At 58.9% G+C, this 57,671-nt stretch carries 44 protein-coding genes and 3 pseudogenes (2 of these 47 only partly in view); 30 read left to right on the forward strand and 17 right to left on the reverse strand.

Going from position 1 to position 57,671, the window contains the following annotated elements; genetic code table 11:
• A pseudogene (locus KGB29_RS28840) lies at nucleotides 1-40 on the forward strand (HAMP domain-containing protein) (its annotated part extends 926 nt beyond the left edge of the window); the annotation flags it as partial.
• Nucleotides 41-142: 102 nt separating this feature from the next.
• Nucleotides 143-898 carry a methyl-accepting chemotaxis protein gene (locus tag KGB29_RS28845; protein ID WP_411740512.1) on the forward strand — a complete coding sequence of 252 codons (756 nt, stop codon included), beginning with the start codon at nucleotides 143-145 and terminating at the stop codon, nucleotides 896-898.
• 405 nt (nucleotides 899-1,303) lie between these two features.
• Here the strand turns inward: KGB29_RS28845 and KGB29_RS07530 are convergent, their stop codons facing one another.
• Nucleotides 1,304-2,200 (reverse strand): alpha/beta hydrolase, encoded by an 897-nt coding sequence (locus KGB29_RS07530; protein WP_317851342.1) that lies wholly within the window; start codon nucleotides 2,198-2,200, stop codon nucleotides 1,304-1,306.
• Nucleotides 2,201-2,237: 37 nt separating this feature from the next.
• Nucleotides 2,238-3,116 (reverse strand): phytanoyl-CoA dioxygenase family protein, encoded by an 879-nt coding sequence (locus tag KGB29_RS07535; RefSeq protein WP_223616366.1) that lies wholly within the window; start codon nucleotides 3,114-3,116, stop codon nucleotides 2,238-2,240.
• 198 nt (nucleotides 3,117-3,314) lie between these two features.
• Between KGB29_RS07535 and KGB29_RS07540 the strand changes: the two genes are divergently transcribed.
• Nucleotides 3,315-4,061 carry an SDR family oxidoreductase gene (locus tag KGB29_RS07540; RefSeq protein ID WP_223616367.1) on the forward strand — a complete coding sequence of 249 codons (747 nt, stop codon included), beginning with the start codon at nucleotides 3,315-3,317 and terminating at the stop codon, nucleotides 4,059-4,061.
• 120 nt (nucleotides 4,062-4,181) lie between these two features.
• On the opposite strand, the gene KGB29_RS07545 is transcribed toward KGB29_RS07540, so the two are convergent.
• The 8 genes and pseudogenes from KGB29_RS07545 to KGB29_RS07585 form a co-directional block, all read right to left on the reverse strand.
• The gene (locus KGB29_RS07545) at nucleotides 4,182-4,754 is read right to left on the reverse strand and encodes a carboxymuconolactone decarboxylase family protein (protein ID WP_223616368.1); all 573 of its coding nucleotides are present in this window, start codon (nucleotides 4,752-4,754) and stop codon (nucleotides 4,182-4,184) included.
• A gap of 273 nt (nucleotides 4,755-5,027) precedes the next feature.
• A pseudogene (gene putA / locus KGB29_RS07550) lies at nucleotides 5,028-8,999 on the reverse strand (trifunctional transcriptional regulator/proline dehydrogenase/L-glutamate gamma-semialdehyde dehydrogenase).
• Nucleotides 9,000-9,462: 463 nt separating this feature from the next.
• On the reverse strand, nucleotides 9,463-9,828 hold the full coding sequence (locus KGB29_RS07555; protein WP_223616369.1) for a histone-like nucleoid-structuring protein, MvaT/MvaU family: 366 nt from the start codon (nucleotides 9,826-9,828) through the stop codon (nucleotides 9,463-9,465).
• A 199-nt stretch (nucleotides 9,829-10,027) separates the two neighbouring features.
• The gene (locus KGB29_RS07560; protein WP_223616370.1) at nucleotides 10,028-10,624 is read right to left on the reverse strand and encodes a hypothetical protein; all 597 of its coding nucleotides are present in this window, start codon (nucleotides 10,622-10,624) and stop codon (nucleotides 10,028-10,030) included.
• Nucleotides 10,625-11,193: 569 nt separating this feature from the next.
• A complete protein-coding gene (locus KGB29_RS07570) occupies nucleotides 11,194-11,493 on the reverse strand; it encodes a hypothetical protein (protein ID WP_223616371.1) in 300 nt (99 codons plus the stop codon).
• A 1,169-nt stretch (nucleotides 11,494-12,662) separates the two neighbouring features.
• A complete protein-coding gene (locus tag KGB29_RS07575) occupies nucleotides 12,663-13,067 on the reverse strand; it encodes a DUF6957 family protein (RefSeq protein ID WP_223616372.1) in 405 nt (134 codons plus the stop codon).
• A 113-nt stretch (nucleotides 13,068-13,180) separates the two neighbouring features.
• Nucleotides 13,181-13,909, reverse strand: coding sequence for a metallophosphoesterase family protein (locus KGB29_RS07580; protein WP_223616373.1), 729 nt, complete (start codon nucleotides 13,907-13,909; stop codon nucleotides 13,181-13,183).
• Nucleotides 13,910-13,926: 17 nt separating this feature from the next.
• Complete coding sequence (locus KGB29_RS07585) at nucleotides 13,927-14,418, reverse strand: hypothetical protein (protein WP_223616374.1); 492 nt, start codon at nucleotides 14,416-14,418, stop codon at nucleotides 13,927-13,929.
• A 320-nt stretch (nucleotides 14,419-14,738) separates the two neighbouring features.
• Between KGB29_RS07585 and KGB29_RS07590 the strand changes: the two genes are divergently transcribed.
• From KGB29_RS07590 to KGB29_RS07635, 10 genes and pseudogenes are all read left to right on the forward strand, one after another.
• Nucleotides 14,739-15,206 (forward strand): helix-turn-helix domain-containing protein, encoded by a 468-nt coding sequence (locus KGB29_RS07590; RefSeq protein WP_223616375.1) that lies wholly within the window; start codon nucleotides 14,739-14,741, stop codon nucleotides 15,204-15,206.
• A gap of 192 nt (nucleotides 15,207-15,398) precedes the next feature.
• Nucleotides 15,399-16,403: pseudogene (locus KGB29_RS07595) on the forward strand (polyamine ABC transporter substrate-binding protein); the annotation flags it as partial.
• Entirely contained in the window at nucleotides 16,400-17,701 is a 1,302-nt protein-coding gene (locus tag KGB29_RS07600) for an NAD(P)/FAD-dependent oxidoreductase (protein WP_150813219.1), read from the forward strand. The pseudogene KGB29_RS07595 and the gene KGB29_RS07600, both read left to right, overlap by 4 nt.
• 239 nt (nucleotides 17,702-17,940) lie before the next feature.
• Entirely contained in the window at nucleotides 17,941-18,537 is a 597-nt protein-coding gene (locus KGB29_RS07605; protein WP_057714935.1) for a paraquat-inducible protein A, read from the forward strand.
• On the forward strand, nucleotides 18,534-19,190 hold the full coding sequence (locus KGB29_RS07610; RefSeq protein ID WP_150813220.1) for a paraquat-inducible protein A: 657 nt from the start codon (nucleotides 18,534-18,536) through the stop codon (nucleotides 19,188-19,190). Before KGB29_RS07605 ends, KGB29_RS07610 begins: the two co-directional genes overlap by 4 nt.
• Nucleotides 19,171-20,847, forward strand: coding sequence for an intermembrane transport protein PqiB (locus KGB29_RS07615; RefSeq protein ID WP_150813221.1), 1,677 nt, complete (start codon nucleotides 19,171-19,173; stop codon nucleotides 20,845-20,847). The genes KGB29_RS07610 and KGB29_RS07615 overlap by 20 nt, the downstream gene beginning before the upstream one ends.
• A gap of 17 nt (nucleotides 20,848-20,864) precedes the next feature.
• Complete coding sequence (locus KGB29_RS07620; RefSeq protein ID WP_150813222.1) at nucleotides 20,865-21,422, forward strand: membrane integrity-associated transporter subunit PqiC; 558 nt, start codon at nucleotides 20,865-20,867, stop codon at nucleotides 21,420-21,422.
• A 375-nt stretch (nucleotides 21,423-21,797) separates the two neighbouring features.
• Entirely contained in the window at nucleotides 21,798-22,811 is a 1,014-nt protein-coding gene (locus KGB29_RS07625; protein WP_150813223.1) for an iron ABC transporter substrate-binding protein, read from the forward strand.
• A 3-nt stretch (nucleotides 22,812-22,814) separates the two neighbouring features.
• Entirely contained in the window at nucleotides 22,815-24,413 is a 1,599-nt protein-coding gene (locus KGB29_RS07630) for an ABC transporter permease (protein WP_150813224.1), read from the forward strand.
• The gene (locus tag KGB29_RS07635; RefSeq protein ID WP_057714941.1) at nucleotides 24,410-25,480 is read left to right on the forward strand and encodes an ABC transporter ATP-binding protein; all 1,071 of its coding nucleotides are present in this window, start codon (nucleotides 24,410-24,412) and stop codon (nucleotides 25,478-25,480) included. The genes KGB29_RS07630 and KGB29_RS07635 overlap by 4 nt, the downstream gene beginning before the upstream one ends.
• A gap of 4 nt (nucleotides 25,481-25,484) precedes the next feature.
• On the opposite strand, the gene xerC is transcribed toward KGB29_RS07635, so the two are convergent.
• Nucleotides 25,485-26,423: a tyrosine recombinase XerC gene (gene xerC / locus KGB29_RS07640; protein WP_057714942.1), complete on the reverse strand. Its 939-nt coding sequence runs from the start codon at nucleotides 26,421-26,423 to the stop codon at nucleotides 25,485-25,487.
• A gap of 253 nt (nucleotides 26,424-26,676) precedes the next feature.
• Between xerC and KGB29_RS07645 the strand changes: the two genes are divergently transcribed.
• From KGB29_RS07645 to KGB29_RS07670, 6 genes are all read left to right on the forward strand, one after another.
• Complete coding sequence (locus tag KGB29_RS07645) at nucleotides 26,677-26,832, forward strand: hypothetical protein (protein WP_191625415.1); 156 nt, start codon at nucleotides 26,677-26,679, stop codon at nucleotides 26,830-26,832.
• Nucleotides 26,810-28,189, forward strand: a complete 1,380-nt coding sequence (locus tag KGB29_RS07650) for a UDP-glucose dehydrogenase family protein (RefSeq protein ID WP_150813225.1) — start codon at nucleotides 26,810-26,812, stop codon at nucleotides 28,187-28,189. The genes KGB29_RS07645 and KGB29_RS07650 overlap by 23 nt, the downstream gene beginning before the upstream one ends.
• Nucleotides 28,190-28,371: 182 nt before the next feature.
• A complete protein-coding gene (locus tag KGB29_RS07655) occupies nucleotides 28,372-29,583 on the forward strand; it encodes an MFS transporter (RefSeq protein ID WP_256355694.1) in 1,212 nt (403 codons plus the stop codon).
• 158 nt (nucleotides 29,584-29,741) lie between these two features.
• Nucleotides 29,742-30,449, forward strand: coding sequence for an HPP family protein (locus KGB29_RS07660; RefSeq protein ID WP_057714944.1), 708 nt, complete (start codon nucleotides 29,742-29,744; stop codon nucleotides 30,447-30,449).
• A gap of 97 nt (nucleotides 30,450-30,546) precedes the next feature.
• Nucleotides 30,547-32,019 carry a nucleobase:cation symporter-2 family protein gene (locus tag KGB29_RS07665; RefSeq protein ID WP_150813227.1) on the forward strand — a complete coding sequence of 491 codons (1,473 nt, stop codon included), beginning with the start codon at nucleotides 30,547-30,549 and terminating at the stop codon, nucleotides 32,017-32,019.
• A 57-nt stretch (nucleotides 32,020-32,076) separates the two neighbouring features.
• Nucleotides 32,077-32,547: an LEA type 2 family protein gene (locus tag KGB29_RS07670; RefSeq protein ID WP_150813228.1), complete on the forward strand. Its 471-nt coding sequence runs from the start codon at nucleotides 32,077-32,079 to the stop codon at nucleotides 32,545-32,547.
• Nucleotides 32,548-32,582: 35 nt separating this feature from the next.
• Here the strand turns inward: KGB29_RS07670 and KGB29_RS07675 are convergent, their stop codons facing one another.
• Together KGB29_RS07675 and pssA are read right to left on the reverse strand one after the other, a co-directional pair.
• The gene (locus KGB29_RS07675) at nucleotides 32,583-33,599 is read right to left on the reverse strand and encodes an AraC family transcriptional regulator (RefSeq protein ID WP_150813258.1); all 1,017 of its coding nucleotides are present in this window, start codon (nucleotides 33,597-33,599) and stop codon (nucleotides 32,583-32,585) included.
• Between the two features lie 184 nt (nucleotides 33,600-33,783).
• Nucleotides 33,784-35,127 (reverse strand): CDP-diacylglycerol--serine O-phosphatidyltransferase, encoded by a 1,344-nt coding sequence (gene pssA / locus KGB29_RS07680; RefSeq protein WP_154860069.1) that lies wholly within the window; start codon nucleotides 35,125-35,127, stop codon nucleotides 33,784-33,786.
• 215 nt (nucleotides 35,128-35,342) lie between these two features.
• Here pssA and KGB29_RS07685 point away from each other — a divergent pair, with 215 nt between their 5' ends.
• The 3 genes from KGB29_RS07685 (at nucleotide 35,343) to KGB29_RS07695 (ending at nucleotide 37,408) form a co-directional block, all read left to right on the forward strand.
• A complete protein-coding gene (locus tag KGB29_RS07685) occupies nucleotides 35,343-35,906 on the forward strand; it encodes a TetR/AcrR family transcriptional regulator (RefSeq protein WP_150813230.1) in 564 nt (187 codons plus the stop codon).
• A 55-nt stretch (nucleotides 35,907-35,961) separates the two neighbouring features.
• Nucleotides 35,962-36,438: a DUF1348 family protein gene (locus KGB29_RS07690; protein WP_020799197.1), complete on the forward strand. Its 477-nt coding sequence runs from the start codon at nucleotides 35,962-35,964 to the stop codon at nucleotides 36,436-36,438.
• A gap of 190 nt (nucleotides 36,439-36,628) precedes the next feature.
• The gene (locus KGB29_RS07695) at nucleotides 36,629-37,408 is read left to right on the forward strand and encodes a TSUP family transporter (protein ID WP_057714950.1); all 780 of its coding nucleotides are present in this window, start codon (nucleotides 36,629-36,631) and stop codon (nucleotides 37,406-37,408) included.
• Here KGB29_RS07695 and nudC read toward each other — a convergent pair.
• Together nudC and KGB29_RS07705 are read right to left on the reverse strand one after the other, a co-directional pair.
• Nucleotides 37,376-38,206, reverse strand: coding sequence for an NAD(+) diphosphatase (nudC, locus tag KGB29_RS07700; RefSeq protein WP_057714951.1), 831 nt, complete (start codon nucleotides 38,204-38,206; stop codon nucleotides 37,376-37,378). The two genes, KGB29_RS07695 and nudC, sit on opposite strands and share 33 nt — an antisense overlap.
• 6 nt (nucleotides 38,207-38,212) lie before the next feature.
• Nucleotides 38,213-39,025 (reverse strand): crotonase/enoyl-CoA hydratase family protein, encoded by an 813-nt coding sequence (locus tag KGB29_RS07705; protein ID WP_057714952.1) that lies wholly within the window; start codon nucleotides 39,023-39,025, stop codon nucleotides 38,213-38,215.
• 559 nt (nucleotides 39,026-39,584) lie between these two features.
• Between KGB29_RS07705 and glgA the strand changes: the two genes are divergently transcribed.
• The 8 genes from glgA (at nucleotide 39,585) to KGB29_RS07745 (ending at nucleotide 52,426) form a co-directional block, all read left to right on the forward strand.
• Complete coding sequence (gene glgA, locus KGB29_RS07710) at nucleotides 39,585-41,168, forward strand: glycogen synthase GlgA (RefSeq protein ID WP_150813232.1); 1,584 nt, start codon at nucleotides 39,585-39,587, stop codon at nucleotides 41,166-41,168.
• Nucleotides 41,169-41,180: 12 nt separating this feature from the next.
• Complete coding sequence (gene treZ, locus KGB29_RS07715) at nucleotides 41,181-42,977, forward strand: malto-oligosyltrehalose trehalohydrolase (RefSeq protein ID WP_150813233.1); 1,797 nt, start codon at nucleotides 41,181-41,183, stop codon at nucleotides 42,975-42,977.
• Nucleotides 42,974-45,052, forward strand: coding sequence for a 4-alpha-glucanotransferase (malQ, locus tag KGB29_RS07720; RefSeq protein ID WP_057714955.1), 2,079 nt, complete (start codon nucleotides 42,974-42,976; stop codon nucleotides 45,050-45,052). The genes treZ and malQ overlap by 4 nt, the downstream gene beginning before the upstream one ends.
• Nucleotides 45,049-47,844: a malto-oligosyltrehalose synthase gene (locus KGB29_RS07725; RefSeq protein WP_223616376.1), complete on the forward strand. Its 2,796-nt coding sequence runs from the start codon at nucleotides 45,049-45,051 to the stop codon at nucleotides 47,842-47,844. The genes malQ and KGB29_RS07725 overlap by 4 nt, the downstream gene beginning before the upstream one ends.
• Before the next feature lie 21 nt (nucleotides 47,845-47,865).
• Nucleotides 47,866-48,183 (forward strand): DUF2934 domain-containing protein, encoded by a 318-nt coding sequence (locus KGB29_RS07730; protein ID WP_150813235.1) that lies wholly within the window; start codon nucleotides 47,866-47,868, stop codon nucleotides 48,181-48,183.
• 229 nt (nucleotides 48,184-48,412) lie between these two features.
• Nucleotides 48,413-50,575, forward strand: a complete 2,163-nt coding sequence (gene glgX, locus KGB29_RS07735) for a glycogen debranching protein GlgX (protein ID WP_057714958.1) — start codon at nucleotides 48,413-48,415, stop codon at nucleotides 50,573-50,575.
• A gap of 213 nt (nucleotides 50,576-50,788) precedes the next feature.
• Nucleotides 50,789-51,547 (forward strand): PIG-L deacetylase family protein, encoded by a 759-nt coding sequence (locus tag KGB29_RS07740; RefSeq protein WP_150813236.1) that lies wholly within the window; start codon nucleotides 50,789-50,791, stop codon nucleotides 51,545-51,547.
• A 114-nt stretch (nucleotides 51,548-51,661) separates the two neighbouring features.
• A complete protein-coding gene (locus tag KGB29_RS07745; RefSeq protein WP_150813237.1) occupies nucleotides 51,662-52,426 on the forward strand; it encodes an endonuclease/exonuclease/phosphatase family protein in 765 nt (254 codons plus the stop codon).
• A gap of 144 nt (nucleotides 52,427-52,570) precedes the next feature.
• On the opposite strand, the gene glgB is transcribed toward KGB29_RS07745, so the two are convergent.
• Both glgB and treS read right to left on the reverse strand, forming a co-directional pair.
• Entirely contained in the window at nucleotides 52,571-54,802 is a 2,232-nt protein-coding gene (gene glgB / locus KGB29_RS07750) for a 1,4-alpha-glucan branching protein GlgB (RefSeq protein WP_150813238.1), read from the reverse strand.
• Nucleotides 54,803-54,804: 2 nt separating this feature from the next.
• Nucleotides 54,805-57,671, reverse strand: the 3' portion of a protein-coding gene (gene treS, locus KGB29_RS07755) for a maltose alpha-D-glucosyltransferase (protein WP_150813239.1). It continues 475 nt past the right edge of the window; the window shows 2,867 of its 3,342 coding nt (coding positions 476-3,342); its start codon lies beyond the right edge, outside the window; it ends in the stop codon at nucleotides 54,805-54,807.

The raw sequence follows: 57,671 nt of genomic DNA on the forward strand, positions 1-57,671 counted from the left end.
CGAACTCGGCGAGCTTTCAGGATGGTTCAACCGCTTCCTAGACAAACTGCAGCCGCTTATCAAAGAGATCCAAGCATCAGCCCAGCAAACGCGTGAGGCTGCGACGCAAGCGTCTGCGATAGCACAGGCATCTCGCATTAGGTTGAACTCTCAAGCGAATGAGGTTGATCAGGTCGCTACGGCGTCTACCGAAATGGCTGCAACTGCACAGGAAGTTGCCAGGAGTACCGCATCAGCTGCTGAGGCGGCGCAAAATAGTAATCTCGCGGGAACACAAGCTGATCGGATCATCGTCAACGCGAGTCAAACAATTCATAAGCTCTCCAATGGCATGAGCCAGAACATGTCACAGGTCAAAGCGCTCGCCGATAGCAGTACGAAGATCAGCTCCGTACTGGAGGTCATTCGAGGGATCGCCGAACGGACAAACCTACTCGCGTTGAATGCAGCGATCGAAGCAGCTCGAGCGGGCGAAGCCGGGCGAGGATTTGCGGTTGTCGCAGACGAAGTTCGAACGTTAGCTCGGCGAACCCAAGATTCAGTATCAGAGAGCCAGCAAGTTATCGAGGCCCTCCAACTGAACACCACCAATGTGGTCTCAGCGATGAGCGAAAGCCACTCACTGACATGCACCACGGTTGAAGAGTTTGCCAAGGTGGGGGATGCACTTCAGCAGATGAGCGTCGGGGTCGGAAAGATAAATGACATGACGCTGCAGATCGCTACGGCCACAGAGGAACAAAGCAACGTGGCTGATGAAGTCAGCGCAAACGTCAGCAACATCAGAGACTTCACTCAGAGCTTGGCAGTGAACGGCCAGGAGCTGGAAACTATCAGCATGCACCTCGATCAGTTGGCTAAATCACTCGAAGAAAAGGTCGACCACTTCAAGGTCTGATTTCCGTACTCCGCGCCCTCGGACGGGGGCGCAATCACCATGTTAAACAGAGCTATCTGCCAACGTAGGCGCAAAATGCCAGCTCCAATAAAAAGTGGACTCGACCATCTGTTCGTGAAGTCCTGGCGTTGGACTCCCTGATCCAGGTCGCTGATATCGAACTGATCAGGCAACCCTTTCAATTTACGTAGCGGCAATGAAATCGTGGCGCCAGACCATGCTTGATTCAGGACAACGAGCCAGCCTCTTCACGGCCAATCTTCACTGTATGGAGATGGCCGTTGCTGAGGGGCGCGCAGACCTTGGGATCGCCGCCACATATGCCAATCACATTCAACCTGACCGCCAAGAACATTGACAAAAAAGCCCCGGAGATTTCCGGGGCTTTTGGATTCGCAAGTAAATTTACAGATGCTGTAAAAACCAGTCCGTCGCTGCCTTACTCGAAGCTTCAAAGTATTTGACGTAAGGGTCGAAGTGACCACCTTCAAGTAGAACCAGGGCCTTCGGCTGAAGCGCCTGCTCGTATGCTTTGAGCGCCAAATCCGTGACCGTCAACGTATCGCGCTTGGCCACAAGCATCAGCAGCGGAGTCGGACTTATGCGATCAATGACAGACCCCGGCTCATACTCATTGAGCATCTCAACGCTCTTGAGCGTTACCTCGTTGCGCCAAGCAGGAGCGATGGTTCGTCCACTGTGGACGAAGAAATCGTAGGAATCCTGCCCTGGAAGAGCACAATCACTCGCTGGGTCTTCATTAACGACTTCGAGCATCATAGGGGTTTTGCCCGCATAGCGATCAGCCCGGTCGACCTCGAATGCATCAAGGACTGCCGGCAGCAAGTCGGGTCGAATGGCGAGGCGCACATCCATCGACCCGCTTATATCAGGCACCTGTGCCGCTACACATTTCACCCGGCGATCAAAAGCTGCTACCTGTAAAACATGTCCACCACTGTAACTTGACCCCCAGATGCCGATCCGCTGACTGTCGATCTGCTCAAGCGTACACGCGAACGTGATGGCGTCTCGGTAATCGCGGATCTGAAGGACGGGGTCAACTTCCTGCCGAGGAAGACCTTCGCTCGATCCGAAATTGCGGTTGTCGTAGATCAATACGGCAAAGCCATTTTGCGAAAATACTTCACCGTACTTATCCAGATACTGCTCTTTTACAGCAGTAAATCCGTGGGCCATGACGATAGCCGGATACTGATTCTTTGCTTGCCCGTCAGGAGTGTACAGCCACCCTCGGAGCGTCAAACCATCGGTGGTTTCAAAGCTGATGTCACTGCGCATTGTTGCCTCTCCAAGCGTCGCCGCCAGTTAATGTGCGTTAAAGGATGTCTTCGGCGGTGGTATTCAAAGCGGCATCTGGAGCAACCAGATAATTGGGATCGCGCATCTCGATCCATCCGCAGAACGGTGGGTTCGTGCTCCAGCCCAACAGGCGCTGAACACGCTCGGGGAACTCACGAACACGCTCACGAGGCACAGCGATGTATTGGTTTTCCTCTTGGCGCAAGTAACCCAAAACCAAGGTAGTTGCGATCGCAGTACGTGGTTTGTCCACCGTCGTGTTTTTGCCACCACTGTGGTACGTCGATCCAAGGTAGATCAAGCCGTCACCAACATTCATCTCAGCCGGCACGGATTCCTCGTAGGTTGGCGCACGATCGTCATCCCATTTGTGGCTACCTGGAATAACTCGCGTCGCACCATTTGCCTCGGTGTATTCGCTCAATGCATACAACACCTGGATCTGACTGTCAGGGCCAGGGTGACTGCGGTGGTGCGCAATATCATCCCGATGCAGCGGCTGTGCTCCTTCACCAGGCATGATCATGATTGCCTGGGTTAATGACATCTGCAGCGCTGGGGTGGACACGTGCTGAACACCGTCGAGCCAATATTTGAAAGGCTTGCACAGATGCTTCTCTGCTGCGCCGTACAACTGTGGCTGAGTGATGAGTTCTTGCATGTGCAGTGACCGGGAGAACAGCCCCGATATGCGCCTTGTTTTACGCCCAACGAAGGAACCGTCGCCGTTAGGAGCAACGTCCAGCACATCAGCCAAATCAGCCCATAATCCGTCGATGGTCTCTTGCTTGAGCATGTTTTTAACAATGCACCCACCATCGCGCTCCAGGCACTCAAGGATGTCGTCGATGCTCGCGCTGCTAGGCAGAGTGACCAACGCTTTTTTGCTACTCATCTTGCTCTCCGGAAAACTTCAGGTGTTCGTGGAGCTTTTATACAAGGCGAATGAGCATTCCTTTATCCATAATCGGCAAGCCGACGTGGCTCCGTGGTCGTTTCCTGCCCTCTGCATCCTTTGCCGATACTGGCTAGGCAAGTTTGCGAAGTGCGAATAGCGTCTCCTCAACAATTCCTATCGTTAAGGGGCACCAGAATGAAAAGACTAGAAGGCAAAGTTGCGTTGATTTCCGGGGCGTCATCAGGCATTGGTGCTGCCAGCGCCATACGATTTGCAGAAGAAGGCGCCAAAATTGTCATCTGTGACATCGATGAGGCGAAGGCCAGTTCAGTTGTGCAAGCAATCCACGCTGCAGGTGGTGAGGCAATATTTGCACGCTTGGATGTTCGGGATGAGAGTCAATGGATTTCAGCGTTTCAGGCAGGAGTATCAAAGTTTGGTTTCGTGAACGTCGTCATGAACAGCGCTGGCATCGCGGTATCCGGCAATGTCGAAACCATGAGCTTTGACGACTGGAACAAGGAGCTTTCAGTCAACCTCAATGGCAGCTTCTTCGGCATAAAACATGCCTTCAAGAACCTGCGGGAAAAAGGTGGATCGATTATCAATCTGTCGTCCATCGAAGGCATTGTTGGCCATCCGGAATACGCAGCATATTGCGCAGGTAAAGGCGCAATCCGAAACCTCACCAAATCAGCTGCGTTGCATGCTGGCCGAAGTGGCTACAAGATTCGGGTCAACAGCATTCACCCTGGGTACATCATGACGCCAATGGTTGGAAATGACCCAGTTGAACTGGAGCGTTTGGCCAAGCTGCATCCAATCGGCTTCCTGGGCGAAGCTATTGATATTGCCAACATGGCGCTCTTCTTGGCTTCGGACGAGTCGCGCTTTGCGACAGGAGCCGAATTTGTGGTCGACGGTGGATTCCTTGCACAGTAAGTAGATGCCCCCTTCGCTTTCACCAAGGATGGTGCCAGCGACCACTGCGCAATCCGTTCTATCGCATTGCGGCGCGCTAACGCGACGGCGTAGAAGATGAGTGACGCTGGGGTTGCTACTTCAGCAAGAGCTAGGCTCGGAAAACGGGAGCGGCGCATCTCCATTACGCCGCACGGCAAAGACGTTGAGTGTCATCGCCACCAACGCGTAATATCCAAAAACACCTGTCAACTCGACAACTGCCGGTTCACCAAGCGTACTGACGGCCTCTGTGTACAGGGCGTCATCTACACGACGATATTCATAAAGTGCCTTTCCGAGATGATAGACGATGCGTTCGTCATCACGCTGAAATTCGGGTAAGACCTGCTGCTTGAGAGCCTCTATGACAAGATCGGAGACCCCCGCGCTGCGGGCAATTGGCTCGTGAATTTGCCACTCTGCCTGGGACTGCCACCAGGCAGCAGTGACGAGAATAGCCAGCTCGGTTAATCGTAGTTCCAAGCGCGTACCGTATCTGCAGAACGCACCAAGCGTTTGCGCATGGTTGGCAAGCTCAGGACTGTGAATCCACGCCAAAAACGGGCCGTCGAGGTTGCCTCGTGGGCCACTGAGAATGTCCTTGAGAACAGCTCTCTGTGAATAATCCATCTGTTCTTCAGACAGTGTCCTGAGGCGCGATCGGATGGTCATATCTAATGCTCCTTAAGGCCCACCTTCGAGCTACGTCCCCAGAAAATATTTGCAGCGATTATTCCGATGTCAGAACTAAAACTGCTGCTTGGACGAGCGCTTAGAAATTACAACCCAGATGAAACTATCAGCCATTACGCCCCTATTAGCCAACTTCGTCGTCAGTAGAATTTTAACAGTCGCTTACTCCCGTCTGCATAAATAAGTCCATCCAAGCATATGCCCAATCGTTGCGCCGCTGCCGATGCAAGATTGGGCATGCTTACTAGGCCCTTAGCTGATAGTCATCAGACTCGCATTCCCCCCTGCTGCTGCAGTATTCACACTGACCGCCCGCTCGATGACCAAGCGCTCAAGGGCTATGCAAACTTCACCTCGGGATAGGCCTTGCACACCTACAATTGCGCCCATGCGTTTGGCCACCTGCTGGCATACAGCTCGTAGCTCGTCTGAATCACCGTGGTGCAGAACGCCGTCGAAAACGACCTCATCGTTCTTCCAGTCGGAAACCAGCTTGATTCGAGAAGCTACGTCTTCCGGCAATCGTGCATGCAATGTCTGGCTCACTTCTGTGTTCGGAAAAACTGCGGTGCTACCCACAGCCAAAACCGCTGCAAGCTGCGTCAAGAGATCACCTTCATGTTCTGCCAGGCAGAGAATCGCTTCACGGGGCAGGATCGTGTAGCTGTTGCGCTCACCGGTAGGGCCAGGCAACAAGCGGGAGATACCCGACTGGGACTCGGTTTCAAACTCTGCGCAAAGGCTAGCCAGGTGGCACAGGTCGTTGGCTTGCGCCCAATCCTTGAAAGTATGCAGTGGACGCATCAGATCCAAACGCAGCGGACAATCGATAGCTGCGCTGCTTTCTTCACGCTCCAATGAAGCTCGGACGGAATTGGCCGGACGGGTCGATAGCAAGCGGTAAAGATAAAGTGGGCCTCCCGCTTTTGGCCCTGTACCGGACAGCCCTTCACCACCAAAAGGCTGCACACCAACGACGGCACCGACGATGTTTCGGTTCACGTAAATGTTGCCCACGTGAGCATTGTCGAGCACCTTGGAAATCGTCTCGTCGATGCGCGTATGGATTCCCAAAGTCAGGCCGTAACCGGACGCGTTGATCTGGCCGATTAATTTGTCCAAGTCTTTGCGTTTGTAACGAACGACGTGAAGCACTGGGCCAAAAATCTCGCGCTGGAGTTCGTCCAAACTCTCCAGCTCAATCAACGTAGGCATGACGAAAGTCCCACGCCGAGTTTCTTGTGCAACGTTCAATGCGACCTGATAAACCGGACGACCTTTTTCGCGCATCGTTTCAATGTGCTGCTCAATACCGGATTTAGCCTCGGCATCGATCACAGGCCCGATGTCTACACTCAAACGCTCCGGGTTCCCCATTCGATACTCAGCCATTGCGCCTTTCAGCATCTCAATCACCCGATCAGCGCTATCAGTCTGCAGACACAAGACTCGCAACGCAGAGCAACGTTGACCAGCGCTATCAAACGCAGATGTGACGACGTCTATCACAACCTGCTCGGTGAGGGCAAATGAGTCGACAATCATCGCGTTCTGACCACCCGTTTCAGCGATAAGCGGGATCGGACGTCCTTGGCTATCCATTCGGCCAGCAACATTGCGCTGCAACAGTCGCGCAACCTCCGTTGACCCAGTAAACATAACGCCCTTGACGCGATCATCCCCGACCAAGGCGGCACCCACTGTTTCGCCTTGACCTGGCAGCAGTTGAACGACACCTGCCGGAACACCTGCCTCCAGCAAAATGCGAACAGCCTGCGCCGCGACCAGAGGCGTTTGCTCCGCTGGCTTTGCCAGAACGGAATTACCAGCTGCGAGTGCCGCTGCAACCTACCCTGAGAAAATTGCCAATGGGAAGTTCCAGGGGCTGATGCATACCACCGGCCCTAGCGGACGGTGACCATCATTTCTGAAATCGTTGCGAGCCTGCCCGGCGTAGTACCTCAGGAAATCGACAGCCTCGCGCACCTCTGCAATTGCGTTGGCAAATGTCTTACCCGCTTCGCGCACCAGGATGCCGATCAGTTGCTGAATCTGTCCTTCCATGAGGTCTGCAGCACGCTCAAGAATCGCTGCGCGCTCAGCAGGCTGGGTGGATTGCCAAATGGCCCCATTACTCGCTGCACTGGAGATAGCGTTACCGACATCCTCAATGCTTGCCTCTTGGACATAGCCGACCACATCGCGATGATCTGAGGGATTCAAGATCGCACGAGCCTCGCCCTTGCTTACCTCACATCCAAGAATTGGCAATGCCTGCCACAACTCACTGGAGGAGGCTAACAGGGCGCTGGAGAGTGATGCCAAGCGATGTTCGTTAGCCAAATCAATCCCGGCAGAATTAGGTCTTTCGCTGCCATAGATATTCTTCGGCAAAGGTATCCGAGGATGAGGGAGTCCAAACCCACCTTCCTTGACTGCGATCTCTTCGATGCAGGCTACTGGATCAGCAACCAGCTCCTGGATGGAAATGGAGTGATCGGCGATACGGTTGACGAATGAGGTGTTTGCTCCATTCTCAAGAAGCCGGCGAACCAGATACGCGAGCAATGTTTCGTGGGTACCTACCGGCGCATATATCCGACATGGGCGGTTGAGCTTACCGTCAGATATCTTGCCCACGACTTGATCATAAAGCGGCTCTCCCATCCCATGGAGGCACTGAAACTCATACTGTCCCGTGTAATAGTTCTGCCCAGCTATCTGATAAATCGCGGCCAAAGTATGAGCGTTATGCGTGGCGAACTGAGGATAAATGGCCTCTGGCACTGACAGCAGTTTTTTGGCGCAAGCAATGTACGAAACGTCGGTATAGACCTTACGTGTATAGACCGGATACCCCTCTAATCCCTCGACCTGAGCGCGCTTGATTTCGCTGTCCCAGTACGCCCCCTTCACCAAGCGAATCATCAAGCGGTGACGGCTTCGACGCGCCAGATCGATGACATAGTCGATCACATAAGGACAGCGCTTCTGATAGGCCTGAATAACGAAACCAATGCCGTTCCATCCAGCGAGCGCGGGTTCAAAGCAAAGGCGTTCCAAGAGATCCAGAGACAGCTCTAGGCGATCAGCTTCCTCAGCATCAATGTTCAGGCCAATATCGTATTCTTTAGCCAGCATCGTCAGGGAAAGAAGACGCGGATAAAGCTCCTCCATGACCCGCTCGAACTGGGCCCGACTGTACCTTGGGTGCAACGCAGAAAGCTTAATGGAAATCCCGGGGCCTTCGTAAATACCACGACCGTGGGAGGCCTTGCCGATGGAGTGAATCGCCTGCTCATAGGATGCCAGGTAGTTCTGAGCATCATGCTCGGTCAATGCAGCTTCACCGAGCATGTCGTACGAATAGCGAAACCCTTTGGATTCAAACTCCGTAGCATTCGCAAGCGCGAGCGCAATGGTTTCGCCGGTGACAAACTGCTCACCCATCAGGCGCATGGCCATGTCGACACCTTTGCGAATTATCGGCTCCCCTCCTTTGCCGATAACACGACTCAACGACGAGGCCAGACCTGTCTCATTGTGCGTAGACACCAACTTGCCAGTCAGCACGAGCCCCCAGGTCGCAGCGTTTACGAAAACCGAGGGGCTGTTACCGACGTGCTGTTGCCAATTTCCATTGCTGATCTTGTCGCGAATTAGCGCGTCACGAGTACCTTTATCGGGGATCCTCAACAACGCTTCGGCCAGGCACATAAGTGCCACGCCCTCTTGAGAAGATAGAGAAAACTCCTGCAGCAGTCCTTGCACGAGACCAGCACGACCGCTTGCCCCCTTCTGGTTGCGCAGCTTTCCCGCAATCATTGAAGCAAGCTTATTAGCCGATGCCGCTTGTTCAGCAGGGAGTCGAGCCTGCTCTACCAGCATGGCCACCATTTCTAGCTCAGGACGGCGGTAAGCAGCTGTGATGGCCGAGCGAAGCACCGACTGAGGATGAATGCTCTCAGCGAAGTCGAGAAACGGCTGAAAGCTTTCGGCCATGTCAGATTCGGTGACATCACTTTCAAGCCCACCGTCAGTGGCGGCACAATTGAACCCCAGGAGCTCATCTGATCCAGTTCCCTGCTCTGACCGTTCGATAAAATTCAGAATAAGCTGCTTGATAACCCAATGGGGGGTTCGCTCAACCGCTTCAGAGGCCCTTCTCAGACGTTCCCGAGCATCAGTCGATAACTTCACGCCGACAGTGGTTACAGAACTCATATATGCACCCGTGTGTATTAGTTTCTTGCGATAGAACCAATAAGTGCCAGCGAAAACCTAACCGGAGCTTGAGCTCAACTTAGAGTTAGAATCGCAAACACATCTCAATAGAACTGCGAATAGACGCGCTCAGCTCGTGATTGAAAAAAGGGGTTTCACCGACGCCTGCAAGCACCTTCGTTTGTCCAACGAGATGACGCACCAGTAAAACTTTTCTCGATCAAGACCGAATTGATGGTAGGGGCGGCACCCAAATCCACCTATCCAGAAAGCGAAAGAGGTGTGACTACCCATCGGTTAGGGCGGCGCGATTGCTACCGGTGAGGAGGTGATTTTCTCTTGCGGAATGACCAATCTACGGGCTGGGTAGGCCTAATTGAGCGTGGAGGGGGTTCACGCAATGCGTACTTCAAAATCCATGAACAAAAGGGCCCTCGAAGGGCCCCTTGTACTCAAACCAAACTCACTTGGTCAGCCAGGACTCAACGGTCGCGGAGCCGTGCTCAGCTTTCCATTCCTTCAGAGTCTTGTGATTGCCACCTTTGGTTTCAACGACTTCGCCTGTGTTCGGATTTTTGTAGATCTTCACCTGGCGTGGCTTACGGCTGCCGGATTTGGATTCGGCTGCTGGAGCGCGACGACCAGACTTCGGATCAAGCAGGTTGATCACGTTCGGCAGGCTGTAGCCGTACTCTGCAAGCAGAGCGCGCAGCTTGGTTTCAAATTCGATTTCTTTCTTGAGGCCAGCGTCGCCTTTGAGGGCTTCGAGCGCTTGGAGTTGCTCTGCTAGGTCTTTTTCGAGTTGGCGGAATTCTGCGAGTTTAGACATGGTCGTTCTCTACGTAGTAAGTTGCCTAACAATACACCAATATGCACAGTTAAATCAGGTGTTTTGGCAGACCCGTTATTGCCTGCCGATGTAATAAGGACACCTGATCACCAAGCTCATGCCCCGACGTCGTGCCGCGATTGGGGAGCTAGACCCGGTATGGTGGAATACTGTAGCTCTGCCCTAAACGAGCAGCAGGTCACATATACGCGTTATGCGGACTCCTGATTAAATGCGCTTTAGGCTTCGTCGCTAAAAACACTGCAGTCCATAGCTGTTCCGCCAACCACTGTGCTTCCTCTCGGCTGAGACTCCAGCCAACCCAACCAAAAAGCAATAATACGTATGGGCCATCTAGTCTGATCTGAAAATCGTAGATAGCCTCTTCCCCTTCTTTAAATTCCCGCACTGGTTCGGGATCAAGCAGGGCTCCTGTCATTTGGAAACTTCTACCAGTCATCACGACTTGGAGCAAATCAAGTGTTTTCTGTGATCCAGACGGCTCATTGCGCTCAATGAGAACAGCCCAATTGTCATGAATTGTTTGGATATTAGACTTATCCGACTTTGGGTGATTGAGATCAAGCGAGTTGAGTACCGCTTTGATTAAACCAGACGCGATCTCGTAAGCCTGCTGTGTGGTGAAGGATGCTTTGAAGTCGTCTAGGACTACACGAATAATACGGGACGGGGTGAGTTTGACAGTCGCAGGATAATGCTCGTCTGTTCCCGGAAAACTGAAAATTTCAGAGGCCTTGAAGGTAATGCGGGATTTCAAGCGGTAGTTGTCGCTCATAGCACTCTCGAAGAATTGGCTTACTGAATCAAATTCGGCTCGATCCCGAAGAATCTTTAACAATTTCAAAAATTAATTTAGTTGTTTAGCCTTAAGAGTAAACCGCCACCCAGAATGGTTTAGGAACTTGAAAGACTCATAACTCTCTGGCTCTATCATATCCCGACGCATTCCCCAATCTGAATGTGTCGGCACACTGGCCAAACGCAGTGTCCCCTGCCCTTCGCACTGGCGACCGGCTCCGAAATCGAGAAAAAGGTCTTCGGTGTGTTCGCCTTTTTTGGAAGCGGTGACAAGGAGAACTTCAGCTTTGCTGTATTTGAAACCAGATCAGAACTTAATACACCGCTTCCACGACGGCTTTTGTCATCAACCGGATATCGTCGGTTGGGTAGCTGTCCGCTGACTCTCCTTCTATGCGCTCACCGATTTAAGTATCTGCTCGAGTGCCTGGCGCTCCGAATCAGTGAGGAGTTGTTGGCGCTGATGGGGCATTTGCTTTAGTCACTGCCAGCGGAGCGGTTGCCAGCCTGAGGCCCTTGCGTTTGGAATTGGAAGTCTGAAGGCAGTCAGTCGTCTGACCAAGGATCGAATTTATCCCCGTACTTGGCGCGTAAGGCTCGATGGCGGTTGATCCGCCAGATCCATGGATCATAGTCCTTGGGCAATGCGGCCAGTTTGTCGCTGATGATCATTTGCACCGCATCGTCGCGCAAAAGCTGACTAGTCATCTCGCGGTATTCGCCAAGCGTAGTCAAACCATAAATGGCGTGATTTTCTTTCACATAAAGGTCGGTCATACCCACGCGCATATGGCCGTAGTCGGCTACGTCGCCGGGATAGATGTCCTCCAAGCTGAGATGTCCCATATCGAGCTCCAAGGCAAAATGTACCCGCTGGAGAGTACTGTTTGCGCTGCCCATTTTCGTTGTGGCGCCGGCAGAAAAGCAATCGCTACTCCGCGTGAGCGGCTAGCAGTACGGACTAAAAAAATGAGGCTCTGGCCGAGGCCCTGAGTACGATACAGCGCGAGCAATAGCTGGCAGAGCACAGCGAAGCCGTAAATGCCTACAACGAAGACGTAGAAACCCACGGCGTTTCCAGCGACGACGTACGGAGCTTCTGAAGCCTATCTCTCTCTACGTGGCTGTTTTTCCGCCTGCAACAATGGGCCTCAGATGAATATCGGTTGAGTCATCTCTCACCTGGTGGCGCGGGCCGACTCATCTGGCTGATACGAATATCGAGAGTTTCATATCTCAGCTCTGAATGGCGGTTTGAACCAGAAAACACGGGGCTCAAACGAATATCAGGAGTTTCATCTCCCGCCGGCTAGAGCGGCATCAATCAACTGGCCGATACCAATATCAAGCGTGTCATCTCTCAGTTTCTCCTGGCCGTTGCGTCAGAAAACGCGGGCCTCAGACGAATATCAGGAGATTCATCTCCCGCCAGTGGAGCGGGTCGAATTAGCAGATGATACGAATATCGAGGGTTTTATCTCTCGGGGGCGAGGCTGTTGTTAGCAATACAACAGCAACCCACCATTGAGCCTGGCCAAGGAACTGTGAGTAAGGTATTTTGAGCCAGGTCGGGTGTTCTCACCATTTGCGAGCGTTGCTGAATCAGACCTCAGCAACGCTCACCTGAGTGAAGCAATTTAAGAAAGCTTTTCCGCCCAACCCCTCGCATGAAACTGCTGACGACGTAATTGCCGACTCGAGTTTCAAGTAGCCAGTAACGCCCTTCTTTCCAGACCCTCTGAATTTTCCCAGTTCGAAGTAAGCCGCCATCCGCTGGACGATACGCGTCACCCTGCCCAACGTGATCGAAAGACACTCCAAGGCACGTATCCTCCGCGATGAATGCATCACTGATGAAGGCAGTGATCGGCACGGTGTATTGACTAAGGTGCGCGTGCCCCAAGCGACACAGCTGAAAGTCACTCAAATCCTTACTGTGGAATTCCAACTCGATTATTTCAGGCATCCGACCAAAGCTCCAAAATGACTCGATATATATTTACGGGGCTCGTTGCTTAAACGGCCTTCATGGAAAACGCAGCACCCACAGTCGCTTCTTTTCGCTGCCCTGGGCCCCAGAGGAGGTAGACGGTGTTCTTGGTTTCAAACATGCAGCCGTAGATGAATGACACTCCGAAATTGCTGCGTACCCACATGCCTGGCTGAAAGCGACCTTTGCTGTCCAAGACTATCTCGTGAGCGAACAGCGTCATGGGAAGCAGACCGAGGTTCGTAAGTTTTTCCTTTTCATCAGGCGTCACGGTGAGGTCGACCAAGATCCATTGCTTCACTAGGCAGAACGCTTTGCCGGGGAACACCTTTCCCGCTAAGGAAATCATGTCCTCTTGGGAGCCAGTCCAACCCGAAGTCTCCCCGTCGGTTCCGTAGAGTAGCTGAGCGATTTCATCCAGCGTGACCATATCAATTTTCTCATTGGCTTTAAGGTTCAAAGCGCACGGGTAGCCGTGTCCACCGCCGCGCCCTACGCATGAACATTACGCTGTGACAAGAACTCGTCATTAGTCTGGATCACTCATATCTCGATCAAAAAATCCGGATCGAAACCTGTTTTTTGATTTGGATACCCGCGTGGATTGGAAACCACACGGCAACCATTCTTGAGGAAATCGGCTGCGACGTGGGTATGCCCGTAGACCCAAAGATCCGCCTTACCCAAGAGCTCTGGCCAGTCGTTGGCATAGGCTGCAATCAGGCTTTCAGGATGCTCGTCACCCACGTGATCCAACGCCGGTGCATGGTGCGTAACGACGACTGTTTTGCCTTCAAAGGGCTTTTCCAACTCTTGTGTTAGCCAGGCATAAGCTGCTTTAGATTTAGCGATCAAGTCTTCGGGACGGAGGCGGCGGTAACTCTCATCTGTTCTGATGACGGTGTAGTCGCTCATCCATTCCCAAGCGGCGCGTTTCGCGGCAACGACATCTCCGGTCGACGAGTAATCTGTCCACGCTGTAGTGGCCAAAAACCTAATTTGGTTCAGGATCAAGGTTTCGTTTTCGAGGACGTGGACATGAGGCGCTGCCGCCTCTTTCATTTTGCGGAGAGTGCGCTTGGTGTGGCCGCCGTAGTACTCATGATTTCCACAGACGTATATCACCGGACACTGGAACACTTCGTTAGCCCATTTCACACCACGCGATTTCAGATCAATGTCCCCCGCGAGGATGACCACGTCTGTATCGCTTGGGGTGGGATCGAGCGGAGCGAACTCGAGGTGCAGATCTGAAAAAATTCTGAGTTTCATACCGTATCGGTCTCGAGTTATCCCGGATTTTTTGGCATCAATGCTGTGGAACATTCCGGAACTGTCGGTGCGTTACGCTTTGGGTCTTCGTAGATGGTTTTCGCTTCAGTGAGCAGACTTGTTCCGCTCGTACCACCAAAAGACGTGGTGTAAACCACTCCACACTCAACTTTATGGAGCAACACGTACTCGCCACTATGATCGTAACCAGCAGTCAGCTCGACCAAAGTCTCCATACGATCTAACGCGGTGGCGTTCATCCAGGGGGGGGTTATGACCTGCACAACCTCAATCGAATTGGATTCGTTCCTATCCTCGAGTATTCCGACCAACACAGAGGCGCTAGTTGCTAGCAATTTCTCAATGCGGTGCCCTGATCCTTCGCAGATCCGGCGTACGACTTGATACCAAGGATCCATCGATTGCCGCTCAAGCATTCGCCAAGCCGATTGCCCGTCTCCAAAAAATCCAGGCAAACGAACTGAGTAAGACTCATCTGAGATAAACATTTTTTAGATACTCGTCTGTGGTACGCACGTGCGGCACCACACTTGAATTTTCGCTTCCATGCCCATTTAACAATCAGCTCGCTGCTTCCATGACCGAAAGAAATCCCTACGTTTGCTGGATTGAATCGCGTCAATACATCTAATACGTTTACGATCCATCGAACTAGATCAGGTCAATGCGAGGCCTCATCGGACGCCTAGAGGCAGCTGCAACGGCAGCTCACAAGGCTTTCAATTGGCTTCGTCCAGAATAATAACACTAGTCGACGTTTATTTAAACACTTCGAGTGTGGCCCTATCCTCGCTTTTTAGGGGCAATCATGTCGCTCAAGAAAGAGATCGCCGCAACGATCCGGGTAATCCGGTCGGTGCGTGGGCTGGCATACGAAGACTTGGCGCCTGTCACCGCGCGCACGAACATCAGTGCGCTCGAACGTGGAAAGATCAACATCACCGTCGATAAGCTGATCGAGCTTTCTGAACCGATGAATTTTGACCCTGTAGCTCTTTTGGCCATTAGCATTTCCATGAGCAATGGCGAGCCCCCAGAAGCGGCTTTGGAACGAGCACGCGTCCAGTTGGAAAGTTTCCGATCAGAAGGCGGCCTAGGTATTTTGGCAACGCAGATCGTTGACGAAACTCTTGTGCAACGTTCTCGAGGAAAGCCTGAAGGCTCCAAAAATGCGCAAGCTATTAAGGAGCTCAAGGAGGCGGGATTTAGCCGAAAGGATGTGATGGAAAAGCTCGGACTATCCAGGTCAACGGTGTATGGGCATTGGAAGGCTTAAGAAGGAGTTCATCCAACCACCTGTGTCCGCCACTGCGAAATTTCGAGGCTTTCAGATAAACATTGATTGCGGTGTGACTGTTACATTAAGCCTAGAGCACTCCCTATCCAAAGAATAGCTTTAACTATTTGAGCAGGAGCAAAGCAAAGAGCTGTTCCGTCTTTGACACCAGAGTTTGTGTGTCTAGAAAACTACAACTGGACCGACTACATCGGCGAAACCACCCTCGCCGACTTCCAGGCCAAGACCGGGATCAAGGTGATCTACGACGTATTCGATTCCAACGAAACCCTGGAAGGCAAACTGCTTGCCGGTCGTACCGGGTATGACGTGGTGGTGCCGTCCAACCACTTCCTCGCCCGCCAGGTGAAGGCCGGCGCGTTCCTCAAGCTCGATCGCGAGCAACTGCCGAATTTCAAGAACCTCGACCCGAAATTACTGGCGCTGCTGGAGAAAAACGATCCGGGCAACGCGCACTCGGTGCCGTACCTGTGGGGCACCAACGGCATCGGCTATAACGTCGACAAGGTCAAGGCTGTGCTGGGCATCGACAAGATCGACTCCTGGGCCGTGCTGTTCGAACCGGAGAACATCAAGAAGCTCAGCGCCTGCGGCGTGTCGATGATGGACTCGGCGGACGAAGTGTTCCCGGCAATGCTCAACTACATGGGCATGGACCCACGCAGCGAAAACCCCGAGGACTTCAAGAAGGCCGAAGCCAAGCTGCTGAGCATTCGCCCCTACATCACCTACTTCCACTCCTCCAAGTACGTCTCGGACCTGGCCAACGGCGACATCTGCGTGGCGTTCGGATACTCGGGTGACGTGTTCCAGGCCGCCAACCGCGCCAAGGAAGCCGGCAACGGCGTGAACATCGCCTACGCCATTCCCAAGGAAGGCGCCAACCTGTGGTTCGACCTGCTGGCCATCCCCGCCGACGCCAGCAACCCGAAGGAAGCTCATGCCTTCGTCAACTACCTGCTGGACCCGCAAGTGATTGCCAAGGTCAGTGAGTCGGTCGGCTACGCCAACCCGAACCCGGCCGCCAAGCAGTACATGGACCCTGAGCTGGTCAGCAACCCCGAGGTTTATCCGTCCCAGGAAGTCCTCGACAAACTCTACATCTCCACCACGCCGCCGCAGTCGATCATGCGCCTGATGACCCGTTCGTGGAGCAAAGTGAAGTCCAACAAATGAATCAGTACACCAAGGAACACACCCACTCCTATTACGCGGCGTCCGCCAAGGGCATGAGGCAGCGCCCCGCGCTGGCCTCGGACCTGGTGGCCGATGTCTGTGTGGTCGGCGCGGGTTTCACCGGCATCAACACCGCCATCGAGCTGGCCCAGCGTGGGCTCTCGGTAGTCCTGCTGGAGGCCCGACGGATCGGCTGGGGCGCCAGCGGGCGCAACGGCGGCCAGTTGATTCGTGGTATCGGCCATGACGTCAGCGGTTTCGCCAAGCACATCGGCGCCGATGGCGTGCAATACCTGGAACACGCCGGGAACGAGTCGGTGCAAGTCGTGGCCAATCGCATCCGCGAGCACGGCATCGATTGCGACCTGAGCTGGGGCTTCTGCGAACTGGCCAATACCCCGGCCCAGTTCAAGGCGCTCAAGGCCGAGCAGGCGCAACTGATTGAATCCGGCTACGCCTTTGAAACCCGACTGGTGGCGCCAGAACAAATCCGTGAACAGGTGGTGAACTCCGGTGTGTACGCCGGCGGCCTGGTGGACATGGGCTCGGGGCATTTGCATCCGCTGAACCTGGTCCTTGGCGAAGCGCAAGTTGCCGAGTCCCTTGGGGTGCGGATTTTCGAGCAGAGCCCGGTGCTGGAGTTGATCCATGGCAGCACGGTGCAAGTGCGCTGCGCCGGTGGCACTGTGAGTGCAGGCACGTTGGTGCTTGCTTGCAATGCCCATCTGGAAGAGCTCGAACCGAAGCTCAGCGGCAAAGTACTCCCGGCAGGCAGCTACATCATCGCCACCGAACCCTTGTCGCAAGAGGCCGCTGCAAAACTGATCCCGCACAATGTTGCGCTGTGCGACCAGAAGGTCGGCCTGGATTACTACCGGCTCTCGGCTGACCGGCGCTTGTTGTTCGGTGGTGCCTGCCATTACTCCGGGCGCGATCCTTCGGACATCAGCGCCTACATGCGCCCGCAGATGCTCAAGGTGTTCCCGCAACTGGCCGATGTGCGCATCGACTATCAGTGGGGCGGCAAGATCGGCATCTCGGCCAACCGCTTCCCCCAGGTCGGGCGCCTGAGCCAGCACCCGAACGTGTTCTACGCCCAAGGCTACTCAGGCCATGGCCTGAACGTGACCCACTGGTGCGCGAAGTTGTTGGGCGAAGCGATCCATGCCGGCCACAGCAAAGGCTTCGACGTGTTCAGCGCCGTGCCGCACATGACCTTCCCCGGCGGACGCGCCCTGCGTTCACCCTTGCTGGCCCTTGGCATGTTCTGGTATCGGATGCGGGAAATGCTGGGCTGACGTAGGCCTGCCGGGCGCCTGCTAACCACTGTGGGAGCGAGCTTGCTCGCGATAGCGACCTGAAATCCAATGATTGGGTTGTCTGGCACACCGCTATCGCGAGCAAGCTCGCTCCCACACTGTTTTACGTATTCCCTCTTCTACCATCCTCTTGTTTCGACTTTCGATTTGCTCAATTGCGAGTCACTTCTATATTGAGGGAGTGCTCTGAACTTCCTGCCTTCTGTCGAGCTTGACCCATGGCGACTACTGATCAGCTGATCATCTGCGAGCACTGCGACAGCGTGTACCAAAAAGTAACGCTCGCCAAACATCAAAAAACCCTGTGTACACGCTGCGGCGGCGTGCTTCAGCGCTATAACGGCCTCACGGTGGAGCAGCGGCTTGCGTTGACCTTCACCGCGTTGATGCTCTGGATATTCGCCAATTTCTATCCGGTAATGAGCATCAACCTCAAAGGCGTGAAGAACAGCGCAACGCTCTGGGACTCGGTGCTGGCCCTGAGCCTGGGGCCTATCACCTTCATTGCCATGGTGGCGGCAATCGCCATGATCATCGCGCCGATTTTCCAGTTGCTGCTGCTGATCTGGGTGCTGGGCTTCGCACTCGGCGGGCGACGCTCGCCCGGATTCAAATTCTGCATGCGCTGGCTCGAAACCCTCAGGCCCTGGAGCATGCTCGAAGTCTGCCTGCTGGGCGCCATGGTCGCGGTGATCAAGCTCGCCGGACTGCTCGATGTGCTGCCCGGCATAGGGTTGTTTGCCCTGGCGGCACTGAGCCTGATGATGATCCGCATCGCCGGGCGCGACATCCGCGAACTATGGGACATTGTATGAGCACGCCTCCTTACGCCGACGAGCTCAACCTGTGCCTGTGCCACACCTGCGGCCTGGCCTGCGACATGACTTGCGAGCCCCACGAATGCGAGCGTTGCGGTGCACCGCTGCACCGGCGCAAAGCCAATTCTCTGGCCCGCACCTGGGCCTACATGATCGCGGCCCTGGTGTTCTACATCCCGGCCAACCTGTTGCCGGTGATGAACACCGAGATGGTCGGCAACGGCGCCGACAGCACGATCATGAGCGGCGTGCTGGAGTTCTGGGAAGCCGGGGCCTGGGATATCGCCCTGATCATATTCATTGCCAGTATCGCGGTGCCGGGAATCAAGTTCGTCGCCATCACATTGCTGCTGGTCACCGTGCAACGCGACAGCGAGTGGGCACGCAAGGAGCGGTCGACGCTGTACCGCTTCGTCGAAGTCATCGGTTACTGGTCGATGCTCGATGTGATCGTGGTCGCCCTGGTGGCCTCGCTGGTGAAATTCCAGGCCCTGGCCGACATCGAACCGCGCCCGGGCATTCTGTTCTTTGGTCTGGTAGTGGTGTTCACCATGCTTTCGGCAATGAGTTTCGATCCCCGCATGATCTGGGATAAAGAACGGAAAAACCCACACAATGAGGAGGTCACTGATGAAGTCACAAGCCACTGACGGGCCACAAGCTCCCGGGCAGGCTCCGATCAAGACCCGCCGTTTCAGCGTTTCGCTGGTCTGGATCGTCCCGATCGTCGCGGTGCTGGTGGGTATTTCGCTGGTGGTCCACAGCATTTTGCAGCAGGGCCCGACCATCGTTGTCACGTTCAAGACCGGTAACGGCCTGACCGCGAACAAGACCGAGGTCAAATACCGCAATGTCGTGATTGGTCATGTCTCCGATGTGGAGCTCAGCGGTGACCAGAAAAGCGTCAATGCCACCATCAAACTGGAAAAGCAGGCCGAAAGCTTTACCCGCGAAGATTCGCAGTTCTGGGTTGTGCGGCCGCGCATCGGCGCGGGCGGTGTATCGGGGATCGATACGCTGCTGTCGGGCGATTACATCGGGGCCGATATCGGCCAAGCCAACGGCCGGGCAAAAAACTTCATCGGACTGGAGAATCCGCCACCCATCACCTACGGCGAACCGGGCAAGCGTTTTACGCTGTTCACCCAGGACCTGGGGTCGTTGGACATCGGTTCTCCGGTCTACTACCGCAAGATCCCCGTGGGCCAGGTGGTGGCCTACGCGCTGGACCCGGATGGCAAGGGCGTGAACATTGAACTGTTCATCCATGCACCCCATGACAAGTACGTCACCGAAAACACCCGTTTCTGGAACGCAAGCGGCATTGACGTGAACGTCGGCGCCAATGGCTTTGCGGTCAAGACCGAGTCGTTGTCTTCCTTGCTGGTGGGCGGCATAGCCTTCCGCGCGCCCGACTACAGCCCCAACGACAAGCCGGCTGCCGCAGAGTACGCCTACGAATTGTTCGACGACCAACAAACCGCCCTGGCCCCGCCAAACGGCAAGCCGCAGTATCTGGCCATGCGTTTCGACCAGGCACTGCGCGGGCTCAAGGTCGATGCCCCGGTGGAGTTCCTCGGTGTGGAAATCGGCAAGGTAGTGGCGGTCAATCTGGATTACGACGAGAAAAAGCGCTCCTTTCCGGTCAACGTCGGTATCGTGATCTACCCGCAGCGCCTGGGCCAGGCCCATGTCAAAATGCTCAAGGCGCTCAATCATGACCCTGATAACGAAGCCGCTGGCGTACGCTTGATCGGTACCTTTATCGAAAACGGCCTGCGTGCCCAAGCCCGCACCGGCAACTTCCTGACCGGCCAGTTGTACATTGCCCTGGACTTCTACCCCAAGACCGACAAGGTCGCCTTCGATGTAAACGCACGCCCGGTCATGATTCCGACCATTCCCGGCAGCCTCGAGCAATTGCAGGAAAAACTCGAATCCATGGTCGACAAGATCAACAAACTGCCGATCGAGCGTATTGCCGGCAATCTCGATGGCAATCTCGTCGAACTGCGCAAAGGCATGATGCAATTCAACGGAAAGATCTTGCCTGGCGTGCAAACCACTTTGTCGGATGTCAGCAAGACGCTGGAAACGGCCAATTCGACCCTGCAGTCGGCCAGTTCGACCTTGGCCGAGGATTCGCCGCAACGGGAAAAACTGGGGCTAACCCTGGATGAACTGGGACGCACGTCGAGATCCTTGCGTGATCTTTCGGATTACCTGGGACGGCATCCGGAATCGCTGCTTCGCGGCCGCCCGAATAATGCCGCCCCCATGGATCTGCAAGGGCCTCCGCGCAATTGAACACAGGAGCAACACCCATGGCTTTACCGCTGAAGTTAACTCTGGTCACCACGATGTTGCTGCTCGCCGCCTGCCGCAGCGACCCGATTCAATTCCATACCCTGACCCCGGCCCAGGAGGGCAATCACTCAAGGACCACCGTCGGCGTGATCCAGATCGAGTCGATCAGCGTGCCGCCCCAGGTCGATCGTGCGCAGATCGTCATTCGCGAGGGCAACAGTGGCCTGGCGATCCTGGAAACCCAATGGTGGGGCGCGACCCTGGTGGACGAACTGCGCAGTGCGTTGGTCGATCAACTGAGCAACAGTCCTGTACAAGGCCGACACTCGGTGCGGGTCGATGTGCAGCGTTTCGACTCGGTGCCCGGCCAGTACGCCTTGATGGACGTGGAATGGCGCCTGCGCAGCGCCAGCACCGGTGACACGGCACGGTTGATTTGCCGCAGCACCTTGCAAACGCCCTCGGGTGCGAGCATCGATGACCTGGTGCTTGCCCAGCAAAACAACGTCAAACGCCTGGCCGCGCTGATCAGCCAGGCTGCCGTCAGACCACAGGCAAGCTGCCCTGCGCCCTGAATGTATTCCTCCCCAGGATCAACGGCGACAGGTTCGCCGTTAATCCGTCCTTCCTGTTTCCTGCTGTCATTCCCCGAGAGAGGCGGCCCGCAGCAACTGGCAACGTCAAATACGCCGAGGCACACGACAAAAAGGCAGCCGGGGCAGCGTCATATTCTGATCGGCGGCATCGTTTGATCGACGAGTCGAAACACAGCGGGCACAGTGCTGCTAATCTGAATGAAAATTACATGTATTAACGGTTTTTTTGACGTTATTTTCTCATTTGGATCTCTACATTTCCCGCACTTCAAAAACATGCAAATGATTCGCATTGGTTAACTGGCGTTTGAATGCGCATGACTTTCAAAAAATGCACCAGGAGCAGCCCGCAGAATGATTCCAAAAATCCCTTCGTTCTTGAAAAAAGCCCTGCTGGCCACCGCTTTGCTGAGCGCTGGCCAGGCCTATGCAGCCGACTCCGTCGGCATCGTGGTGTACAACGCGCAACACGCAGGCCTGACCAAGGCCTGGGTCGAGGGCTTTACCCAGGAGACCGGTATTCCCGTCACCTTGCGCAACGGCGATGACACCGAAATGGGCAACCAGATCGTGCAGGAAGGCGCGGCTTCGCCGGCGGACGTATTCCTGACCGAGAACTCCCCGGCCATGGTCCTGGTCGACAACGCCGGGCTGTTTGCGCCTGTCGATAAGGCCACGCTGGAGCAGATTGACTCCGCCTACCGTCCGGCCCACGGCAAATGGGTAGGCATTGCCGCGCGCTCCACGGTGTTCGTCTACAACCCGAGCAAACTGCCAGAAGCCGACCTGCCGAAATCGATCATGGACCTGGCTTCACCGAGCTGGAAGGGTCGCTGGGGTGCATCGCCCGGTGGTGCTGACTTCCAGGCCATCGTCGCTGCCATCCTCCAACAAAAGGGTGAAGCCGCCACGCTGGATTGGCTCAAGGCGATGAAAACCAACTATGCCAACTACCGTGGCAACAGCTCGGTACTCAAGGCCGTGAATGCCGGGCAGATCGACAGCGGCGTGATTTACCACTATTACAGCCTGGTGGATCAGTCCAAGACCGGCGAAAACAGCAAGAACACCGCCCTGCACTATTTCAGGCACAAAGACCCGGGCGCTTTTGTTAGCATCTCCGGCGGCGGCGTCCTCGCTTCCAGTAAACACCAGGAGCAAGCCCAGGCGTTCCTCAAGTACATTACCGGCAAGGATGGCCAGGCTGTCCTGAAGAACGGCAAGTCGTTTGAATACGCCGTGGGCAAAGGCGCTGAATCCAACCCTAAACTAGTGCCTCTGAATCAACTCGATGCGCCGACTGTCGATGCGTCAAAACTCGACAGTAAAAAAGCCGTGGAGCTGATGACACAGGCCGGACTGCTCTAATTGATGCCAGAAACCCTGCCTGCGGAGGTCGCTGAGGCGACACCCGCACATTTGCGTCGACGTTCCCGCGGAGTTTTTGCGGGACGTGGCGGTGTATGGGTGATCGGTTTGTCGGTGCTGGTTTCATTACTGGCACTGCTACCGATCGCCTACGTTATTGGTGTGTCCCTGCAAACCGGCTGGTCAACCGTTGTGGCCCTGGTGTTCCGCCCTCGGGTCGGTGAACTGCTGGCCAACACCGTGCTGCTGGTGCTGCTGACGATTCCCTTGTGCGTCGCGCTGGGGGTGACGCTGGCCTGGCTCACGGAACGCACGAATCTGCCGGGGCGGCGCTGGTGGTCGTTGCTGGCCACCGCGCCGCTGGCAGTGCCTGCGTTCGTTCACAGCTACGCCTGGGTCAGCCTGGTGCCACCGATTCACGGCTTGTTTGCCGGTGTCCTGGTCTCGGTAATCGCCTACTTCCCGTTCCTGTATTTGCCGGTAGCGGCCACTTTGCGCCGGCTCGATCCGGCCATCGAAGACGTCGCCGAGTCCATGGGGCTCAAACCCTGGAAAGTGTTTTTCCGCGTTGTGTTGCCGCAATTGCGCCTGGCGATCTGCGGCGGCGCCTTGCTGGTCGGCCTGCACCTGCTGGCCGAATATGGCCTGTACGCCATGATCCGCTTCGATACCTTTACCACCGCGATCTTCGATCAGTTCAAATCGACCTTCAACGGCGCAGCGGCGCACATGCTGGCCAGTGTGCTGGCGCTGTGTTGCCTGTTGCTGTTGACGGCCGAATCCGCCGCCCGGGGTTCGGCGCGTTACGCCCGCGTCGGTTCGGGAAGCGCCCGGGAGCAACGGGTTGTACGCCTGAAACCGGTATCCACCCTGCTCTCGCTGACGCTGCAGATCATGACCTGCGCCCTGGCCCTTGGCGTGCCCTTGATCACCCTGGGCAAGTGGCTCATCGCCGGAGGCGTGGAAGTCTGGGACATGGCCGAATTGTTGCCTGCACTGGAGCAAACCCTGTTGCTGGGCATCGGGGGGGCGGCGCTGACCACCTGCGCGGCGATCCCGATTGCCTGGCTGTCGATCCGCTACCCCGGTCGACTGCAACGGGTGCTGGAAAGCTGCAACTACATCACCAGTTCCTTGCCCGGCATTATCGTGGCGCTGGCACTGGTGACCGTCACGATCCACTTTGCCCGGCCGATATACCAGACCACCTTCACCGTGCTGCTGGCGTACCTGTTGATGTTCTTGCCCCGTGCCCTGGTGAGCCTGCGCGCAGGCATCGCCCAGGCACCGGTGGAACTGGAAAACATCGCTCGCAGCCTTGGCCGCTCGCCAGCCCGGGCACTGTGGCTGATCACCTTGCGCCTGGCTGCCCCGGGGGCGGCCGCCGGCGCGGCACTGGTGTTTTTGGCGATCACCAACGAATTGACCGCCACACTGCTGCTGGCCCCGAACGGCACGCGCACCCTGGCGACCGGGTTCTGGGCCTTGACCAGCGAAATCGATTACGCAGCCGCCGCACCCTACGCCTTATTGATGGTTGTGCTGTCGCTTCCGTTGACCGGACTTCTTTATCACCAATCGAAAAAAACGGCTGGCCGATGAACACTCTTGAATTGAATGCCCTCTACAAGTCCTATGGCGCCCATTGCGCCCTGGACAACGTCAGCCTCTCGGTGCCCAGCGGCAGTCGCACGGTCATCGTAGGCCCCTCCGGCTCGGGCAAGACCACGTTGCTGCGGATGATTGCCGGTTTCGAGTTCCCCGATTCCGGACGCCTGTCGCTCAATGGCCAGACCCTGGTCGACGGCACCCACGAAGTGCCGGCCCATCAACGCCTGATCGGCTACGTGCCACAGGACGGCGCACTGTTCCCGCACATGACCGTGGCAGCGAACATCGGCTTCGGCCTGGCGACCAAGGGCACTGAAAAACAGCAGCGCGTTGCCGAACTGATGGACAGCGTGGCGCTGGACGCGAAGATGGCCGAGCGCTGGCCCCATGAATTGTCCGGTGGCCAGCAACAGCGCGTGGCCCTGGCCCGGGCCTTGGCGCAACAGCCACGACTGATGCTGCTGGACGAGCCGTTCTCGGCGCTCGACACCGGATTGCGCGCCGCCATGCGCAAGATGGTTGCACGGCTGCTGGAGGACGCGGGCGTCACCACCATTCTGGTCACCCATGACCAGAGCGAAGCCCTGTCGTTCGCCGACCAGTTGGCGGTGATGCGTCATGGCCGACTGGTCCAGTCAGGGCATCCGCTGGACCTTTACCGCTATCCCGAAGACGAGCAAACCGCGCTGTTCCTGGGGGATGCCGTGGTGATGCCCGCACGCATCGAGGCTGGTTGGGCCCATTGCGACCTGGGCCGGATCCCCGTCAACAACCACCGCAACAACAGTTCGGCGCAGATCATGCTGCGCCCCGAACAACTGCAACTGGCCAGCATCCTCCCCAGCGACCCGGAAGCCAGCGGTTGCCGGGCCGTGGTCACCGATCGGGATTTCAGCGGCAACACCTGCACGCTGACGGTGGAACTGCAGCCATTGACCCGCAACGCGCAGTCGGGCCGATCACTGCTGGTGCGCAGTTCAGGCATGTATGCACCACCCGCCGGCAGCTCGGTTCAAGTCTCGACCATCGGCCATGCCCATGTACTGAGCGAGGTGTGATCGTTCACAGATCGAATCGATCCACCGCCCGACGCCGCTCGTTGTCATCGCGCACATCGTAGTTGGCCGTGGTCTGGATATTGCTGTGGTGCGCCAGCTTCTGCGCAATCGACAAGTCATGCTCTTCGATCACCCGGGTGATGAATGAACGCCGGAAGTCGTGGGGCATGATTTTCACCCCGACCTGCGCGCCCCGTTGCCGGGCGATGTAGTAAATCGCGTGTTTGGTGATGCGCTCCCGGGTGATGTGGCTGCCACGGCGGATGCGGTTGAACAGGAACGGGTCGTCCGACTCGCCGTCCTTGAGCATCGAACGGCGCAGCTCGAGCCAGGCTTCAAGCTTGGCGAAGGCCCAGGCCGGTGCGTACTTGATCAACTGCTTGTTGCCCTTGGCCGTCACCCGCAGGCTGCGCTCGGTGAAATCGACCTGGTTCAGCTCCAGGTTCACCGATTCGGATTTGCGCATCCCGGAACCGTACAAAATCCCGATGATCGCGGCATCCCGCAGGCCTTGCGGCCGCGGATCGGCAGCGCAGACCGCCATCAGTTCCTGGATCAGCGTACGCCTGAGATTGCGCCCCTGGGACAGCCGTGTACCGGCCATGCCCTTCACCGTACGCATCTTCAACAGATGCTCCTGAGAGATCAGGCTCATGCGCCATGCTTCGTTCATCACCCCACGCACTGCGTTGACATAGAGCGAAGACGTGTTCGGCGCATAGCCGTCCGAACGCAAGGTGGCCACCAACGCAATGACGTCCTCTGGCTGCAGATTGTGCCAGGGAATTTCCTCGATATCGTGGTCTTCGAAGCCCAAGCGGTCGGCGGCATCCTGCAGCACATAACGCATGGTCAGTTGGCTGGACGGCGCCAGTCTCGCCAGATACAGGGTCAGTGGATTGGTGAGGGGTGTGCGTGAATCAGATACAGGTAAGTCAATCAAACGAAACGGCCTTGAATTAAAACAGTTAAGTGAAACAACTAATAAGTAAAAAAACAATGATGTAAAGGCTATTTACGTTTACAGCCCCAGGGCTGCCCAAGAGTCAGGCCTTGCGCCCGTTGCACTACTGGGCAGCGTCGGCATTGTCCTGACGGTTGCAACAGCCGGATGTGACTTTTTTCAACACGATAGACAAATTGAAATATGACCTTGCCTATCCTGACTCGGTTTTGATTATTCCTCAGGCGGCACCATGAGCCTGCAATTGCTGCTGGTCGCCTGTCTGCTGACCTGTCTGGAAAAGCCTTGGCGTGGCATTGCTCTTCCTCGGCGTCATAACCATCAGTATCCCGACCTGCTCGTGCGCCTGAATCAAGGAGTGACCCATGAAAATCAGTGTATTTGGTAGCGGATATGTCGGCCTGGTGCAGGCAGCGGTATTGGCGGAAGTCGGCCACGACGTGGTCTGCATGGACGTTGACGAAAATAAAGTCGAACTGCTCCAGCAGGGCCACGTGAGTATATTCGAACCCGGGCTGGCCAGCCTGGTACGCGAAGGCCTTGACGCCAGGCGATTGCAGTTCACCAGCGACGAAAAATTCGCCGTCCAGCACGGGCAGGTGCTGTTCATCGCCGTTGGCACCCCGTCCCGGGACGACGGCTCGGCGGACTTGCGCTACGTGATGTCGGTGGGCTACGCCGTGGCCCGTCATCGCGAGCAACCGGCGATCCTGGTGGAGAAATCCACCGTCCCGGTCGGCACCGGCGATGCCTTGCGTGCACACATCGACAAATGCCTGATCAGCGTCGGGCGCGTATTGCAGTTCGATATCGTCTCCAATCCGGAATTCTTGAAAGAAGGTTCGGCCGTGGCCGACTGCCGACGCCCCGACCGTATCGTCATCGGCTGTGAACGCGAAGAAGTGCGTGAGGTGATGCGTGATCTGTACTCGCCCTTCAACCGCAACCATGAGCGCATCATGTTCATGGACCTGCGCAGCGCCGAGCTGACCAAGTACGCCGCCAACTGCATGCTGGCGACCAAGATCAGCTTCATCAACCAGATCGCAGAACTGGCCGAACACCTGGGTGCCGACATCGAATCGATACGCCTGGGCATCGGCGCCGACTCCCGCATCGGCTACCACTTCATCTACCCCGGTTGCGGCTACGGTGGCTCATGTTTCCCCAAGGACATGCGCGCCCTGATCCACAGCGCTGAACAGGCCCATTGCTCCAGTGATCTGCTGCAAGCGGTGGAAGCCATCAACGAGCGGCAGAAATACAAGCTGTTCGAGCGCATCAACGCGTTCTACAAGGGCGACTTGCGTGGCAGGACCTTTGCTCTGTGGGGCCTGGCATTCAAGCCAAACACCGACGACATGCGCGATGCGCCGAGCCGGGTGTTGCTCGAATCCTTGTGGGCCGCCGGAGCGAATGTCCGTGCGTTCGATCCGGAAGCCATGCAGGAAACCCAGAAGCTGTATCCCGATGAATCGAAGCTGATGCTCATGGGTACACCCGAGTCGGTCTTGTCCGGTGCCGATGCACTGATCATCTGCACCGAATGGCAACAGTTCAAGGCGCCAGACTTTCAACTGATCCGGCAGCGGCTCAACGCACCGCTGATCTTCGATGGCCGCAACCTTTACGACACAGACCGTCTGGCACGCATCGGTTTCACCTACTTCCCGATCGGTCGGGGCGAGTCGAGCAAATTGCCGATTCCGTACCAGCAATGGTTTGCCGAGTCAGTGGTCGCCTGAACAGCCTGTTCCCTCACATCCGCCAACAGTCTCCCGCGCTGGCTCTGCACGGCCGTCGGTGCATTGCCGCCAGTGCTGGGCGGGCGGTTCGACAAGAATGATTTTGTGCTGCGGCACCTCAAGCAAATCCCATAGCAACGACCGCGTGTCTGACTGCTAGAGTAGCGCTCACGATCGGGCTGATGCCGGCCCGATTGAATAAGGATATTCGCGCCGTGACCAGCTACTCCCCCCTCATCCGCCGCCTGTTGATCTGCTCGCTGACCATCGTCGTCAGCCGCGCCATCACCAGCCCTTTGCTCACGCTGTTCGTCAGCGACAAGCTGGGACTCAACCAGCAGGACGTTGGCTTGCTGCTCGGCATTGCGGTGTTCGTCGCCACCCTGCTCTCCCTGTATGGCGGCTACATCATCGATCGCTTCGAAAAGCGCCGGTTGCTGATTCTCTCGATGGCGTCCAGCGCTGTCGGCCTGGTGTTGCTGACCTTTGCTGAAAACCTCTACCTGACGACCATCACCCTGATCGTCACCGAAACCGCTTCATCGCTGTTCCTCATCGGTTCGAAAGCGATCCTCAGCGACAACCTCCCGGTGGGTCAACGCGCCAAGGCGTTTTCCCTGAGCTATACGCTGACCAACATTGGCTACGCTGTCGGGCCGATGCTCGGTGTGCTGATTGCCGGGGCCTTTGCCAGTGCCCCCTTCCTGATCGCTGCGGCCATCGCTTTTTTCAGTATTTTCCTGATGACCGGGATCGCGAAGGACCCGGCGCGCTCGCCTGTCGGCGGCCAGGGGCAGAGTTTCCTCAAAACCCTGATCACCCTGAAAAACGACCGCACCCTGATCCTGTTCACCGCCGGCTGCCTGCTCAGCACCGTGGTGCACGGGCGATTTACCTTTTACCTGTCGCAGTACCTGCTGGTGACCAGCAATCCCCAAAACACCATGGAAATCATGGCCGCCCTGCTCGCCTGTAACGCCATCAGTGTGATCTTGCTGCAATACCAGATCGGGCGTTTTCTCAAGCGCGAGCAACTGCGCCAATGGATCGTGGCCGGTACCGGCCTGTTCATCCTCGGGCTGATCGGTTTCAGCCTGGCGGACAGCCTGGTGAGCTGGTGCGTGGCGATGTTCATCTTCACCCTCGGTGAAATCATCATTTACCCGGCCGAGTTTCTCTTCGTCGACACCCTGGCACCGGAAGAACTGCGGGGCAGCTACTACGGCGCGCAAAACCTTGCTGCCCTTGGCGGTGCGTTGAGCCCGGTGATTTGCGGCTTCATGCTGATGCACACCCCGGCGCCGACGATGTTTTATGCCTTGAGTGCACTCGCGGCCCTGGGTGGTTTGCTGTGCTACACAAGCGGTCGACGGAGCAAATTACAGCAAAATTAATGCACTGAAAGCTCATTAATATGAATTTGTCAGTAGCAGGATTGGACGGCACACTGTGCGCGTTCCTCCCCCAACAGTTGGAACAACTTCAAGGGCTTTCTGGGTTCCCCAGCCAAGCCCTTTTTTTTGCCTGGATTTTCTGCCGGAGTCTTCTCGAAATGCTTGCTCGCTGGTTGCCCGCCGCCATCAACACCCGCCCCACCGAATGGAGCCGCGCCGCCATCGGCATGGCCCTGGGGACACTGATGAGCGTGTGGCTCTGTAGCCAGGTGTTCGGCATTGAGGTGGCCCAGCACCTGATCGGCCCGCTGGGAGCTTCGGCGGTGCTGTTGTTTGCCGTGTCTTCGGGCGCGCTCGCCCAGCCCTGGTCGATTCTCGGTGGTTACTTGAGCGCCGGTGTGATTGCCCTGCTGGTGGCCCATGTGTTGGGCCGGACCCTGGGTAGCGCTTGCCTGGCGGCGGGCATGGCGTTGATCCTGATGTGCTGGCTGCGGTGCCTGCATCCACCGGCCGGTGCGTTGGCCCTGACCCTGGTGCTGGCCGATCCGGCAACCATTGCCATGGACTGGAAAGCCATTGGGCCGGTGATGCTCAGCGCCGCGACGATGCTGCTGTGCGCCCTGGCCTACAACAACCTGACCCGCGTTCGTTACCCCAAGAGCGCCAGCGAGCCCGCGGCCAGGATTCCTGCCGATCACCCGCCGGTCGACCGTCAGGCCATCACCGCCGAAGACCTGAAACTGGCGTTGGCCGACATGGAAGCGTTCTATGACGTGACCCCCGAAGACCTCGAACAGTTGATCCAGGCCAGCGAACTGCACGCCAAACGCCGCAGCGTTGGCGAAGTGCTCGCCCCACGACTGTAAGTCGCTGTTCTGGAGGTTCTTTTGCCGTGGCCGGGCGGTTCTGGCATCCTGCGCCTCCATTTTCTGACCCGGCCCGCCTTCTGGCACGCAAACCACCATGACCGCCTCCGAAAAAGCCCCCGCTCCACGCCACAGCGACCTGATCTACGGCCTCGATGACCGCCCGCATCTGACCGCCACCGTCTTCGCCGCCCTGCAACACGTGCTGGCAAGTTTCGTCGGCATCATCACCCCGACGCTGATCATGGGCAGCGCCCTGGGCCTGCAAAGTGAAATTCCTTACTTGATCAGCATGGCGCTGTTCGTTTCCGGCCTGGGCACCTTCGTGCAGGCGCGGCGCTTCGGCCCGGTGGGCTCTGGCCTGTTGTGCCTGCAAGGCACCAGTTTCTCGTTCATCAGTGTGATTCTCAGCGCCGGCTTCATGGTCAAGGCTCGTGGTGGCGGTACCGATGAGATTCTCTCGACCATTTTCGGCGTGTGCTTTTTTGCCGCGTTCATTGAGGTGGTGTTGAGCCAGTTCATTGGCAAATTGCGCATGCTGATCACCCCGGTGGTGACCGGCACGATCATCACGCTGATGGGCTTGTCGCTGATCAAGGTGGCGATGACCGACATCGCCGGCGGCTTCGGCGCCCCGGACCTGGGGGCGGCCAGTCACCTGGCCCTGGCGGCGCTGGTGCTGGGAACCATCGTAGTGTTGAACCGGGTGGATGTGCCGTTTCTGCGCCTGGGGGCGATTGTCATCGGCCTGACCCTGGGCTACGGGGTGGCATGGCTCATGGGCCAGGTGGATTTCAACAGCCTGCCCGAAGTGCCGCTGATGAGCGTACCGGTGCCGTTCAAATACGGGTTCTCCTTCGATTGGGTGGCGTTCATTCCGGTGGCGGTGATTTTTCTCGTGTCGCCGCTGGAGGCCGCCGGTGACCTCACCGCCAACTCGATGATCTCCCGGCAACCGGTCAAGGGCCCGGTGTACATTCGCCGGATCAAGTCCGGCCTGCTCGCCGATGGCCTCAACTCGGCCATGGCCGCGGTGTTCAACAGCATGCCGATGGTGACCTTCGCCCAGAACAACGGAGTGATCCAGCTCACCGGCGTGGCCAGCCGCTACGTGGCGTTTTTCATTGCCGGATTGCTGGTGGTGCTTGGCCTGTTCCCGATGATCGGCGCGGTACTGCAACTGATGCCGAAACCGGTGCTCGGTGGTGCGGAACTGGTGATGTTCGGCACCGTCGCCGTGGCCGGGATCAAGATTCTCGCCGAGGCGGGCCTGCATCGTCGCAACATGCTGATCGTGGCGATTTCCATCGGCATGGGCCTGGGCGTGGCCGCCGTGCCGGAAGTCTTGCGTGAACTGCCCAAGGCCCTGCACAACATTTTCGAATCGCCCATCACCGTCGGCGCGCTGTGCGCTATCGTTCTTAATATCTTCCTGCCCGAGGAGTTCATCGAGCTGGAGGAGGACGAATTCGATCCGGAAGCCTCCGTGCTTCAGGTGATGCAGAACCCCGATGTGACCGCCAGGGATGAACCCGCAAAGGCTGCGGTGGTTGCACAGTCGAACCACTAGGCGGGCTCAAGGGCTGAGCCGCTGGCGGTTCAGCCTTTTTCAGATGAGAACACGTCCATGCGCAGCCTCCACGCGGTCCTGATTTCCCTCCTGCTTTGTCTGAGCGCCTGTTCCTCGCTGCCCAATCGAGACCCGTTGAAAATCAACGTCGTGGATGTCGAACCCCTGCAAGGCGAAGGCATGGAAGTGCGCTTTGCCGTGAGAATCCGCGTGCAGAACCCCAATGACTACACCCTCACCTACAGCGGCGTTGCCCTGGACCTGGACATCAACGGCCAGCCCTTCGCCTCTGGCGTCACCGATGAGAGGGGTACGATCGGGCGCTTTTCCGACACCATCGTCAGCGTACCGGTCAGCGTTTCGGCGTTTTCAGAGATCCGCCAGACCTATGGCATCAGCCAGATGGAAACCCTCAACAACATGCCTTATGTCCTTCGCGGCAAGCTCTCGGGTGGGGTGTTCAACACGAAGCGTTTCGTGGACAGTGGCACGCTCAATCTGCCTGGACCGACCACTGGCAGCCGTTAAACGTCTTGGATGAATTGGCTGTTGCGCCGCTGAAGTCACTCGGTGTCATTGAGAATCAGGCTGCGGTAATGCCCCGGATTTGACCCCGACCATTTGCGAAACGCCTTGTAGAACGAACTGACGTCAGCGAACCCGAGCCGCGTGGCGATTTCGCTGAAGCTGATCGTGGGTTCCGCCAGCCAGACAATCGCCAACTCCTTGCGCACGCTGTCCTTGAGGCCTTGATAGGTTTGCCCTTCTTCGGCCAGTCGGCGGCGCAAGGTTGAAGCCGACATGCACAGGCGTTGCGCCAGGGCTTCGGTTTCCGGCCAGTGTTCGGCCGGCAGGTGGCGCAGGTCGTGTTTGATGCGGCTGGCCAGGCTCTGCGGATCGCGGTACTTCACCAGAATGTTCGCCGGCGCACGGGCCAGGAATCGCTCGAGTTCTTCAGGGCTGCGCTTGATGGGCAGGTCCAGGCAATCGGCGGAGAAAATCATCCGGGTGCGTGGGCGGTCGAAGCGCAGGTTCTCGGAAAACATCACCTGATAGTCATCGCAGAAATCCGGCCTGGAACAGCGCAGCTCGATGGCAAGGATCGGAATCCGCCGTCCTGCCAGCCAGCAGGCAACGCCGTGCACGATCATCCAGTAAGTGAAATAAGTGAAGGCCCGGCGCGGGTCCTTGTCGTCCTCCAGCAGGACGATTTCCGCCAGGCTTTGCTGACGTACCAACTGCGCCGGCAAGTATTCGAGGATCAACGACAGAAACGCCAGGCCGCTGGCCACTCCCGCCGCCACGTTGGGCTGGAGCATGGCGCTGCGGCACAGGAACGCAAAGCTGCCGGACTTGAGTTTGCGTGGGTCCATGCCAAAGAACTCATCATCCCCGCGCCGTGCCAGCAACCGCCACAGGCGCGCATAAGCCGTGGCCGGAACGCGGGCGTCGGTGCTGCCCAACAGTTGCGGGTCGATGCCGACCTTGATCAACACCTCATCTGTGGCGATTCCTGGCGCGCAGCTTTGCAACAGTGCTTCACGCACCAGTTGAATGGAGATGGTGTCTTTTTCCGACATGGATCGCGGCAAGCCCTGTTCTTGTTCGAGTGGGGGGGCATATTAGCTGAAACAGTATCCCTGTTGATTGATCCACCGCTATCGCGAGCAAGCTCGCTCCCACACTGGATCTGCGTTGTTCACAAATGCTGTGAACACCCGGATTCCTGTGGGAGCGAGCTTGCTCGCGATGGCTTTTCTGAATTCACAGAATGCGGTAGAGCAACCGTTCGATCCGCACACGACTCACACGCTTGAGGAACTTGGCCACGCCCGCCGGGTATTCGGCCAGGGTTTCCAGGTTCTGGAAGTGCTCGATTCGCCGGGTGTGCTGGAAGATCTCCGCCAGCTCTTTGCCACGCGGTTCCAGCAGTTCGCCATGGGGATCATCGAGCAACAAGGCGTTTTCCAGATCGAGTCGAAACGCCCGCGGGTTGAGGTTGTTACCGGTCAGCAAGGTATAGCGCCGGTCGACCCACATGCCCTTGAGGTGGTAGGTGTTGTCACCGTCGCGCCACAGATGCAGGTTCAACTGCCCGCTGTCGATGTTGCGCTGATGACGCTTGGCAAACCGGCGCAAGCTGATTTCGTACAGGTACGGCAGCGCGGAAATGACCCGGAACGGTTCGCTCGGCGGAATGTAGAAGTCGTTGGCCGTCTTGTCGCCGACCACGATATCGATCTTCACCCCGCGGGCCAACGCGCGGTTGATCTCGCGGATGATCGCCAGCGGCAGGTTGAAGTACGGTGTGCAAATGGTCAGTTGCTGCTGGGCGCTGGCGATCAGTTCGCAGATCACCCGGTTCAGCGGATTGTTCTTGCCGACGCCAAGCAGCGGGCTGACGGACAAACCGGTCCTGTCGGTGGTGCCCTGCGTGGTGTCGTACGCCGCGTGCTTGAGGCGGCTGCGCAGGTCACCGATGTCATTGCGCAGGCTGCGGGTGGTCGGCAGGTTTGGCAGGTCGAGGCGGTGCACCGCTTTGGAAGCCACCAGGCCGTGCTGCACCAGGTGCTGCATCGAATCGGCGAGTTCACGATTGTGCAGCAGGTGATAGCGGTCGTAGCGGTACTTGTCGAACTTGTGCAGATACACGTTGTTCAGGCTCGCACCGCTGTAGATCACGCAGTCATCGATCACGAAGCCTTTAAGGTGCAACACACCGAACAGTTCGCGGGTTTGTACCGGAACGCCGTAGATCGGCACTTCGCTGGCATGGGTGCGGGTCATTTCCTGATACCAGGCGGAGTTGCCCGGTTGCTTGCCGGCACCGATCAGGCCGCGCTGGGCGCGCAGCCAGTCGACGACCACCACCACGTCCAGTTCCGGACGCGCCAGTTTGGCGGCGTGCAAGGCATCGAGAATTTCCTGGCCGGCTTCATCCTGTTGCAGGTACAGCGCAACGATGTAGATGCGCCGGGTCGCACTGGCGATTTTCTCCAGCAGGCAACGACGGAATTCGGCAGCGCCGCAGAGGATGCCAACGGCATCGGCCGTCAGCGGAAAACTGCGCAACTTGGGCAGCAGGGAGCGTTTGAAAAGCGACGGCATAGGGCTCGCAATGGGTCGAATCCGAAGAATCCAAGAGCTTACACCATCGATGGGTTCGGGTCTTGTTACTGTCTGTAATGCCCTCTTCGCGAGCAAGCTCGCTCCCACAGGGGAACGCATTTCAAATGTGGGAGCGGGCTTGCTCGCGAAGGCAATTTGTCAGGCGGCGCAAAAACAAATTGACCATGGAGAACGATCGTTCTACTGTTTGCAGTATGAACGAAATCACTAGCAACGACACACGCGACATCATTCTGGATGTCACCGAAAAGTTGATCTACAAAAATGGCATAGCCGCCACTGGCATGGATCTTCTGGTGAAAACCGCCGGCGTCTCCAGAAAAAGCATCTACCGCTACTTCGCCAACAAGGACGAACTGGTGGTGGCCGCCCTGCAACGCCGGGACCAGCGCTGGATGCACTGGTACAGAGGCGCAGTCGGCCAGGCACAAACCCCGGCCGAGCGACTGCTCAACCTGTTTACCGTACTCAAATCGTGGTTCGCCTCCGACGGTTTCCGCGGCTGCGCGTTCATCAACACCAGTGGCGAAACCGGCGATCCGCAACACCCGGTGCGCCTGCTCGCCAAAGAGCATAAACAAAAGCTGCTCGACTACGTGTGCGAGCTGTGTACCGAACATGGCGCCGAGGATCCGCAGTTGCTGGCCAAACAGCTGCTGATCCTGATCGACGGTGCCATTACCGTGGCGCTTGTCATGGGTGATCACAGTGCCGCCGATAATGCGCAATGCATGGCGCGAAAGTTATTGGACCTGTAGCAACCTGATCAAGCTCGACTGTTGTTTTAACTTTAACTTGATACGGAGACTTTAAATGTCTAATGCCGAAGTTCGTCCGCCATTACCCCCTTTCACCCGTGAGTCGGCCATTGAAAAAGTTCGCCTGGCCGAAGACGGCTGGAACTCCCGGGACCCGGAGCGGGTGTCACTGGCCTATACCCTGGACACTAAGTGGCGCAATCGCGCCGAGTTCGCCTATAACCGCGAAGAAGCCAAAGGCTTCCTGACCCGCAAGTGGGCCAAGGAGCTTGATTATCGGTTGATCAAGGAGCTGTGGGCGTTCACCGACAACCGAATTGCCGTGCGTTATGCCTATGAATGGCATGACGACTCGGGCAACTGGTTCCGCTCCTACGGCAACGAAAACTGGGAGTTCAACGAGGACGGCCTGATGGCCCGCCGCTTCGCCTGCATCAACGACATGCCGATCAAGGAAAGCGAGCGCAAGTTCCACTGGCCGCTGGGGCGTCGCCCTGACGATCATCCGAGTTTGTCGGATCTGGGCTTGTAATTCAGCTTCACACTAAACCCTGTGGGAGCGAGCTTGCTCGCGATAGCGGTTGTACATTCAACAGATCTGTTGCCTGTCACACCGCCATCGCGAGCAAGCCCGCTCCCACAATGGTTTTGTGGTGTGCAGGTGGTTAAGATGCTGCCCTTCCCCGCAGCCTCTTTCTGCACCCGCCGAATAAGCCGATCCCATGCCTTTCGAACTCAGCGTTGACCTCTCCACCCTGGCCATCCTGGCCTTAGTCGCTTTTGTTGCCGGTTTCATCGACGCCATTGCCGGTGGCGGTGGGCTGTTGACCACCCCGGCCTTGTTGACCGCCGGCCTGCCGCCGCATCTGGTGCTGGGCACCAACAAACTCAGCTCGACCTTCGGCTCGGCCATCGCCAGCTTCACCTTCTACCGCCGCAAGCTGTTCCACCCCGCGCAATGGATTCATGCCATCGTCGGCACCCTGGTCGGTGCGCTGACCGGTGCCGTGGTCGCGCATTACCTGCCGGCGGAATGGCTGAACAAGATGCTGCCGGTGATCGTCTTCGCTTGCGGTGTCTATCTATTGTTTGGCGGCACGCCAAAAGCGCCACTGGACAGCGAGGCACCGATCAAGAAAAAGTGGCAGTCGACCCAAGGCTTCAGCCTCGGTTTCTATGACGGTGTGGCGGGTCCCGGCACGGGCGCGTTCTGGACCGTGAGCAGCCTGCTGCTCTACCCCATCGATCTGGTGAAAGCCAGCGGTGTGGCACGCAGCATGAACTTCGTCAGCAACGCGGCGGCGCTGTCGATCTTCATCTTTTCCGGTCAGGTGGACTGGATCATCGGCCTGTGCATGGGCTTGTCGTTGATGGTCGGCGCCTTCTTCGGCGCCCGCACCGCCATCAGCGGCGGCGCGAAATTCATTCGTCCGGTGTTCATCACCGTGGTGCTGGGCCTGACCGTTCGCCTAGCCTGGCAGCACTGGTTCAGCGTGGCCTAAGCGCCGCGCCACGTAGACGTCGATCAGGTAACGGGCAATCGAGCGTGACGCCGGCAACGGCGGCAGCTCGTGCACGTTGAACCACTGGGCGTCCTCGATCTCGTCTTCCTGACAGACGATCTCGCCACCGGCATATTCGGCGTGAAAGCCGAGCATCATCGAGTGCGGGAACGGCCAGCACTGGCTGCCCATGTACTGGATGTTCCTGACCTCGATGCTCACCTCTTCGCGAACTTCGCGAATCAGGCAGTCCTCGGCCGATTCGCCCGGCTCGGCAAACCCGGCCAGGGTGCTGTAGACACCGCTGACAAAACGCGGTGAGCGCGCCAACAGCACTTCATCGCCTCGGGTCACCAGTACGATCATGCTCGGCGAAATCCGTGGGTAGCTGCGCAGATCGCACGGCTGACAATACATCGCCCGCTCGCGTGGCACCTGGGTCATGGCCTGACCGCAGTTACCGCAATAGCGGTGTTCACGGGCCCAGGTGCCGATCTGTGCGGCGTAACCGAGCACCTTGTAGAGCGTGTGATCGCCTTCGAGCATGAACGCCCGCAGGCCTTTCCAGTTGCAACCCGACACTTCGCTGTGACTGCGCAACTCCAGCAGATAGACCGGCTCGCCATCGAGATGACCGATGCCATGCTCGGCAAGAATCGACAGGTCCTGGCGCTTGAGCCATTCGCGAGCGAACAGTGCGCCGTTGTCATCGAACAGAAAGCCTTCGGGGCTGCGCGCGATGGCCCAGCCGCCGGGTTGATCGGTGTCCAGTACTGCGGTGGTCCAGCGAGGAATCATGGTTAATCAATCCAGAAATTCGGGTTTCTGTTTGCTCATATGGGCGGCCATGGCCACGCGCAGATCGGTGGATTGCAGCATGGCGGCGTTCCAGGTGGCGATGTATTCGAGGCCGTCATCGATGCGATGGTCGCGCATGTAGCTGATCATTTCCTTGGTGCCGGTGACGGCGATCGGCGACTTGCTGGCGATTGCGTAGGCAATGCCCATGACGCCGTCGAGCAGGCTGGCGTTGTCGCTGTAGACGCGATTGACCAAGCCCATGCCTCGCGCTTCATCGGCGCCGAAGGTGCGACCAGTGTAAGCCAGTTCGCGCAGCATGCCGTCACCGATGATCCGCGGCAAGCGTTGCAGTGTGCCAACGTCGGCGGCCATGCCGATGTCGATTTCCTTGATCGAAAACTGTGCGTCCTCGGCGGCATAACGCATGTCGCACGCGGCAATCAGGTCGATGGCGCCCCCCAGGCAGTAACCCTGAATGGCCGCAAGCACCGGTTTGCGGCAGTTATCGACTGCATTGAAGGACGCTTGCAGGGTGAGGATCTTGCGCCGCAACAGGCGCGCATTGCGTCCGACGTCCTTGCCCAGCTCATTGGCCACGCCGGCCAGCATCATCAGGTCGATCCCCGAGGAGAAATGCTTGCCTGCCCCGCTGAGGACCACCACGCGCACTTCATCGGTGTCGTCGATCCACTGGAAGATCTCGACGATCTCGCTCCAGAACGCCGCGTTCATCGAGTTGATCTTCTCCGGGCGGTTGATCTGTACGTGGGCGATTTTATCGACCAGCTCGACGTTGAACGCGCTGTATTGAGACATGCCAATGATCCTTTTGCGGGCAAAAATGAGGCCCGAACTATAACAAGGCATCAAGGTGGGCAGTAAGGCAGCGGTTCGGCCAAATGCGGGACTCAAACCAGCGCACCAGAACAGTGCACTCCTGATAAATCACGTCGCACATTTGTGTGACTGCCCAGTGACTTTTTGAGGCCAAAACGCAAAAAAACCTGCACTTCGTCGGGGCGTTTGCACCTCTATCAGGCACGTTCGTACCGCTACAAACCGATTGTCGAACAATTTTGCCATCTGGCCTTTACCGCTCTAAGTTCTGGCCTAGACTCATTTTCTTGAGGCGAAACCGGTCGGTCACAAAGTGGAAAAATAGTCGAAACTTTTTCCAATCCCGATCGGTCCTCTGACAAGAAGGTGCGTTGCGACTGGTGCAATCCTTGCAATGGCTCATTCACCCCTTTTGCTTCGACGCATTGGGCAGCGCTTGCTCACTGATGCGTAGCGCGATTGCGCCCGGCCACAGCAATTGGCCATGAAACACCGTTTGCCAGACCTAAGAATTAGATCAACAACACGGGAGATTCATATGATCAGTACGGCTTTGGAAATACAGGGAGAGCGTGCTCATCAGGTCGGCGAATCGAGCGCCGTAACTGCCGCAAACACCCAACCCGTCGGCGTTCCTGGCACCAGGACGCTGACTCCGGCAGCCAACCAGAATCCGAACCGTAAAAAAGTGTTGTTCGTCACCTCGGAAATTGCCGACCTGGTGAAGACCGGTGGCCTGGGCGACGTTTCTGCAGCGCTGCCACGGGCCATGGCCCATCTGCACGATGTGCGGGTACTGATCCCGGGTTACCCGCAGGTGCTGAACAGCGAAAATCCGATCCATATCATTGGCGAGCTTGGCGGTCATGCTGCGCTGCCACCGTGCAAGATCGGGCGCATGGACATGCCCGACGGTCTGGTCATTTACGTACTGATTTGCCCCGAACTCTACGAGCGCGAAGGTTCGCCCTACGGCGCCAACAACGGCCGCGACTGGCCGGACAACCATATCCGTTTCGCCCGTCTGGGCCTGGCGGCGGCCGATATTGCCGCCAACCTCGCGCAGATCCATTGGTGCCCGGACCTGGTGCACGCCCACGACTGGCCGGCCGGCCTGGCCCCGGCCTACATGCACTGGCGTGGGCAGCGCACGCCGACGCTGTTCACCATTCACAACCTGGCCTATCAAGGCGTGACCAGCCTGGGCTCGTGCCCCGAACTGGGCATACCCCATCACGCGCTGCAACAGGAAGGCATGGAGTTCTACGGCAAGATGTCGTTCCTCAAGGCCGGCATGGCCTATTCGAGCCACATCACCACCGTCAGCGCGACCTACGCCCAGGAAATCACCACCCCGGATTTCGGCTGCGGCCTGGACGGTTTCCTCGCCGCCAAGACCCAGCAAGGCCTGCTCAGCGGGATTCCCAACGGCATCGATGAAAGCTGGGATGCGGCGACCGATCCGCACCTGTTCTGCCCGTTCAGCATCGGCGACTGGGATGGCAAGGCGGTGAACGCCGCCCATGTCCGCGAGCTGTTCGGTCTGGAAGATTCCCAAGGGCCGCTGTTCGCCGTGGTTTCACGCCTGGTCTACCAGAAAGGCCTGGACCTGACCGAAGCGGTATCCGAGTACATCGTCAAATCCGGCGGCCAGATCGCGATCATCGGCCGTGGCGAGCCGGAAGAGGAACAGTCGATGCGCGAACTGGCCCTGCGCTTCCCCGGGCAGATCGGCGTACGCATCGGCTTCAACGAAACCGACGCCCGGCGCATGTTCGCCGGCAGCGACTTCCTGCTGATGCCTTCGCGTTACGAGCCATGCGGCCTGAGCCAGATGTACGCCCAGCGCTTCGGTTCGTTGCCGGTGGCGCGCAACACCGGTGGCCTGGCCGACACCATCGAAAACGGCGTGACCGGGTTCCTGTTCGATGAATCCACGGTGCAGAGCTACCAGGAAGCCCTGAGCCGCGCGTTCAAGGTGTTCGCCTTTCCCGACCTGCTGCACGCCATGCGCTGCCGGGCCATGGCGGCGCCGTTCAACTGGTGCAAGGCGGTCGAACCCTACGCCGAGCTCTACGAACAGCTTGTGGCTAAGGCATTGGGGAAATCGCACAAACAGTAAGAGGCTTTCAAGATGCCGTTACGGACCCTTGAGACCTGGCCCCACGGCGCAATCATGCTGGACGCAGAGCACACGCGATTCGCGTTGTGGGCGCCAGATGCGTTCTACGTCAGTGTCGAACTGGAAAATGGACAGTCCTTGCCGTTGCTGCCCCAGGCCGACGGCTGGTTCGTGAGCAACATCCGATGCGCGGCGGGCACGCGTTACCGCTACAGCATCGACGGCGAACTGGAAGTGCCCGACCCGGCCTCCCGCGCTCAGGCCGGCGATATCGACCGGCACAGTGTGGTGGTCGATCCGCTGGTCTATGCCTGGCAACACAGTGCCTGGCAGGGACGGCCATGGAACGAAGCGGTGATCTACGAACTGCATGTCGGTGCGCTCGGCGGCTTCAGTGCCGTCGAGCAGCATCTGGCGCGGCTGGTCGAACTGGGTGTCACCGCGATCGAACTGATGCCCGTCGCGCAGTTTCCCGGTGAGCGCAATTGGGGTTATGACGGCGTCCTGCCCTACGCGCCCCAGGCGTCATACGGCTCCCCCGAGCAGCTCAAGCACTTGATCGACACCGCCCACGGCCACGGCCTGGCGGTGATTCTCGACGTGGTCTACAACCACTTCGGCCCGGATGGCAATTACCTGCATCGTTATGCCAAGGGCTTTTTTCGCGAAGACAAACACACGCCGTGGGGCGCGGCCATCGACTTGCGCCGCCGCGAAGTACGGGACTTCTTCATCGAAAACGCCTTGATGTGGCTGCTGGAATACCGTTTCGACGGTTTGCGCCTGGACGCGGTGCACGCTATCGAAGACCCGGATTTCCTCCAGGAACTGGCACGACGGGTGCGCCAGCAGACGGGCCCGACGCGGCATGTGTGGCTGATGGTGGAGAACGAACACAACCAGGCCAGCCTGCTCGAACAGGGTTACGACGCGCAGTGGAACGATGACGGCCACAACGCCCTGCATGTGTTGCTGACCGGGGAAACCGACGCCTATTACGCCGATTACGCGCAAAACCCCACCGAGCAACTGGCGCGCTGCCTGAGCCAGGGTTTCGTGTTCCAGGGCCATCTCAACCGCCATGGTGTGGCGCGGGGTGAACCCAGCGGGCATCTGCCGCCCAGTGCATTCATTCTGTTTTTGCAGAACCATGACCAGATCGGCAACCGGGCCTTCGGCGAGCGCCTGCATCAACTCGCCCACCCGCAAGCGCTGCGGGCCGCCACGGTGCTGCTGCTGTTGTCGCCGATGATTCCGCTGCTGTTCATGGGCGACGAATTTGCGGTCGAGCAACCCTTCCTGTTTTTCACCAGCCATCATGGTGAATTGGCCAGGCAGGTTCGCGACGGCCGGCGCAGCGAGTTCGCGGCGCTCAGCGCCTTTGCCGACCCGATCCTGCGCGAACACATTCCGGACCCGAATGATCCGCAGACGTTTGCAGCGTCCCGCCCGGTCCTGCCATCGACCGGCCATTGCGAGACGCACGACCTGTATTGCCGCCTGTTGCAGATCCGTCACCGGCACATCATCCCGCGCCTGCCGGGCGCCCAGGCACTGGGAACCGATGTGCTGGGCGAAGGCGCGGTCAGTGCATCCTGGCGCTTGGGCGATGGCAGCCAGCTGCGCATTGACCTGAACCTCAGCGCCAGGCCTGTAGTCCATACCTCACAGACCGATGCCATGCGCTTGTTCGAATACCCGCCACAGAACCCCGACCTGCCGGCTACAAACACTCTTGCCCCGTATTGCGCGCTCGTCAGCCTCGCCGCCGCAGTCCCCTTTGCTACCTCGTTTGGAGAGCGTCCATGAGTGATGCGCAACTGGAAATCCTGGCCAGCCGTGCCGGCCTCGCCGTCGACTGGATCGACGCCAACGGCCGCCCGCAAAAAGTCGCGCCGTCCGTGTTGCGCAACGTGCTGGCCGGCCTGGGCCACCCGGCCGGCAGTGCCCAGGAAATCGACGCCAGCCTGCTGGAACTGCAAGAGGCGCAACAGACCCATCACTTGCCGCCATTGATCACCGCCGATGCGGGGATGGGCCTGGACCTGGCGCGCTTTTTCGAGCCCGGGACCCCTTGCGAAATCCACCTGGAGGACGGTTCGCGGCTCAACCTGAAACTGGACGCCAACGCGGTGCTGCCGGGGCTGGTACCGGTCGGCTATCAACAGATCAGCATGGACGGACAAACCTTCACTCTCGCCGTGGCCCCGGCCCGTTGCTACAGCGTGGCCGATGCCGTGGACAACCCGATCCCCCGAGCCTGGGGCCTGAGCGTGCAGTTGTATGGCCTGCGCCGCCCCGGCGACGGCGGGTTTGGTGACACCCAGGCGCTGGAGGACCTCGCCCGGGTAGCCGGCGAGCGTGGTGCCGAGGCGCTGGCGATCAGCCCGCTGCATGCGATGTTTTCCAGTGACACCCAACGCTACAGCCCGTATTCGCCGTCCAGCCGTTTGTTTCTCAACAGCCTTTACTGCGCCCCCGGCACCATTCTCGGCGAACGCGCGCTGCGTACCGCCATCGATGCAACCGGGCTGGCCATTGAACTCAAGGCGCTGGAAGAGCGTCCGCTGATTGACTGGCCGGCCGCCGCCGAAGCCAAGCATCGGCTGTTGCAGTCGCTGTACGAAGGTTTCGTCCAGGGTGAACACCCCTTGCACGAAGACTTCAGCAGCTTTCGTCACGCCGCTGGCGAAGCGCTGGAAAACCACTGCCGCTTCGAAGCCATCCAGGAGGCGCGCGCCGCCCGGGGTGAACACCTCGACTGGCGGCAGTGGCCCGAACCCTGGCGCAACCCGCGCAGCGCCGAACTGGCGGCATTCGCCGAAGAGAATGCCGGGCGCATCGGCTTCTTCGCCTTCTGCCAGTGGCTGATCACGCGCTGCCTGGAGCGCGCGCAAACCGCCGCCCGCGCCAGCGGCATGAGTATCGGCCTGATCGCCGACCTGGCCGTTGGCGCCGATGGCGGCGGCAGTCAGGCCTGGAGCCGCCAGGACGAACTGCTCGCGTCCCTCACCGTCGGCGCGCCACCGGATATTCTCAACCGCACCGGCCAGGGCTGGGGGATTTCCGCGTTCTCCCCTGAAGGCCTGGTGCGCAATGGTTTCCGGGCCTTCATCGAAATGTTGCGGGCCAACTTCGCCCACTGCGGCGGCTTGCGCATTGATCACGTCATGGGCTTGCAGCGTCTATGGGTAATCCCCAACGGATCGCCGCCAGCCGACGGCGCTTACCTGTATTACCCCGTGGACGATCTGCTGCGTTTGCTGACCCTGGAATCCCATCGTCACCAGGCCATCGTCCTCGGCGAAGACCTCGGCACCGTGCCGGACGGCCTGCGGGAAAAACTCATCGCCCGTTCGATGCTGGGCATGCGGGTATTGCTGTTCGAACAGGACAACACGCACTTCAAGCCGATCCTCGACTGGCCCGACAACGCCCTGGCCACCACCAGCACCCATGACCTGCCGACCCTCAACGGTTGGTGGCATGGTCGCGATATCGACTGGAATGCCCGGCTCGGCATGGTCGATGCCAGCGGTGAAATCGAATGGCGCCAGCACCGCGAACGCGAGCGCGAAGGCCTGCGCCGGGCGTTGAGCCAGGACCCGCAGAACTTTCGCGAAGAGTCCCACGAAACCGACCAGGTGCTCGATGCCAGCGTGCGCTTCCTCGGTCATACCCGGGCACCCTTGGTGCTGCTGCCCCTGGAAGATGCCCTTGGCGTCGAACAGCAGGCCAACCTGCCCGGCACCACCGACACCCACCCCAACTGGTCGCGGCGCTTGCCCGGTTACAGCGAAGCCCTGCTCGACGGAGCGGATGCCGCGCGACGTCTGGAATTGCTCGCCTGCGCGCGGCTCCAGGCGGCCGAGCGTGATCGATGACCCAGGTGCCGACCCGACCACTGCGCGCCACCTTGCGCCTGCAATTTCACAAAGGCTTCACGCTCGAAGATGCGGTGCCACTGGTGCCGTATTTCGCCCGCCTCGGCATCAGCCATGTCTACGCCTCCCCGTTGTTGCGCGCCCGCGCCGGGTCGATGCATGGCTACGACGTGGTGGATCCGACCAGGGTCAATCCGGAACTGGGCGGTGAGGCGGCGCTGAACAGCCTGGTCAGCGCCCTGCATGGGCACAACATGGGGTTGATCCTCGACGTTGTCTCCAACCATATGGCGGTCGGCGGCAACGATAATCCCTGGTGGCTGGATTTGCTGGAGTGGGGACGCCTGAGTCCTTACGGAGAGTTTTTCGATATCCAGTGGCACTCATCCGACCCGTTGATGGAAGGCCAGTTGCTCCTGCCGTTTCTGGGCAGCGACTACGGCGTCGCGTTGCAGGACGGCACCCTGCCCCTGCGATTCGATGCCTGGCACGGCACCTTCCATGTCGAGCACTACGAACACCGCTTTCCCATTTGCCCCAGCGATTACGGGGAACTGCTCAGGACCGATGCACCGCTCGATACGCAACAGGCCGAACAACTGAAAAACCTGGCCGATCGCTTCAGCACCCTGAGCTACCAGACCGACGCCCACAGCCTGGCCCTGCCATTGAAAGCAGAACTTCGCGATCTGGTCAGCGATCCGGCCATTGCCCAAGCCATTGAGCAGCACCTGAACAACTACGTCTCACTGACCGGCGAAGGCTTCCAGCGCCTGCACAACCTGCTGGAACGCCAGAGCTATCGCCTTGCCAGCTGGCGCACCGCCGCCGATGACATCAACTGGCGGCGCTTCTTCGATATCAATGAGTTGGGCGGACTGCGCGTCGAGCGTCCCGCCGTGTTCGAAGCCACCCACGCGAAGATCTTCCAACTGGTGGCTCAAGGGCTGATCGACGGGTTGCGCATCGACCACATCGACGGCCTCGCCGACCCGCGGGGCTACTGCCGAAAACTGCGCCGCCGGGTCGACAGCCTGTCAGCGGGCCGCCACCTGCCCATCTATGTGGAAAAGATCCTCGGCGAAGGGGAAACCCTGCATCGCGCCTGGTCGGTGGACGGCACCACCGGCTACGAATTCATGAACCAGTTGTCACTGTTGCAACAGGATCCACGGGGCGCGCAGACACTGGCCGAACTCTGGCACCGTCACAGCGAGCGGCCCGCCGACTTCTGCCAGGAAGCACAACTGGCCCGTCAGCAAATCCTCGGTGGTTCCCTGGCCGGGGATTTTGAAAGCGTCGCCCAGGCCCTGCTGCAAGTGGCCCGGGACAACCTCATGACCCGCGACCTGACCCTGGGCGCCATTCGCCGGGCCTTGCAGGCGCTGATCGTGCATTTCCCGGTGTACCGCACCTACATAGGCCCCCTTGGCCGTTCGGCCCGGGACGAGGCGTTTTTCCGCCAGGCCATGGACGGTGCCCGCGAAATCCTGGGCGAAGCGGACTGGCCGGTGCTCGACTGCCTGGCCGGCTGGCTCGGCGGTGAACCCTGGCGTTCGCGCCCGGCCGGGCGTGAACGCAAGCGTCTGAAGCACGCCTGCGTACGTTTCCAGCAACTGACCTCGCCGGCGGCGGCGAAATCGGTGGAAGACACCGCGCTCTATCGATCGGCCGTTCTGCTCTCGCGCAATGACGTTGGCTTCAACACCGAACAGTTCAGCGCACCGGCCGCCGACTTTCATCAGGCCTGCATCGAGCGCCTCGACACCTTCCCGGACAATCTGCTGGCCAGCGCCACCCACGACCACAAGCGCGGCGAAGATTCACGGGCGCGGCTGGCGGTACTGAGCGAGCGCAGCGCCTGGTACGCCGACCAGATCGGCCTGTGGCGCGCCCTCGCCCGGCCCTTGCGCAACGACGATCAAATGCCGTCGTCGGGCGATGAAATGATTCTGTACCAGACGATTCTCGGCAGTTGGCCGCTGGAGTTGGGGATCGATCATCCGCCGTCCCTCGAGGACTACGCAAAACGTATCTGGCAGTGGCAACGCAAGGCCCTGCGTGAAGCCAAACTGCAAAGCAGCTGGAGCGCGCCCAATGACCCTTACGAGCAAGCGACAGAGGACTTCATCCAGCGCCTGTTGCTCAGCCCCGAAGGTGAGCTGTTGCGTACGGCCCTGGCCAAGGCTGCTCGTTCGATTGCCGCCCCCGGCGCACTCAATGGTTTGGCGCAAACCTTGCTGCGCATGACCGTGCCCGGCGTGCCGGATTTGTATCAGGGCAACGATTTCTGGGACTTCAGCCTGGTCGACCCGGACAACCGTCGTCCCGTGGATTACGCCAGCCGCCAGCAGGCGTTGCAGCAAGCGGTGGATCTGCCGGACTTGTTGCAGAACTGGCGTGACGGGCGCATCAAGCAAACCTTGATTGCGCGCACCCTGAGCCTGCGCGCCGAGCATGCCGAGCTATTTCGGCGTGGCACCTACCAGGCCCTGGAAGTGGTGGGCAGCGAGGCCCATCGAGTGCTGGGATTTATCCGTGAACGGGAGGGGAAACGCGCCATTGTGATTGTGCCGATACATTGTGCCGATCTGCTGGAAAACGGTGCCGAACCACAGGTCCACGCGCCGCGGTGGGGCGAAACCCGGGTCAGACTGCCCTTCGCCGTCCCTGACGAACATCTGCAGGGACTTTTTTCCGGCATCACAGTCACAAAACACAGGGAGCTGTTGATCCGCGCCGCGCTGGGGGATTTCCCGGTCAATCTCATTATTCAAACTACCCACACTTGAGTTCAGTTCAGGAGCATTGCGATGAGTACCGACGAAAAACGCATCCGCGAATTTGCCTATCAGATCTGGGAATCCGAAGGAAAACCCGAAGGCCAGGAAGCCCGCCACTGGGAGATGGCGTGCAAACTGGCGGAAGCCGAAGCCCTGGCCCCGAAAAAACCGGCCAAGGCTGCCCCGAAAACCCCGGTCAGCAAAACGGCCAATGGCAAGGCTGGCGATGCCAAGGTCGCCGCGCCAAAAACCAAGGCCAAACCGGCGGCGGCTTCGAAGGTAATCCCACCGGGGGAAAAGGCCGTCGCGAAAAAACCCCGGGCTGCGCGAAAACCGCCAGCGGTTTGAATATGTCTTGAGGCCCCTTCGCGGGCAAGTCGGACCGCCGCACCGCCGCTCCCACAGTGTTTGAAGGTATGGCTGCAATCTGTGGCAACTCACAATACCTGTGGGAGCGGGCTTGCCCGCGAAGAGACCATCACTTCCAGCATTGATGTTGCCTGACACACCGTTTTCGTCGGAGCGCCGCCCGGAGCAAGCTCGCTCCTACAGGTAACCCCCGTTTACAGGAGTACCTATGACCAGTCCGAAGAAAGCCGCCGCGCCAGCCCCTCGTGCCGAAACCACACGAATCCGCGAAGGCCTGCCCTTTCCGCTGGGTGCCACCTGGGATGGACTGGGAGTCAACTTCGCCCTGTTTTCCGCCCACGCCACCAAGGTTGAACTGTGCCTGTTCGACGACGCCGGCGAAGTGGAACTCGAACGCATCGAACTGCCCGAATACACCGACGAGATTTACCACGGCTACCTGCCCGACGCCCATCCGGGGTTGGTTTATGGCTATCGCGTCTACGGTCCGTACGACCCGGCCAACGGCCATCGCTTCAACCCCAACAAACTGCTGATCGACCCCTACGCCAAACAACTGGTGGGCAAGTTGAAATGGTCCGAAGCGCTGTTCGGCTACACCATCGGCCACCCCGACGCCGACCTCAGCTTCGATGAGCGGGACAGTGCGCCCTTCGTGCCCAAATGCAAGGTCATCGACCCGGCGCACACCTGGGGCCACGATCATCGTGTCAGCGTGCCGTGGGACAGGACGATCATCTATGAAACCCATGTGCGCGGCTTCAGCATGCGTCACCCTGCCGTCCCCGAAAATCTGCGCGGCACCTTTGCCGGGTTGATGGTCGATGAAGTGGTCGAGCACATCCGCAAACTCGGTGTGTCGACCGTGGAGCTGCTGCCGATCCATGCGTTCGTCAACGACCAGCATTTGCTGCACAAGGGCATGACCAACTATTGGGGCTACAACAGCATCGCATTCTTCGCCCCCGACCCGCGGTACCTGGCCAGTGGCAAGATTGCCGAATTCAAGGAAATGGTCGCGCACCTGCACGAAGCCAATCTGGAGGTGATCCTCGACGTGGTCTACAACCACACCGCCGAGGGCAACGAACAAGGCCCGACCCTGTCCATGCGCGGCATCGACAATGCGTCCTACTACCGCCTGATGCCCGATGACAAACGCTTCTATATCAACGATTCCGGCACCGGCAACACCCTGGACCTGAGCCACCCGTGCGTGCTGCAAATGGTCACCGACTCCCTGCGCTACTGGGCCACGGAAATGCACGTGGACGGCTTTCGCTTCGACCTCGCAACCATCCTTGGGCGCTATCACGACGGTTTCGACGAGCGCCACAGTTTCCTGGTGGCCTGCCGCCAGGACCCGGTGCTGCGTCAGGTCAAACTGATCGCCGAGTCGTGGGACTGCGGCCCCGGCGGTTATCAGGTCGGCAATTTTCCGCCGGGCTGGGTCGAGTGGAACGACAAGTTCCGCGACACCGTGCGCGCCTTCTGGAAAGGCGACGACGGGCAACTGGCGGACTTTGCCAACCGCCTGACCGCTTCGGGCGAAATGTTCAACCAACGTGGTCGGCGGCCTTACTCATCGGTCAATTTCGTCACCGCCCACGACGGTTTCACCCTCAATGACCTGGTGTCCTACAACGACAAGCACAACGAAGCCAACGACGAAAACAATCAAGACGGCAGCAACAACAACCTGTCCTGGAACCACGGCGTCGAAGGCCCCACCGACGATCCCGAGATCAACGCGCTGCGCCATCGGCAGATGCGCAATTTCTTCGCCACCCTGCTGCTGGCCCAAGGCACGCCAATGCTGGTGGCCGGCGACGAGTTCGCCCGCACCCAGGACGGCAACAACAATGCGTACTGCCAGGACAGCGAGACCGGCTGGGTCAACTGGGACCTCAGCGACGACGGCAAGGCCCTGCTCAAGTTCGTCAAACGCCTGATCAAATTGCGCCTGACCTACCCGGTCCTGCGGCGCGGGCGTTTCCTGGTGGGCAATTACAACGAGGATATCGGCGTCAAGGATGTGACCTGGCTGGCGCCGGACGGTACGGAAATGACCACCGAGCATTGGCACGATGCGCACAATCGATGCCTGGGCATGCTGCTCGATGGCCGCGCCCAGGAAACCGGCATTCGCCGCAAAGGCGTCGACGCGACATTGATGCTGGTGGTCAACGCACATCACGACATCGTCAATTTCCGGCTGCCTGAAGTGCCTGACGGCGGTTTCTGGACATGCATGATCGACACCAACCAACCGTCGATCCGCGGCCAGGAGCGCTTTGAGTTTGGCCACGAGTACTCGGTCACCGGCCGTTCGTTGCTGCTGTTCGAATTGCAGCATGAGGAAGAAGAGTAAAAGAGACGCCAGGTATTCATGGCCGTAACACCGCAGGGCGGAAATATCATTGCGGATAACTTCACGACGCGACGAATAGCGTTACATGAGCAATACTCGATTCGCGGCAATCCAGGGTTTGGCTTGTCGCGCCGCTATCCACCAGCCCTCACGGGTCTGCCGGGCTTGTCCCGTGCACGACTGAAGGCGACGCAGAACAAGGACGTATCCACCATGAAACCCGTTTCCCTGAGCGAAGTCAGCCTGCCCTCACAGATCTGGAACAGCGCCCCGCAACTGGACAGCATTCCGGTCATCAACACCCAATCCCTGGTACCCACCGGCGCACGCGCGGTGCTCATTGCCCCGCACCCCGGCGATGAAGTCGTGACCTGCGGCGGCCTGCTGCAATTGCTCAGTAACCTGGGCCACCCGCTGCAATTGATCTCGATCACCGACGGCAGCGCCAGCCATCCGGGGTCACAGCAGTGGTCGGAAAAACGCCTCAGCGTATTTCGTCCCCAGGAAAGCGTGGAAGCCATACGTCGACTCGGGTTGCCAATGCACAGCCTGAAGTGGATTCGTGGCGGGTTTACCGATAACGCGCTGGCGGAGCAGGAAGATCAGATCGCCCGATTCATCACGCGCTACCTGCGCCCAGGTGATGTGGTGTTCAGCACCTGGCGCCAGGACGGCAATGTCGACCACGACACGGTTGGCCGCGCGAGCGCCAGGGCGGCGGCCAATATCGGGGCCACCTACAACGACGTACCGTTCTGGGCCTGGCACTGGCCGGCACGGGACCGGGAGCTGATTCCCTGGCACCGTGCCCGCAAGGTGCGCCTCGATACCTGGACCGTCGCCCGCAAGAGTCACGCCACCCACGCCTACGCCAGCCAACTGGACGGCGAACCGGCCATCGGCCTCGCGCCGTTGCTGCCCCGGCCGCTGCTGGAGCGTATCCGTTTGCCTTATGAAATTGTGCTGGTTTGAAAACGCAGCCCATTGGACTGAACTGCCTGCTATCGCATCAGTCGCATACATAAGCAGCCCTGAGTCAGAGGAGTGCATGTGGCCAGTCATTCAAAACCGCAGGTAACCGAATCAATGCCATTGAACACGCCCCCGGCGATTCATCGGCTTCGCGTGCTGACGGTCAACACCCATAAGGGTTTTACCGCACTCAACCGGCGCTTCATCCTTCCTGAATTGCGTGAAGCGGTGCGCAGTACGTCGGCAGACCTGGTGTTCCTGCAAGAAGTCGTCGGCGAGCACGACCGCCACTCCTCCCGCTACAACGATTGGCCACAAACCTCGCAATATGAATTCCTCGCCGACAGCATGTGGAGCGACTTCGCCTATGGGCGCAATGCCGTCTATCCCGACGGTCACCATGGCAATGCCCTGCTGTCGAAATATCCGATCCGCGAGTATCGAAACCTGGATGTTTCCATTACCGGCCCGGAACGCCGTGGCTTGCTGCACTGCGTGCTGGACGTACCGGGTCATCGCGAAGTGCATGCGATCTGCGTTCACCTCAGCCTGCTGGAAAGCCATCGTCAGCTGCAGTTGCAGTTGCTCTGTCAGCTCCTCGAGTCCCTGCCGGATGATGCGCCGGTGATCATTGCCGGCGACTTCAACGACTGGCAGATGCAGGGCAATGCCACCCTTGTCCGCCGCGATTACTTGCACGAAGCCTTCGAACGCCACCTGGGTCGTCCTGCCAAAACCTACCCCGCGCGGTTTCCCTTGCTGCGCCTGGACCGTGTCTACCTGCGCAACGCCAGCAGCCATGAGCCGCAAATACTGGGAAACAAGCCGTGGACGCACCTGTCTGACCATTTGCCGCTGGCGGTGGAAGTGCATCTCTGAATCACGGCCATTCATTGCCGGGTGTCGGCGTCGATAGCACCGGCCCCTTCGCGAGCAGGCTCGCTCCCACATTGGATTGGCGTCGTACTCAAAACCAGTGTGGGAGCGGGCTTGCTCGCGAATTGCAGCACCGCCGACTTCGGGTCAGCCCTGCGGCCTTAACATCAACACCGCCAACGGCGGCAAATTCAGCACCAACGACAACGCCTGGCCATGGCTCGGCGTTTCCTCGGCCACCGCCCCGCCACTGTTGCCGTAGTTGGAACCGGCATAGATGGACGAGTCGCTGTTGAGCACCTCGTTCCACTGCCCGGCAAACGGCACCCCGACGCGATAAGCCTCGCGTGGCACTGGCGTGAAGTTGGCCACCACCAACACCGGTTCGCCGTCCTTGCTCCAGCGCAACCACGCATAAACGCTGTTGATCGCGTCATCGCCGATCAGCCATTGGAAACCCTGCGGCACGTCGTCCTGCTCATGCAGCGCCGGCTCTTCGCGGTACAAGCGGTTGAGGTCGGCCACCAGTTTCTGCACCCCCTGGTGCTCGGGGTATTGCAACAGGTACCAGTCCAGTTGCTGGTCATGGTTCCACTCGCGCCACTGGCCGAACTCGCAGCCCATGAACAGCAGTTTCTTGCCCGGATGCGCCCACATGAAACTCAGGTAGGCCCGCAGGTTGGCGAATTTCTGCCAGCGGTCGCCGGGCATCTTGTCGATCAGCGAGTGTTTGCCGTGCACCACTTCATCGTGGGAGATCGGCAGGATGAAGCGCTCGGACCACGCATACACCAGGCCGAAACTCAGTTCGTTGTGGTGATGGGCGCGGTACACCGGGTCCTGCTGGATGTAATGCAGCGAGTCGTGCATCCAGCCCATGTTCCATTTGTAGGCAAAGCCCAGGCCGCCCTGTTGCGTGCCCTGGCTTACACCGGGCCATGCGGTGGATTCCTCGGCGATCACCAGCGCACCGGGCGCTTCGAGGGCCACCACGTCATTGAGGTGACGCAGGAAGTCGATGGCTTCCAGGTTCTCCCGCCCGCCATGGCGGTTCGGCACCCACTCGCCGGCCTTGCGCGAGTAGTCGCGGTAGAGCATCGACGCCACCGCATCGACCCGCAGGCCGTCGACGTGGAAATGCTTGAGCCAGTGCAGCGCCGACGCCAGCATGTAACCATGCACTTCGGTGCGACCCAGGTTGTAGATCAGCGTGTCCCAGTCCTGATGGAAACCTTCCTGCGGGTTGCCGTACTCGTACAGCGCCGTGCCGTCGAACTGGGCCAGGCCGTGGGTATCGGTGGGGAAATGCGCCGGCACCCAATCGAGAATCACCCCGAGTTCGGCCTGGTGGCAGGCGTTGATGAACGCGGCGAACTCGTCCGGCGTGCCATACCGCGCACTCGGCGCGAATTGCGACAACAACTGATAACCCCACGAGCCGCCGAATGGGTGCTCCATGATCGGCATCAGTTCGATGTGGGTGAAACCGAGGTCTTTGACATAGGGAATCAGCCGCTCGGTCAACTCGGGCCAGGTGTACTGGCGGGCCACTTCGCCCAGATCGTCCAGCTCGCATTGCCACGAGCCGGCGTGCAATTCGTAGATCGACAACGGCGCCGTCACCCGCTGGCGGTCGCCCCGGGACATCATCCAGTCCTGATCCTGCCAGTCGATGTTCAAGGGTGAAGCGACTTTCGAGGCGGTGTCCGGTGGCAGGCTGGTGGCCAACGCCACGGGATCGGCCTTCAACGGCAGGATGCCGTGGGCGCCGAGAATCTCGTATTTGTAGGTGTCCCCGGCTTGCAGGCGCGGGATGAACAATTCCCAGACGCCTGTGGGGTGACGCAGGCGCATCGGGTGCCGGCGCCCGTCCCAGACGTTGAAATCACCGACCACCGACACCCGCCGGGCATTCGGCGCCCACACGGCGAAACGCACGCCGTCGATGCCGTCCACGGTTGTCAGTTGCGCGCCCAGGCACCCGCTGAGGTCGCGGTGATTGCCTTCGGCAAACAGATACAAATCCATTTCGCCCAACAACGGACCGAAGCTGTAAGGATCTTCTGCCGTTTGCTCGCCGCCGGCCCAACGGGTGCGCAGCAGATACGCTTGCGCACGTTCGAAATGCCCGACAAACAATCCCGGCGTCTCCGTGGCTTCAAGTTGGCCGAGCTCTTGTCCGGTATCCCTGGCCAGCACCTGCACACTCAAGGCACCCGGCAGATACGCGCGAATGAATTGCCCGCCAGCGCCATCAGCGTGGGGGCCAAGAATCGCAAAAGGATCGATATGCTCGGCGCGCACCAATGCGTCGATATCCCGCGCCCTGGGCAGCAGCGCTTCTTTGTGATGACCCTGTTCCTTGTTCGAGACACTCATGACTACTCTCCATCAAGATCGGAAAAGGGTTTAAGCCCACTCAATAATCCATATAAACCGTGCAACGGCACGGGCAACCAGGCGGGGCGATTTTCCGCCTCATAAGCCACTTCATACGCCGCCTTCTCCAGACCGAACAACGCCAGCGCGGCATCCTCGCCTTCGGGATCTTGCCATGCATGGGCAAGACTAGCTGCCGCCAGCCGATAAGCGTCGACAAATGCTTGCCGCGCCTCGCTCAAGTAGCGATCGGTGACCCGCAAGCGCGCGGCATCGGCCGCTGCGGTGTTATCGACGCTCTGCACGTTGATCGCCATCGCCGCCGCATAGTCGAAGGACCGCAGCACGCCGCTGACATCCTTGTACGGGCTGTGTTTGCCCCGTCGTTCATGCAATGGCCGGGCCGGTTCGCCTTCGAAGTCGATCAGGTAGGCATCGCCCTTGATCACCAGCACCTGCCCCAGGTGCAGGTCGCCGTGCACACGAATGCGCAAGCCGCCCGCGGTCTTTTTACCCAACGCCTGTACATGGCCGAGGATGGCTTTCTTGTTGTCCAGTAAACGGCCGACCAGGGTCTGGTCCGCCGGGTCAAGTTGATTTTTATGCTGCTTGAGCAAGTTCAGCGCGCGCTCGATTTGCGCCGCGACATCCTTGGCCGAGGCCAGTGCTTCCTTCTGCGTAGTGACCTGGGGCAAGAAGTCCGGGTTGGCACTCGGCGCCGCCAGCACCTGGTGCATTTCCCCCAGACGCTGACCAAGCATAGCGGCGAAATCTTTCAGTTCGCCGAGCGCGTTGTAATGCTGTTCCTGCTCGGACACGGCGTCGGCCAGTTCATCACGAAGCGCCCGTTCGAGGTTGTTCTGGGTCCATTCCCAGGCGTCGCCCTGATTGCTCAGGTAGCCTTGGGCGATCATCAGCAAGTTATCTTCACCCGCCCCGTCCCGGCGCACCACGGCCCCCAGCAATGGCGAAATATTGCTGAACCCGGCTTGCGTCAGGTACGCGCTCATTTCCAGCTCAGGGTGCACGCCGCAGGCGACCTTGCGGATCAGCTTCAGCACCAGGCTGTTGCCGATCACCACCGAGCTGTTGGACTGTTCGGCGGACAGGTAACGCACCGGCGACTCGGCATTGAGGCCGAGCTTTTCCAGTTCGGCGGTGGACTCGAAGCGAATGTCGCCATCGCTGGATGCCAATACGGTGCCGGCCTGAATGCCCTGCAATACGGCATGCACAAAGGTGTCCAGGCTGAAGGCGTCGGTGATCAGGCCGACCTGGCGCCCACGCCGTACCCGCGACAATGCCAATTGCTGCGGCAAGGGAGTACCGACCTGATCTTCCGAGATAAAACCGAACGGCAACTGGTAGCGGCTGCTCTGGCCACCGCTGGTGACATTGATCTCGCTGAACAGCACCGGGTGCTGCGGATCGCCGAATCGCACGCCATAGGCCAGTTCGACCTGTTCGATGGCGGCGTCCTTACCCGCAAACCAGCGGCGGTTCTGCAACCAGTTGGGCAGGATGCTTTGCTCCAGCGTGGTGCGTGACGGTGCTTCGAGCAGTTCCTCCATGCGTTTTTTCAGCACCAGCGTGGTGAAGTCCGGCAGGCTCTGTGCAGGCTCCACGTGCCAGCTTGGCATCTGGTTTTCCGCGGCGAGGCCGAACCAGTAGAAGCCGTAAGGCGCCAGCGTCAGGAGGAAGTTCAGCTGGCCGATGGGGGGGAATGCGTTACCCCCGAGCATCTCCACCGGCACCATGCCGACGTAGGCCGACAGATCCAGCTCGGCGGCCTGGGCGCTGCGCGACACGTTGGCCACGCACAGAATGACTTCGTGCTTGCCGTCCGCCCCGGTGTATTCACGGGTGTAGGCCAGAATCCGCCGGTTGCTCGGCGACAGCATCTTCAACGTACCGCGCCCGAAGGCCTTGGATTGCTTGCGCACGGCGAGCATGCGCCGGGTCCAGTTCAATAGCGAATGCGGGTCGCCAGCCTGGGTTTCGACGTTGACCGACAGATAGCCATATTGCGGATCCATGATCGGCGGCAGCACCAGGCTTGCCGGGTCGGCGCGGGAGAAACCGCCGTTGCGGTCGATGGACCATTGCATGGGCGTGCGCACACCGTCGCGGTCGCCGAGGTAGATGTTGTCGCCCATGCCGATCTCATCGCCGTAATACAGGGTCGGCGTGCCAGGCATGGACAGCAGCAGGCTGTTGAGCAGCTCGACCCGACGGCGGTCGCGTTCCATCAGCGGCGCCAGGCGGCGGCGAATCCCCAGGTTGATCCGGGCGCGACGGTCGGCGGCGTAATAATTCCACAGGTAGTCGCGTTCCTTGTCGGTGACCATCTCCAGGGTCAGCTCATCGTGGTTGCGCAGGAAGATCGCCCATTGGCAGTTGGCGGGTATATCCGGGGTCTGGCGCAGAATGTCGGTAATCGGGAAACGATCTTCCTGGGCCAGCGCCATATACATGCGCGGCATCAACGGGAAGTGGAAGGCCATGTGGCATTCATCGCCGTTCAGGCCTTTCTTGTCGGTGTCGCCGAAGTACAACTGAGTATCCTCCGGCCACTGATTGGCCTCGGCCAGCAACATGCGGTCGGGGTAGTTGGCGTCGATTTCCGCACGGATCTTTTTCAGGACGTCGTGGGTTTCCGGCAAGTTCTCATTGTTGGTGCCATCGCGCTCGATCAGGTAGGGAATCGCGTCCAGGCGCAAGCCGTCGATGCCCATGTCGAGCCAGTAACGCATCACCGACAGCACCGCTTTCATGACTTGCGGGTTATCGAAGTTCAGGTCCGGTTGGTGGGAGTAGAAACGGTGCCAGAAGTATTGGCCGGCGACCGGGTCCCAGGTCCAGTTGGACT

Origin of the sequence: Pseudomonas sp. BF-B-30 (assembly GCF_019956305.1) — a bacterium.
GTDB classification, from domain to species: Bacteria; Pseudomonadota; Gammaproteobacteria; order Pseudomonadales; family Pseudomonadaceae; genus Aquipseudomonas; species Aquipseudomonas jessenii.

Coding starts and splice junctions, on each gene's coding strand:
- KGB29_RS07725 (WP_223616376.1), top strand. CDS start 45,049: ATGACCCAGGTGCCGACCCGACCACTGCGCGCCACCTTGCGCCTGCAA.
- KGB29_RS07590 (WP_223616375.1), top strand. CDS start 14,739: ATGTCGCTCAAGAAAGAGATCGCCGCAACGATCCGGGTAATCCGGTCG.
- KGB29_RS07635 (WP_057714941.1), top strand. CDS start 24,410: ATGAACACTCTTGAATTGAATGCCCTCTACAAGTCCTATGGCGCCCAT.
- KGB29_RS07540 (WP_223616367.1), top strand. CDS start 3,315: ATGAAAAGACTAGAAGGCAAAGTTGCGTTGATTTCCGGGGCGTCATCA.
- KGB29_RS07570 (WP_223616371.1), bottom strand. CDS start 11,493: ATGGGACATCTCAGCTTGGAGGACATCTATCCCGGCGACGTAGCCGAC.
- pssA (WP_154860069.1), bottom strand. CDS start 35,127: ATGCCGTCGCTTTTCAAACGCTCCCTGCTGCCCAAGTTGCGCAGTTTT.
- treZ (WP_150813233.1), top strand. CDS start 41,181: ATGCCGTTACGGACCCTTGAGACCTGGCCCCACGGCGCAATCATGCTG.
- KGB29_RS07605 (WP_057714935.1), top strand. CDS start 17,941: ATGGCGACTACTGATCAGCTGATCATCTGCGAGCACTGCGACAGCGTG.
- KGB29_RS07535 (WP_223616366.1), bottom strand. CDS start 3,116: ATGAGTAGCAAAAAAGCGTTGGTCACTCTGCCTAGCAGCGCGAGCATC.
- glgX (WP_057714958.1), top strand. CDS start 48,413: ATGACCAGTCCGAAGAAAGCCGCCGCGCCAGCCCCTCGTGCCGAAACC.
- KGB29_RS07730 (WP_150813235.1), top strand. CDS start 47,866: ATGAGTACCGACGAAAAACGCATCCGCGAATTTGCCTATCAGATCTGG.
- KGB29_RS07670 (WP_150813228.1), top strand. CDS start 32,077: ATGCGCAGCCTCCACGCGGTCCTGATTTCCCTCCTGCTTTGTCTGAGC.
- KGB29_RS07705 (WP_057714952.1), bottom strand. CDS start 39,025: ATGTCTCAATACAGCGCGTTCAACGTCGAGCTGGTCGATAAAATCGCC.
- malQ (WP_057714955.1), top strand. CDS start 42,974: ATGAGTGATGCGCAACTGGAAATCCTGGCCAGCCGTGCCGGCCTCGCC.
- KGB29_RS07740 (WP_150813236.1), top strand. CDS start 50,789: ATGAAACCCGTTTCCCTGAGCGAAGTCAGCCTGCCCTCACAGATCTGG.
- KGB29_RS07545 (WP_223616368.1), bottom strand. CDS start 4,754: ATGACCATCCGATCGCGCCTCAGGACACTGTCTGAAGAACAGATGGAT.
- KGB29_RS07610 (WP_150813220.1), top strand. CDS start 18,534: ATGAGCACGCCTCCTTACGCCGACGAGCTCAACCTGTGCCTGTGCCAC.
- KGB29_RS07575 (WP_223616372.1), bottom strand. CDS start 13,067: ATGGTCACGCTGGATGAAATCGCTCAGCTACTCTACGGAACCGACGGG.
- KGB29_RS07615 (WP_150813221.1), top strand. CDS start 19,171: ATGAAGTCACAAGCCACTGACGGGCCACAAGCTCCCGGGCAGGCTCCG.
- KGB29_RS07675 (WP_150813258.1), bottom strand. CDS start 33,599: ATGTCGGAAAAAGACACCATCTCCATTCAACTGGTGCGTGAAGCACTG.
- KGB29_RS07745 (WP_150813237.1), top strand. CDS start 51,662: ATGCCATTGAACACGCCCCCGGCGATTCATCGGCTTCGCGTGCTGACG.
- KGB29_RS07690 (WP_020799197.1), top strand. CDS start 35,962: ATGTCTAATGCCGAAGTTCGTCCGCCATTACCCCCTTTCACCCGTGAG.
- KGB29_RS07695 (WP_057714950.1), top strand. CDS start 36,629: ATGCCTTTCGAACTCAGCGTTGACCTCTCCACCCTGGCCATCCTGGCC.
- KGB29_RS07660 (WP_057714944.1), top strand. CDS start 29,742: ATGCTTGCTCGCTGGTTGCCCGCCGCCATCAACACCCGCCCCACCGAA.
- KGB29_RS07600 (WP_150813219.1), top strand. CDS start 16,400: ATGAATCAGTACACCAAGGAACACACCCACTCCTATTACGCGGCGTCC.
- KGB29_RS07645 (WP_191625415.1), top strand. CDS start 26,677: ATGAGCCTGCAATTGCTGCTGGTCGCCTGTCTGCTGACCTGTCTGGAA.
- KGB29_RS07625 (WP_150813223.1), top strand. CDS start 21,798: ATGATTCCAAAAATCCCTTCGTTCTTGAAAAAAGCCCTGCTGGCCACC.
- KGB29_RS07620 (WP_150813222.1), top strand. CDS start 20,865: ATGGCTTTACCGCTGAAGTTAACTCTGGTCACCACGATGTTGCTGCTC.
- KGB29_RS07630 (WP_150813224.1), top strand. CDS start 22,815: ATGCCAGAAACCCTGCCTGCGGAGGTCGCTGAGGCGACACCCGCACAT.
- KGB29_RS07580 (WP_223616373.1), bottom strand. CDS start 13,909: ATGAAACTCAGAATTTTTTCAGATCTGCACCTCGAGTTCGCTCCGCTC.
- KGB29_RS07665 (WP_150813227.1), top strand. CDS start 30,547: ATGACCGCCTCCGAAAAAGCCCCCGCTCCACGCCACAGCGACCTGATC.
- glgA (WP_150813232.1), top strand. CDS start 39,585: ATGATCAGTACGGCTTTGGAAATACAGGGAGAGCGTGCTCATCAGGTC.
- KGB29_RS07585 (WP_223616374.1), bottom strand. CDS start 14,418: ATGTTTATCTCAGATGAGTCTTACTCAGTTCGTTTGCCTGGATTTTTT.
- nudC (WP_057714951.1), bottom strand. CDS start 38,206: ATGATTCCTCGCTGGACCACCGCAGTACTGGACACCGATCAACCCGGC.
- KGB29_RS07650 (WP_150813225.1), top strand. CDS start 26,810: ATGAAAATCAGTGTATTTGGTAGCGGATATGTCGGCCTGGTGCAGGCA.
- KGB29_RS07560 (WP_223616370.1), bottom strand. CDS start 10,624: ATGAGCGACAACTACCGCTTGAAATCCCGCATTACCTTCAAGGCCTCT.
- KGB29_RS07655 (WP_256355694.1), top strand. CDS start 28,372: ATGCCGGCCCGATTGAATAAGGATATTCGCGCCGTGACCAGCTACTCC.
- KGB29_RS07530 (WP_317851342.1), bottom strand. CDS start 2,200: ATGCGCAGTGACATCAGCTTTGAAACCACCGATGGTTTGACGCTCCGA.
- glgB (WP_150813238.1), bottom strand. CDS start 54,802: ATGAGTGTCTCGAACAAGGAACAGGGTCATCACAAAGAAGCGCTGCTG.
- KGB29_RS07685 (WP_150813230.1), top strand. CDS start 35,343: ATGAACGAAATCACTAGCAACGACACACGCGACATCATTCTGGATGTC.
- KGB29_RS07555 (WP_223616369.1), bottom strand. CDS start 9,828: ATGTCTAAACTCGCAGAATTCCGCCAACTCGAAAAAGACCTAGCAGAG.